This is a genomic window from Ruegeria marisrubri, assembly GCF_001507595.1.
Classification (GTDB): domain Bacteria; phylum Pseudomonadota; class Alphaproteobacteria; order Rhodobacterales; family Rhodobacteraceae; genus Ruegeria; species Ruegeria marisrubri.
Window position 1 is genome coordinate 57,672 of sequence record NZ_LQBQ01000001.1, and the last position, 57,035, is coordinate 114,706.

The window sequence follows — 57,035 nt, forward strand, 5'->3', positions numbered from 1 at the left end:
ACGCCTGCCTTCATGCCCGCACCGCGGATCGCCTGAAGCGTGCGGTGGATGTGCGGCCCAGCCTCGAAATGGGCGGTGAGGATGTCGGCGCCGGCATCCGCATAGGCTTCGATCGAAGGGTCCACGGGCGCGATCATCAGATGCACGTCCATCACCGATTTAACATGCTTGCGGAAGGCCTTGACCGCCGGTGGGCCGAAGGTGAGGTTGGGCACGAAGTGATTGTCCATCACGTCCACATGCACCCAGTCGGCCCCCTGGGCCTCGATGGCTTGGATCTCGCGGCCGAAATCAGCGAAATCCGCAGAGAGTATCGACGGAGCGATCTTGACGGACTGGTCGAAAGTCATCGGTCAGCTTCCTTTCGCGTTGCCGGCGGCTATGGCCATGCGCTTCATGACCGCTCTGGCCTCAGGCCGCGCGAGCGGCGGGAATGACCGGGTCGAGCGCGCCTGAGGCGTATCGCTTGGCCATCTCGTCCATGTCGATCACGGTGATCTTGCTGGCGTTGCCGGCGGTGCCGAAACGCTCGAACCGGTCCTTGCAGAGCTTTTCCATCTCGTCCATCGCGGGGATCAGGAACTTGCGCGGGTCGAACTCGCGGGGCTTTTCCTGCGCCACCTTGCGGAACTGGCCAGTGAGCGCCATGCGGCAATCGGTGTCGATGTTGACCTTGCGCACGCCAGTCCGGATGCCCTTCTCGATCTCCTCGACCGGCACACCGTAAGTCTGGGGCATCTCACCGCCGTATTCGTTGATCAGATCCTGCAGATACTGCGGCACGGAGGACGATCCGTGCATCACGAGGTGCACCGAGGGGATGCGCGCGTGAATCTCTTCGATCCGCTTCATTGCGAGGATTTCGCCATCGGGCTTGCGAGAGAACTTGTAGGCGCCGTGGGAGGTGCCGCAGGCGATGGCCAGCGCATCGACCTTGGTTCGGGCCACGAATTCGGCCGCCTGATCGGGGTCAGTCAGCAGGTCTTCCTTCGAGAGCTTGCCTTCCGCGCCCGAGCCGTCTTCCTTGGCCGCCTCGCCGGTTTCCAGGCTGCCCAGCACGCCCAGCTCTCCCTCGACCGAGGCGCCGACCCAGTGCGCCATGCGCGCGACCCGTTCGGTGATCTCGACGTTGTACGCATAAGAGGCAGGCGTCTTCATGTCCGCCTCGAGTGAGCCGTCCATCATCACGCTGGTGAACCCGTGGCGGATCGCCGAAAGGCAGGTCGCTTCGTTGTTGCCGTGGTCCTGATGCAGGCAGATCGGGATGTGCGGATACATCTCGGCAAGTGCCTGAACCATGTGGCGCAGCATGATGTCACCGGCATAGCTGCGCGCGCCCCGGCTGGCCTGCAGGATCACCGGCGCATTGCAGGCGTCGGCAGCGCGCAGGATCGCAAGCCCCTGTTCCATGTTGTTGATGTTGAAGGCGGGCACACCGTAGCCCTCCTCGGCGGCATGGTCGAGAAGCTGGCGGAGTGTGATGATGGCCATGGGAAATCTCCTTTCAGGCGGCTTTGCTGGCGTGCGTCAGGGCGGCAATGCCGGGGAGCGTCTTGCCCTCCAGCCATTCGAGAAACGCCCCTCCTGCAGACGACACATAAGTGAATCTGTCAGCGACGCCAGCCTTGTTGAGCGCGGCGACAGTATCTCCGCCGCCGGCGACGCTGGTCAGCGCCCCCACATCGGTCAGCTCGGCTGCGATCTGTGCGAGCCGCATCGTGGACCTGTCGAAAGGCTCGATCTCGAAGGCGCCCAGAGGACCATTCCACAGAAGCGTGGACGCCTGGGCAAGCTCGGCCTCAAACATCCGCAGGCTTGCCGGGCCCGCATCCAGAATCATCGCGTCGTCAGGACATTGGTCGGCTGGGGCTACGAAATTGCGCGCGTCCGCTTCGAATTTGCGGGCGCAAACCACATCGACGGGCAGAAGCAGGCGGCAACCGGACTGTTTGGCCGCATCACGGATCTCGTACACCGTCTCCACCTGGTCTGCCTCATGCAGCGACCTTCCCACCGGCGCGCCATCGGCAAACAGAAAGGTGTTGGCCATGCCTCCGCCGATGATGACCGCGTCCAGCTTTTTCACGAGGTTCTTCAGGACATCGATCTTGGTCGACACCTTGGCTCCGCCGACAACCGCGACGGCGGGCGATTTGGGCGCCTCGAGCGCGGCGCTCAGGGCTTCGATCTCTTCGACGAGCAGCGGACCTGCCGCCGCCGGGAGAAGACGCGCAAGCGCGTCAGTTGAGGCATGTGCCCGGTGCGAGACCGAGAAGGCATCGTTGACGTAAATGTCGCCCAACTTGGCCAGTTCGGTTGCGAAGGCCGGGTCATTTTCGGTTTCGCCCGTCTGGTAGCGCAGGTTCTCCACCAGCAGCGCCTCGCCATCACTCAGTTGGCGGGTCAGGATTTCGGCCGACGTGCCGACGCAGACATCGGAAAAGCGCACCGGGATGCCTAAGGCATCGGAAAGGGCGGGGCGCAGCTTGTCGACCGAAAAGCCCGGATCAAGTTCGTTCTTTGTCGGACGGCCAAAATGGGTCAGGATGACCAATCTTGCGCCTCTGTCCAGCAGGGGCTTCATTCCGGCGGCGAATCTTTCGATCCGGGTCGCGTCAATCACCTGGCCATTCTCGACCGGAACATTCAGGTCGGCCCGGACAAGCAGCCTTTTGCCTCGGACATTCCAGTCCGTGATGCGGGGCAATTCCATCATGTCAGCCACCATAGCGTGATGAACGCGGCGACCGCGCAGTTCATCACGTTCCATGCCGTGAGGTGCCGGGGCAGGGCGCGTGTCTTCGTGCTGGCAGCAGCAAGCATCGTCGGGAGTTTGAACGTCGTTGTCCGGAAATCCATTTTCGCCCTCTCGTGTCAAATGATTTCGCGTGCGGCGTTGGCAACGGCTTCGGGCGTGATGCCGAAGTGGCGATAGAGATCGGCCGCCGGTGCCGAGGCGCCAAAACCTGTCATGCCGATGAAGCGGTCCTTTCGGCGCAGGAACAGATCCCAGCCCTGCTTGACCGCTGCCTCAATGCCGATGCGGGGCGCGTCCCCAAGGACGGATTCCCAATAGTCTTCGCCCTGCGCCTCGAACAGTTCGAAACTGGGGGCTGAAACCACAGCAGCCCTGATGCCTTGCTTGGCCAGCATATCGGCCGCTTCCATCGCGATGGCCACTTCCGAACCCGAGGCAATCAACGTCGCGTCGCGCGGGCCGTCGGCCTCGCGCAGAACATAGGCGCCCCGCGCGGTCAGGTTCTCGCCCTCGGTGCCTTCGCGCAAGGTCGGCAAACCCTGGCGCGACAGGGCCAGAACAGTTGGCGTGGCCTCCGAGGTGACCGCGATCTCCCACGCCTCGGCTGTCTCGATTGCATCCGCGGGGCGAATGACGGTCATGTTGGGCATCGCCCGCAAGCTGGCGAGCGTTTCCACTGGCTGGTGGGTCGGGCCATCTTCGCCCAGACCGATCGAGTCATGGGTGAGCACATAAGCAACCGGAACGCCCATCAACGCAGAAAGCCGCATCGCGCCGCGCATGTAGTCGGCAAAAACGAGGAACGTGCCGCCATAGACGAAGAACCCGCCATGCAACGCCATGCCATTCATGCCCGCCGCCATGCCATGCTCGCGCACACCCCAATGGATGTAGTCGCCAGAATAATCGCTGCGGGTGATCGGCCGCATGGCGCTGGTCATCGTGTTGTTCGAGCCGGTCAGGTCGGCCGAGCCGCCCACCGAATTTGGTAGGACCCCATTGACCACCTCCAGCGCCATCTGCGAGGCAACACGGGTCGCGACCTTGGGTTTTTCCGAGCCGAGCTTCGCCTTGTGCTCGGCCATCGCCGAGCGAAGCGCCTGAGTTGCTGGTTTTGCATTGACGGCGTCGAATTCGCCGCCCTTCGGGTTCTCTGCCTTGCGGGCCAGCCACTCGGCACGCGCCTCGGCGCCTCGGGTGGCAATCCTTCTCCAGGCCGCGCGCACTTCGGTGGGCACTTCGAAGGGCGGCAGCGTCCAGCCAAGCGCTTTGCGAGCGGCGGCGACCTCGTCCTCACCCAGCGGTGATCCGTGGACCTTGTGGCTACCGGCCTTGTTGGGCGCGCCCTTTCCGATCACGGTGCGGCAGGCGATCATCGAGGGCTTGTCGGTGACTTGCCGGGCGGCCTCTATTGCGGCGGCGATGGCTTCGTTGTTGTGGCCGTCCACCGCCTGCACATGCCAGCCTGACGCCTCGAAGCGCTTGATCTGATCCGTCGAGGTCGAGATGTCTGTCGCGCCGTCGATGGTGATGTGGTTGTCATCCCACAACACGATCAGTCGTCCCAATCCCATGTTGCCGGCAAAGTCGATGGCTTCGTGGCTGACCCCTTCCATCAGGCAGCCGTCGCCGGCGATGACATAGGTGTAGTGATCGACGAGTTCATCACCGAAACGCGCGTTCATCATCCGCTCGGCCAGCGCCATGCCGACCGCATTGGTGATGCCCTGGCCCAGCGGGCCAGTCGTGGTTTCGATCCCCTTGGCATGGCCGTATTCTGGGTGGCCCGCGGTGCGGGATCCGAGCTGGCGGAAATTCCGCAGCTGGTCGACGGCCATGTCATCATAGCCCAGAAGGTGATTGATCGCGTAGATCAGCATCGACCCGTGGCCCGCACTCATCACGAAGCGATCGCGGTCGGGCCATTTGTCGTCTTCCGGGGCGATCTTGATGAAGCGGTTGAAAAGCACGGTCGCCACATCGGCGAGCCCCATCGGGGCGCCCGGATGGCCCGAGTTCGCCGCTTGGACCGCATCCATGGCCAAAACGCGGATCGTGTCGGCCATGAGCCTTTCGTCTGCCTGTTTCATCGGAGCGTTCATTGCATTCTCCCTCAGCGGCGCAGTTTGCGGGCGTTTGTCACCAGACGCTCGATCAGCGGCGTCAGGATCAGTTGCATCGCCAGATCCTGCTTGTTTCCGGGAATGACGATCGAGTTGGCGCGGGTCATCCACGAACCGGCGATCATCGAGGTCAGGTAGGGGAAGTCGATCCCGCGCGGGTTCTTGAAACGGATCACGACGAGGCTTTCGTCGGGTGTGGGAATCCAGCGGGCGATAAAGGGGTTCGAGGTATCCACCACCGGCACGCGCTGGAAATTGATATCGGTCTGTGTGAACTGCGGGCAGATGCAATGCACATAGGCTTGCATGCGCCGCAGGATCGTATCGGTGACGGCTTCGGTCGAATATCCGCGCGCCGCCCGGTCACGGTGAATTTTCTGGATCCACTCGAGGTTTATGACGGGAACGACGCCGATCTTCAGGTCAGCCAGCGCGGCCAAGTTCACTTCGTCGTTGACGACGGCTCCGTGCAGGCCTTCGTAGAACAGCAGGTCCGCGCCCTCTTCAAACGACGCCCAGGCGGTGAATTCGCCGGGTGGCACTCCGTGGCGTTCGGCCTCTTCCGCATCATGGACATAGTGGCGGGTGCGACCCATTCCTGTCTCGCCAAAGCTGCGAAAGACGTTTTCCAGTTCCTTCAACTCGTTCGCTTCATAGGAAAAATGCGAAAACGTGCGATCTCCGGCTGCGGCTCGACGCTCCAGCTCGGCGCGCATGTCGGCGCGGTTGTAGCGGTGGAACGCGTCGCCCTCGATCGAAACCGCCGTGAATCCTTCGCGCCGAAAGATCTGTTCGAAGGTGGCCTTGACGGTCGACGTTCCGGCCCCCGAGGACCCCACGACGGAAATGATCGGGTATGTCTTGCTCATGCTCTATCCTCGAAACAGGCCGCGTTTGCCGAAAAGTGCCGAAGTCTCTTCTTCGGGCAGGTCGAAATAGGTCGCGACCCGGCCAACCTTGTTGGCGCTGCCAAAGACGAATGGCGTTCGCGCGTGAAGCGCATCGGCTGTCGCATCGAGGATCGGGTCGAGGCCATCAGTGGCCCGGCCGCCGGCCTGCTCGATGAGAAAGGCGATCGGCGCACATTCATAGACCATGCGCAGGCGGCCTCGTTCGTAGCCTTTCCGTGCGTCCGAAGGGTAGAGAAAGATGCCGCCACGGGTCAGGATCCTGTGCGTTTCCGCCACCAGAGAGGCGATCCAGCGCATGTTGAAATCATGGCCCAGCGGGCCTTCGGCACCGGCCACGCGGTCGTCGATATAGGCGCGGATCGGCGCCGGCCAGTGGCGGTAGTTGGAGGCATTGATGGCATATTCAGTGGACTCTTCCGGGATCGGCCCCATCGGGCCAACAAGGCGGAAGACACCGGTGTCGGGGTCCAGAACATATTTCAGGGTTCCGTCACCGACACTGAGAACGAGAACGCATTGAGGCCCGTATATCGCGTAGCCGGCGGTCAAAAGTTCGCGGCCGGGGCGCAGGACGCTTCCGACAGGCTCGTCCTTTGCCTGATAGATGCCAAAGATCGTCCCCACCGAGACATTCGTGTCGATGTTGGATGAGCCGTCAAGGGGATCGATCACGAGAGCGAGCGAGCCTGCCGGGTTCAGTTCGACCACATCTTCCACTTCTTCCGACGCGTAGTAGCGCACTGGCCCACCACGCAGTGCCGAAGCAAAGGACTCGTCCGCGATCACGTCGAGCGCCTTCTGGCTGTCGCCGTCGGTATTAGTCCCCCGCGCGGCACCCAGGTTTTCGTCGATGCCTCCGCGCCTGATCCGTTGAGCGACTTGGGCGCAGACGCTGGCCACTGTGTCGAGTGTCTGGCGGAGTTCCCCGTCCACTTGGCCTGGTATCTGGTCGATGATCATGGACACGGTGACGACTCCTTTGAAGACTTGTGCGGCACTCTTGCCGGGAACCGGTTTTTGTGAAATTTAAAAATTGGTAATAGCCATTAGGATTTTTCTAAAATGACCAGTCTTGCCGCCGTTACCCTGAAGCAATTGCGGGCGCTTGATGCCGTTGTGCGGTTCGGAACGATGACCGCAGCCGCCGAATACTTGGGTCTCACGGTTCCTGCAATACACAGTCAAATCAAGTTGTTGGAGGATCTTGTCGATGCTCCTGTCTTGCTTAGGGCGACAGGTGGCGGGAGCGCGGAGCCGACCGAAGCCGGTCGTGTGCTGTTGCGCGCCGCGCGGTTGACGGCGGGCATTCTGTCGCAGGCAGAAAACCAGTTGGATGCGCTTGGCCGGGGGAAATCCGGGCTGGTAACCCTTTCGGTCGTGTCCACCGCAAAGTATTTCGCTCCACGGCTCGTCCGGATGCTCAGAGACCGAGTCGTCGATATCGACGTGGCATTGCGTGTCGGCAACCGCGAGACCATCATAGCCGACCTGGCCGAAGCCCGCTGTGACCTGGCCATCATGGGACGCCCGCCGCGTGATCCGCTGGTCGAGGCACTCCCGCTGGGTCCGCACCCTCACGGCGTCGTTCTACCGGCGAACCATGCGCTGGCGGGACAGGATGGTTATGACCCCGTTTTCCTGATGAAAGAGACATTTCTGTCGCGCGAAGAGGGGTCGGGCACCCGTGCCTTGATGCATCGTTTCCTGGCGCGTTTTGATGAGGGTGGGCCGCCGCGGATCGTCGAGATGGATTCGAACGAAACCATCAAACAAGCGGTTCTGGCCGGGCTGGGGATCGCTTTCCTGTCGCTGCATACGGTGAAGGACGAACTGGATCAGGGGCGGCTGGTGGCGTTGCGCGGCCCCAATCTGCCGGTGATGCGTCATTGGTATCTGGTCTGGCCGCAGCAGGTGGCGCTGCCACCATCGGGGGAGACGATCCTCTCCGAGATAAACCAACTCAATGGCGCATTCCTGCCGCGCGTAGCTATTTCGTGAGTGCCGCATAGAGTTGCGGCAGGCGCTCCGGCAGCCGTTCGACCCTGTCGAGCACCCGCACGTTCCTTGTGCCAAAAATCCGCTGGGCATAGGTGTCAGCAGCCGGATCAAGCGTCAGGCAGAAGGGGATGATGCCCTGCCGCCGTGCCGCTTCGACAGCGTGCCGGGTGTCGTGCCGTAGATAGAACGGGTCACGCATATCGATATCGGCCGGCTCTCCATCCGTCAGCACCAGCATCAGCTTTCGATTGGAGCGGACCTTGCCAAGGTGGGCCGTTGCATGGCGGATGGCCGCGCCCATTCGGGTTGAGAGCCGCCCTTGTGCACCCATGATGCGGGCCTTGCTCTGTGTTCCCCAGGGTTGGTCGAAATCCTTGAAACGGTTGTAGAAAACATTGTGACGCCCGTCCGAGCAGAAACCGTGGATGGCAAAGCTGTCGCCGACACTGTTGATTGCTTCGGACAGCAGAAGGCAAGCCGCTTGCGTCAGATCCAGAACGGTCTGGCCCCCCGGCGCCGGATCGTTGGTGGATTCAGACAGATCGAGAAGGACCATCACCGCCGTGTCCCGGGTGTGGCGCAGGGCACGCATCATCACCCGTGGGTCGGGCTGGCGCTTCAGCCGAGTGTCGATCGCCGCGGCAACGGCCGCGTTTATGTCTATCTCGTCGCCATCCTCGAGCTTTCGGATGCGTTGCACGCCCTGTGGGCGCATGGCGTCCAGCAGATGCCGCAGCCGTTCGGTGGTTCGGCGATGTGTGTCAAGGATGTGATCCGCCTCGGTCGGATCCCCGAGTTTCGCCCGCGCCTCGCGCACCGTGGCCCATGCTGGCCGGACCATCTGGATGGTGTGATCGAACTCTTCATAAAGGACCGGGGGTGCCAGGGGTTCCTTGCCTTCTCGAGCGTTGAAGGTCGTTCCGTCATCGTCGAAGAATTCACTCGACTGCACCCAGATTTCCTGAGCGTCGTCACCCGCCGTTTCCACCTCGACCTCGTTGACCATCTCGGTCACCGAGACGTGCTTGCGCACCTGCTCGGGCTGGGCGGACGCGGATTTTCCCCAGTCGATCTCTTCGTATTCCCAAAGAACCCTGTTGTCGCAGCGATAGGGGCACGAGGGGATATCACGATGCGCGGAATAGGGTTGGCCGAAAAGCCGGTTTGCCAATGCAAGCCCCAAGGTGCGGGCGTCCTCGGCGCGATCGAGGTCGATTCGGTCAAACTCGGCCCGGACCCAGGACGACAAATCGTCTTCGGCCGGCTCGTCAGGGCGGATCAGGGCGCGGGCGATGCGGTCGAACTGTCCGGCCATGCCCGTGCCGGTTTCCGAGTGAAATCGGCCCCAGAGTGCGCGCAGATTGGGAAAGCGGGCGATTGCCCGGGCTTCGGCGCGGGCATCTTCGATCAGTCCCACGCAAGCCAGCTCCAGGGCGCTCAGCCCTTCGGCCGGAATGGGTGCGCGAAGCGCGTCGAGATGGGCGGCCAGATGCGCGGCCTGCGCGCGATAGAGGTCCAGACCGGCAATGCCGTTCCAGTCGTCCAGCGCGTCTGGCAGATGTAGTTGGAACTCGGCGACGTAGGGGCGCAGGCCCGTGCGCGATTCGAAATCACCCGCCGTCGGCACCAGCATGAAGTCGCGGCCCCAGAGCGCGCGCAAATACATGCCCAGGCGGCGCTGGACATCGACAAGCACCACTCCCTTGCGCTCGCTTTTCAGGACGGCGCGAGAGGCTTCGCTGGTCAGCGAGAAATAGGCCTCGAGCCCGACATAGTCTGTACGGTAAGCCTCGATCCCCCAGTCGGCCCAGCGTCGCAGCCCGCCAAGGGTCAGCACGCCCAGAAGTTCGCTCAGTTGGTCCAGCATTGGCCGCATCGCGCGCGGAGCGCGGGCAAGGACGTGCTCCAGAAATCGCAAGTAGCTGGCGAAGAGAGCGGCGTCTCCCAGGCGTTGGGCCGCCAGCGGAGCGGTTTCGATGATCCGTGTGATTACCGCGCCTGAGGTGCGCGAGGCAAAACCCATGCAGGCCGTGGCCATGTCGGCGATCATGTCCTTTCCAAGTTCGCGTGCAAGGCCGGGAACGGAGCCGATCCACGCGGTCACGGCCTCTTCGCCGCGTCCCATCCTGTGCAGCGCGTCCGCGCCCCTCAACCAGCTGTCCAGACCACGCGGGCTGAGCCTGCGCCTGGCTTCGGGCAGTTCGGAGAAAAGCGCCTGCCGGGCACCCTCTGCCAGCAGATCGGGCAGGTCCGCGTGCTCTTGCGGCAACAGATCGCGGGCAGGGGCCTCGACGGTATCAGAAATAGGTGGCGACAGCGGCATCGAGTGCGTCCCGCATGTCCGGGTCATCGGTGATCGGGCGCACCAGAGCCATCGTGCAGGCCGGCACCGGTTCCACGCCCTGTGCGATCAGCTTGCCCGCATGGATAAGCATCCGCGTCGAGATGCCTTCGTCCAAACCGTGCCCCTTGAGGTTGCGCGCCCGGGTTCCGATCTCGACCAGCTTTTTGGCGGTCTCGGGATCGACACCGGATTCATGGGCGATGATTTCGGTTTCGATCTCCTCCTCGGGCCAGTCGAAATCCAGCGCGCCGAAGCGCTGCTTGGTGGACTGTTTCAAGTCTTTCATCAACGACTGGTAGCCGGGGTTGTAGCTGATCACGAGGAAGAAATCAGGATGCGCCTTCAGCAGCTCTCCCTTTTTCTCCAGCGGCAGGACGCGGCGGTTGTCGGTCAACGGGTGGATCACCACGGTGGTGTCCTGCCGTGCCTCGACAACTTCGTCGAGATAACAGATGGCGCCATGCCGCGCGGCCAGCGTCAGCGGCCCGTCCTGCCAGTGCGTGCCGTCGGCATCCAGCAGGAAGCGGCCGACCAGATCCGACGCTGTCATGTCCTCGTTGCAGGCCACCGTGACCAGTGGCCGGCCCAGTTTCCACGCCATGTGTTCGACGAAACGGGTCTTGCCGCAGCCGGTCGGCCCCTTGAGCATGACGGGCATACGAGCCGCGTAGGCCGCTTCGAAAAGCGAAAGCTCGTTGCCGGTCGGCCGATACCAGGGTTGTTCCGCGATAAGATGGTCGGAAATCATGTCCTTCATCGCCGATGCTCCGTGCAAGTTGTGGCCGGCCCCCGGGAAGGAGGAGCCGGCCAGAAATGTTCAGACTGGATCGCCGCGATAGACGACCATGTTGGCGCCCTGGCTCTGGGTGAAATTGTCATAGCCTATCAGGCGGATGTGGTTGCCCGGGTTGGCCTCGTGGCAGGCCTCGAGTTCGGCAAGGATCGCATCCACGTCGGTTTCTCCGAACATCGGCAGCTTCCACATGTACCAGTAGTAGTCGCTGGCGTGTTCGGGCTCGGTGTGTTCGATGGCCGGGTTCCAGCCGTTCTTCACGATCCATTCCACCTGTTTGCGGATTTCCTCGGGCGTCATCTCGGGGAGGTAGGAAAAGGTGCCCATCTTCCGGCTGGTCGGGTCGGAAAGGCGCGAGGGGTAGTCCTGAACGTTGCTCATTGGTCTGTTCCTTTCTGATTGCCTGGATCAGCGGTGCTGAACGTCCAGCTTGTCGACGGTCTCGAACTCGAACTTGATCTCTTTCCATGTCTCCATGGCGATCTTCAGCTCGGGGCTGTGTTCAGCGGCCTTCATCAGGATGTCCTTGCCTTCCTTCTCCAATTCGCGCCCTTCGTTGCGGGCCTGCACGCAGGCCTCCAGCGCCACGCGGTTCGCGGCAGCGCCGGCTGCGTTGCCCCACGGGTGGCCCAGAGTGCCGCCGCCGAACTGCAGCACCGAGTCATTGCCGAAGATCGAGACCAGCGCCGGCATGTGCCAGACATGGATGCCGCCCGAGGCGACGGGGAAGACGCCGGGCATCGAACCCCAGTCCTGATCGAAGAAGATCCCGCGCGAGCGGTCCTCCTTGACGTACTTGTCGCGCATCAGGTCGATCCAGCCCAGCGTCGCGGCACGGTCGCCTTCCAGCTTGCCGACGACGGTGCCCGAATGCAGGTGGTCGCCGCCCAGCAGGCGCAAGAGCTTGGTGAGAACACGGAAGTTGATGCCGTGGTTCGGGTTGCGGTCGATCACCGCGTGCATGGCGCGGTGGACATGCAGCAGAAGGCCATTGTCACGGCACCACTTGGACAGCGAGTTGTGTGCCGCCCAGCCGATCGTCAGATAGTCGGACATGATGATCGGGGTGCCCAGTTCCTTGGCGAACTCGGCGCGCCGATACATCTCTTCGACGGTGGGCGCGGTCACGTTCATGTAGTGACCCTTTTTCTCGCCAGTTTCGTCAACGGCCTTATCGATTGCCTCCTGACAGAACAGGAAGCGGTCACGCCAGCGCATGAAGGGCTGAGAGTTGACGTTCTCGTCGTCCTTGGTGAAGTCGAGCCCGCCGCGCAGGCATTCATAGACGGCACGGCCGTAGTTCTTGGCCGAAAGCCCCAGCTTGGGCTTGATCGTGCAACCCAGCAGCGGCCGTCCATACTTGTCCATCTTGTCGCGTTCGACCTGGATGCCGTGTGGCGGGCCGAAGCAGGTCTTGACGAACCAAAGCGGGAAGCGCACGTCCTCGAGCCTCAGCGCGCGCACAGCCTTGAAGCCAAAGACATTGCCGACGAGCGAGGTGAACACGTTGACGACCGAGCCTTCCTCGAAAAGGTCGGCCGGGTAGGCGATGAAGGCATAAAAGGCGTCGTCGTCACCGGGGACGTCCTCGATCCGGTAGGCGCGGCCCTTGTAGTGATCGAGATCGGTCAGCAGGTCGGTCCAGACGGTTGTCCAGGTCCCCGTCGAGCTTTCGGCGGCCACAGCGGCGGCGGCTTCCTCGCGCGGAACGCCCGGCTGCGGGATCACCTTGAAGCAGGCAAGCACGTCGCTGTCCTTCACCGAATACTCGGGTTCCCAATAGGTAGAACGATATTCCTTTACGCCTGCGTCGTATCTCTTGGCTTGCATGTTCATGCCGGTCTCCTCCTCGGGCATCCTGATGACCTTGGCCGCAAGGGCCGCCACCCGGAGGAATAGGGCATTGCATGACAATATAAAATTGAATAATTTTTAGCGGCAGAATAGAGAAAGGTTTATAGTGCCGGTTACCCTGCGCCAACTCGACATCTTTCGCACCGTGGCTCGAACCGGTTCTTACACGCGGGCCGCCGAAGAGTTGCACCTGACACAGCCTGCCGTCTTTGCGCAGGTGCGCCAGCTCGAGGAGCATCTGCAAACCCCACTGATCGAGAGGATCGGCAAGATGCTGCATCTGACCGTGGCAGGAGAGACGGTGCTGGCCTCGGCCAGAACAATATTGGACGAGGTGGCATCGCTGGAGATGCGGCTTGCCGATCTCAAGGGGCTGAAACGCGGGCGGCTTGCCCTGTGCATCGTGTCTACCGCGAAATACGATATTCCCGGTCGCCTGGGACCTTTCTCGCGTGCGAATCCCGGCATCGACATTGCGTTGACGGTCGGCAACCGCGAGGAACTGCTCGCCCGCTTCGCTGCCAACGAGGACGATCTGTATATCCTCGGCACGGTGCCGGAAACCCTGCAGGCGGAATGGCGACCTTACGCGGCCAACCCGCTCGTCGTGGTTGCCGCGCCCGAACATCGTCTTGCCGGACGCAAGGGCCTTGGGCCCGAAGATATCGCCAGTGAACCGTTCATCCTGCGTGAGTCCGGCTCCGGCACCCGGGCAGCGATGGAGCGTTACTTCGACGAGAACGGGATTGCGCCGCCGGTGACGATGGAATTGGGCGCAAACGAAGCGGTGAAGGAGGCAGTCAGGACAGGGCTGGGGCTATCCGTCGTCTCGCGCGGTTCGGCAGAACTCGAACTGGAAACGGGGAGACTCGTGGCGCTCGACATCAAGGGCTTTCCCATCCTGCGCCACTGGCATGTCGCTTGGCCCAGGGGGAAACGTCTGAGCCCTGCCGCAGAGGCTTTCCTCGATATGCTCGCGCCGGAACAGGAAATTGTGTAACGGCTGAATCAGGAGGAATCCAACTGGAAGCCTGATGGCCAGCCGGGCGGTGTCAAAGGAACCCGGCTTGAGCAGGGTGGGGCGTTTCCGTAACCTCACGCCATGTCCAAACGATCCCCGTTTCGCTACGTCAAAACCAGCCCTGAGATCATTCGCCTGGCGGTGATGCTCTAAATCCGGTTCCCGCTTTTGTTGCGCAACGCAGAGGATCTGCTCCACAGAAGTGGTGTTGATGTCAGCCACGAAGCCGTGCGGTTCGGGTGGCACCGGTTTGGGCAATTGTCTGCCGTCGAAATCAGAAAACGCTGGATCGAGGAAATGCAGACAAGCCGTTGGCGCTGGCATCTTGACGAGATGTTCGCGAAGATCAACGGCGAGCGCCATTACCTTAGGCGGGCCGTCGATCACGAGGGCGAGGTTCTGGAAAGCTTCGTCACGAAGACGTGTGACAAAAAGGTTGCGCTGAAATTTCTAAAGAAAGCAATAAGAAGGCACGGCCGCCCCGAGGTGATCGTGACCGATGGACTCAGATCCCATGGCGCCGCACTGAAGGAAATCGGCGTAGCGGATCGCCAGGAAACGGGGCGCTGGTTGAACAACCGCGCCGAGAATTCACACCTACCATTCCGACGGCGAGAACGGGCGATGCTGCGCTTTCGGCGCATGTGTAAAACACACGACTTGATCTGACATTTCTGCTCTTTTGGAGACTGGTTCTCATCCGTCTGACAGTTCCGCGCCGGATGATGGTCGGCCCGGTCATTAACAAAAAAACATGGCGTTTTTTTGCCATGTGTGGCTGGGATTGACCGATTGAATCCCAAAAAGGGCCTTGCTGAGGCGCGTGTGCCGGAACATTGTCGGGGTAGACTTGTGTCCACACAAGGCAGGTAAAGCAGTATCATGTCGATGTATCAGTTCGAGCCCGAGGGCGACTCCGCTCAATTGTTTCAGCCTCCATCCTGGTTCGAGGAGTTGAGTTCGTCTCTGGTCTATTCGGATCACCTGGTTCTGTCCGGGAACATTCACGATCTCTACCCTTCCCCCTCCGCCCAAGGCCCCGCGTTTCTCGAGTTCGAGACGACGCTGTGGGAATTGCTGCGTGCAGGTGGTTGTCAGGCGCTTCTGAAATACGATCCGGTCAGTGGGCTTCGTATCCATCAGAGCGCGGGAGGCGGCGAGGAAGATGCGCTGAAAAGGGCGGGCCTGCCTTTCGGGAAATCGACGGTCAGCCTGTCAGAACTGAGCGACGCCCAGGCTGCCGTCGCGGACTTTTCGGAATTCCCGGTCGCATTGCTTTTGGACTATGCCTCGCACTTCCATGGACCGGACAGGGCGAGTTTGGACGACTTCCTTGTCGCCATTGACAGCACCTCCCGTGCGCGTCGTGGGGCGGCTGCAGAGGGGCGAGTCAATCCGACGGTCTGGCTTGTCGATCATCCCGCCGACCTGCCTGACTGGTTTGTCCTCAACAACGCGTGCTTGCGGGAAATCCAGCTGGAACTGCCCAATCTCGAGGACCGGTTTCGCTTCGGCCGCTATCTGGCCAAGAACCTTGGCTGGTTGGACGAGGTTCCCTCCGCCGATCAGGAAAGGTTTCTCCAGCAGTTTGCCCTCGAGTGCGACGGAAGGCCTCTTCTTGCTATGCAATCAATCGCGAAGGTCGCCCAGGCCGAAGGCTATGGCCTGACCCATATTTCCGACGCTGTGCGGGTCTTCCGGACGGGCACCCGGCGCAACCCGTGGACATCGCCGGTTCTTCGGCAGCGGATGAAAAATGCAAGCGCCATACTTGAATCCCGCATCAAGGGGCAGCCGCATGCGCTGGACAAGGCCCTCGATATTCTGGCCCGCTCGATACTGGGCCTATCCGGTGCGCAGTCCGGCGCGATGCACACGCGGCCGCGGGGAGCCTTGTTCCTTGTAGGGCCCACCGGCGTCGGAAAGACCGAGCTCGCCAAGGCGATCACCGAACTCCTGTTCGGGGACGAGACCGCCTGCCACCGCTTCGACATGTCCGAATTCATGGAGGAGAACTCGGTCGCCAGGCTGATCGGTGCGCCACCGGGCCATCTGGGGCATGAAAAGGGCGGCCAGCTGATAAATGCCGCGAACCGGCGCCCCTTCAGCGTCTTTCTGTTCGATGAGGTCGAAAAGGCGCATCCCCGGGTTCTCGACCTCTTTCTGCAGATACTGGACGAAGGGCGGCTGACCGATTCCCGTGGCTCGACGGCCTATTTTTCCGAGGCGCTGATCATCTTCACATCCAATATCGGCATGATCCATGGGTCGAGGGCCACCAACATGGGGATGAACGTCCTTCCCTCGGATTCATATTTCGAACTTTCGCTGAAAATCAGACGAGCCGTTGAAGAGCATTTCCGCAACGACCTCAAGCGCCCCGAACTGCTTAACCGTATCGGCCAGAATGTCGTGGCATTCGATTTCCTCAAGCCGGACGGAATGGGGCAGATCTTCGATGCGATCCTGGAGAAGGTCCTGAAGGCCGTGAAGGCAGAGCACGGCATCAGCGTCACGCTGGGCTCCGAGGTGCGCGACACGCTCAAGCTGCTCTGCACACAGGACGTTTTTGACGGTGGCCGTGGCATCGCCAATCGGATCGAAACCCATTTCATCAATCCGCTGGCTAGGCAGCTGTTCCTCAGGGGTGCTGTGGAAGACCTTGTCGTGTCGGGCATCGAAACGTCGGATGACAAGACCGATCTGGTGGTTCAATACGAAACGACAGCCAGTGAAACCAAGGATTCTGCCGGTGCGCCGTCTCGTGCTTCGGGTACCATCCGGCCTGAACGCCCGCGGAGCCCGCTGCCTCCGAACGATCCGTGGCGGGCGCGTTCCGAAGGGGGTTGAGCCGGTCGATCGAGGAGATTGCCTCCACGTCCTCGATATTGGCGATCAGTTGCTTCGGCGCCGAGCGGTCCAGCGTGGTGCCGGAAAACGCGCAGACGTCGTAGCTGTCGCTCGGCCAGCCCGTCACCCTGAGCGAAGCCGGAAAACTCTAAACGGCGCTGGTCCAAAGATGGGTATCGCTTTACAAACCCCAAGGACTCTCCGCGAGTTGGCGGAAACTTGGGGTTTAGGTCAGCTGCTCTCGCCGGCCTTGCCAGATAAACCGGCTTGAGACGGGGAAGGCGGTTTCGTAGCGCCCAGCCATGACCAAAAGATCCCCGTTGCGCTACTACATGACCAGGCCCGAGATCACCCGTCTGGAGGTCATGCTGTACGTTCGCTTTCCGCTCGCGTTGCGCAAGGTCGAGGATCTTCTGGTGGCACAGGTTCGGCCCGAAGTTCGCCGCTGAGATCCGGAAGCGCCGGATAGAGGGCATGTGCTCTAGCAAGTGGCGCTGGTATCTCGACGAGATGTTCGTGAACTGGCCTGTCGCCGCAACAGTTCAGAGAACGCTCCTCGGGGCAGGGGCCTGGTCTGCCTAACTGAGTTGCCCGGCGTGATTGTCGATACATGTTCAGCCTCCGGCTATTCGGGGTAAAGGTTCCCCGGGGCTGGCACCAGAGCCGAACCTGCTTGTTTCTGGTCACGCCGTCGCCCCCTGTTACGGCGACACTGCCCCCTTCGAGTAACAGTTTGCGCCAACGATTCAGCAGATTGGGTGCCGCGCCATTGCGGCGGGCAACGGCAGAAAGGCTTTCGCCGTCAAACAGGGTTTCTTCCACGATCCGCAGCTTCTCAGCAGCAGACCAACAACGACGGCGGCCGCCATCGGCAATGATCTTAATCTCGGACTTGAGCACTTGTCCAAGGCTGTCCTCAAGCCTCCTAGGTCAGGCCAAGGTGTCCGATCGAAACAGGGGCCAGTTCACCGCGGTTGCGCCCGCTCGAATTACACGTGCGGATCTTTAGCCGACATTCTGGCCTCCGTGGAAAAGGCCGCGAAATGTGCGCTCTGTTCTGGGGCTGTTGAACCGAGCGAATTCGTCGATCACTTGGATGCGTTCTTCCGACTGGCGGGCACGCAGAGTGATGATCAAGGCCCCGACGCATTGAGCAATTTCCAGTTTCGCTGGCCCCTTCAGATTCTTCGCGAAGGCATGCAAACTTTCCTGTTGAACCGAGCAGTCGTTGAAGTCGCCCAAGTTGCCTTGCAATTTTTTCAATGGCTTGACCACCGACTTGATCCGCTTTTTGGGAAAGACCGGCGCAAAGAACTCCAATAGGTAGCGCAGTTTCTTGCATTGAATGCGCAGTTTGTGAATTTCCCTGTCATCGGTATCGGGGGCGGTGGTCGAGCCGAACTTGGCAATCTTGCGGTAGCGGTTCCAGATTTCGGCCGATGCGAATTCAAGCGCCGGCAGATCCGCATTCGGCCCGCGACCGAGTTTACTTGGCCTGGAAAACAGACCCTCCAGCGCCTCGATTTCGTTCAAGTAGCTTCTACTCTTCAGATGTTTGGTCAGACGTTTCCACTCGGCTTCGCGTTCTTTGGTGAGCAGGGCGATCAATTCATTCAGCCCGTGGTGGAACATGGGTGGCAGCACATCGAAAAGTTGTTCTTTCCCAAGAAGGAAGACGTCCAGATCTCGCAACCTGCCAGTCCGATCCATCAGGGCCGAAAACCGTTCCTTGAGCGCCTGAGCGCGTTTTTGATCGTAGACGCCCTTGAAGAGACTGAGAACCGAGCGGATCTTGCGGAGCGCGATGCGATAGTCGTGGAGGTATTCGGTGTCCAGATCCGCGACAATGCCCGCTTCATTGGCTCGGGCAACCCGGATGTATGCCCTTATTAGATGAGTGGCTAAGTCGCGGGCGGACTCGGCTTCGCCAACCGAAACCGTCGGCTTGGCGGTGTACGGGGAGCGCTGCGGGAAGAGTTGCCCATAGATATCAGCTTGCGCCAGGGGCACCCCCCCGCCGGCGATGACGGATTTTCGGAGTTGTGAAAGCGCCTTGCCGCAGCCTTGACCCCCCTGAAGAGACACGACCAGACCACGGCCCTTGGCCGACGCCAGGAGACGCAGATTGGCCGAGGCCCGTGTTTTACCCTTGTTGTCCTGAAGGGCAAGCGAGGCATTCTGCATTTCACAGGCACCGATCTCCAGAAGACGGCGGAAAGGAGATACAACAGAAAGAGCATTTTTCAGAGGGCCGTCCGGCAGTTCGCCGACGAAGCCGACATCGCGAACGCCAGCCAAAGTCAGGGTAGGACCGCGCGCCGAAACCAATTCTAGCCCTTGGTCGGATCCAACAAGCAAAAGCCCGGCTTCACTCAGCGACTGATCAAAACTATCCAGAACCGAGATGTTCAGAAGATTTTCGTCCGGAAATAGCCTGGGCTTCAACTTTCCAAAAGTGGCCGCGGTCAAGCTGTCAGGTGATCCGTCCGGCAGGAAAAAGCAATCAACTCTTTTTCGGCTCATGTCGGGCCCTTCCGGGGCTTGTTCAGGTTGCCTTCGGTCAGTCTCTCAACACTGGCTCCAATGATCGTGCAGTCCTCGGTTTCGATATTTATGAATATTCTCAACATGGTGGCGAGGATACGGGAGATCCCGATCGTGAACTCAATGCGCCGGAGGCTTCTTTTTGTCCTGATCCCAATGGATACCACAATGATTGCATGACGTCAGTTGCCGTGCGACGCGAACAGGGTCGGCGTGCTGGGCGTCAGGCCTGGGCGAGCGTTGGGATTGCGGCCCCATGCCTGACGAACTGCTCCGCATATCGCTGCGATGTGGATGATGGCAATTTGCCCTCTGGCGCGGCCCCGATATCCCTTGGCGCGTCAATTGCCGCGGCTTGCTTTGGATCAAGGCCGCTCTTCGAGCGCCCCGCCGGGATCACGGTCAGATTCTGAAGATTGGTTGCAACAAGCGGGGAACAAAGCTGTGGAACCGCAGCCGCGCGTCAGTTGCGGCCAGACAAATGCAGGGCATGCCTTCTCCGGCCATCGGCGTGTGGTCCAGATCCGCGTCTGCAACTTCCACGTCGCCCACGCCAAAGCTGCCTGTCTCGTCGTGGAAGCTGCCCTGCAGCACCAAGGTCAGTTCCAGGCCGTTGTGCCCATGGTCAGGTACCGCGCTGCCCGGCGGAATGTAGAGCAGGCGCACCGAGCCTTCGCTGTCGCTGTCCAATATCGTTTGGCGAATGCCGCCTCCCAGCGGCCTCCAGCGAGGGGGGCGACCCTTCAGTGCCTGCATGATTGGCGCAGGATAGATGCCCGCGGCGCCATGGGTTTGCGGTTCGGCCAAGGGCGGTGTGTCGAGCGCGGCCAGAGTTCGGGCCAAGAGCTCATAATTGTCCGACGAAGCGGGTGCCAGAGTGTCCAGTACCGCACCGCCAGCGAACTCTTCGGCCTCCAAGCGAGCGCGGCATTCGTCGCACATCGAGACGTGCGCTGCGACAACCAGAGAAAAGCTCTTGGGCAGGCTTCCCGATGCGTAGGCGCGGATCAAGCGCGGAGGGATATGGTGGGTGATGTCGTTCATTGGGATCTCAGATCCTTCATTTCATGTCGCAGCTTTTCAAGAGCCAGTCGTATGCGAGACTTGATCGTCCCCAAGGGTAGGCCGGTATTGTCGCTGATCTCGCTGTGGCTGAGATCGCCCATATAGGCCTGAACGATCACTTCTCGCTGATCTGCTGAGAGGCTGTCCAAAGCCTGGCGCAGCTTTTGGGCCTCTTGGTTGAGTGTAATCTGTGAAGCGGCATCGTGATCCGGGGGCTCTTCGACCTTCAATGCTTCCGGTATGGGGCGCGAAGTGCGCCGGATTACGTCAATGTGGCAGTTGCGGGCGATCCGGTAGACCCAAGCCGAAGCGGTGGCTCGCCCCGGATCGAATTGTTCCGCCTTGTGCCAGACCTTCAGCATCGCATCCTGAATTATGTCATCGGCGGCGGCTCCCGTGCAGTTGCTTCGTGCCAGCATGGATCGCAGTCGCGGCGCGTAAAACTCGAACAGACGCACGAACGAAGCGCGGTCACGCTGGTCGCGAACGGCGATCAGCCAAATCGTCTGATCAGAGAGCCGGCTCTCCGCTTCAGTGTCCATTTCACTCGTTCCAACTGTGGCCCGCTTTGCGGCCTTCACCGGCTTTGGGCGACGGGTACGTATCCGATTTTCTTCTGCAACCAACATAACTCGATATACGCTGGCGAAAAGCTTTTGGATCACCGAAGCAAAAACATTGATCCGCAATGGGGGGCGAAGCGTAAAAATGAGTAGACGTTTTTCAGGAGAAACCATGCCATTCGACAATGCCCATCTGCTTCGCCCCCGTATTGCAGTTATCGGAGGGGGCATCTCCGGCTTGTCCGCGGCCTGGGGACTGTCGCGTTTCAGTGACGTTACATTGTATGAATCAGAACCGCGTTTCGGGGGCCATGCACGCACGGTGACAGCGGGGCTGCGCGGGGATCAACCCGTCGATACTGGATTCATCGTATTCAACTACGCCACATATCCACTTCTGACGCGGCTCTTTGCCGATCTGGATGTGCCCGTCCAGAAGAGCGACATGAGTTTCGGTGTAACCGTCGAAAACGGTCGTCTCGAATATGCGCTGACCTCGCTTCGAGCGTTGTTTGCCCAGAAACGCAACGCGGCCGATCCACGATTTTGGTCCATGCTGCGAGACATCGGGCGTTTCAATGCTCGGGCAGAGGCCGTGGCCACGTCGGACGATATGAACATTTCGGAGCTCATCTCCCGTCTGCGGCTTGGGAGTTGGTTCGGCCGCTATTACTTGCAACCCCTCTGCGGTGCGATCTGGTCCACGCCCGCCGAGCGCATCGGCGTTTTCCCGGCCCGAACCCTGATCCGGTTCCTGCGCAACCACGCCTTGATGGGTGTTTATGGTCAGCATCAGTGGTGGACGGTAGCCGGCGGCTCGGTCAGCTACGTCAACCGGCTGGTCAGAGCACTCGAAGACCGCCGGGTTACGCTGCGCGCCGGCACCCCGGTGGGCGCCGTGCAGCGAGAGGCGGGTCGAGTACGCATAAAAGCGGCAGGCGGCCCCGAGGAAGTATTCGATCATGTGGTTTTCGCGACCCACCCCGATCAGGCTTTGCGCATGATTGCGACGCCTACCGAGAAAGAGCAGCGTTACCTTTCTGCGATCCAATTCCAGGATAACCATGCCTATCTGCATCGCGACCCGCGCCAGATGCCGGTGAGGCGGAGCTGCTGGTCATCGTGGGTTTACCAAAAGGATCATGGGCACGAGAACAGTGGGATCGGCGTGACCTATTGGATGAACCGCCTTCAGAACATTCCCGAAGACGACCCACTTTTCCTGACACTCAATCCCGCGAAATCGATAGCCGAAGAGGCCATCTATGATCAGACAGTGTTCAGGCACCCTGTCTTTGACCGCGACGCATTGCGGGCGCAGCAAGAAATTGCGGCGTTGCAAGGGAACAGGAATACCTGGTTCACCGGCGCCTGGACACGGCACGGGTTTCACGAAGATGGCATCGCTTCGGCCGCGAGCGTGACGGACATGCTTGCCGAAATGCATTCGCGCGGCATCGAGGCGGCGGCATGAGCATGCGGCCAAAGCACCTGAAAGGGCGCACCACCCATGCTCGGCGTGGCGCGCTGACACACAGCTTCGCCTATGCCGTCGATTACGTTCTGGTCGATCCCGATGCCGACACTGGTCCATTTCTGTTCTCGCGAAACAGGTTCAACCTTGCGTCGGTATGTGACCGGGACCATGGGGGGAGGCCCGGCCGGGGCTGCGGGAGCGATTGGGCGCGGCGGGTGCTGGACGCGCATGGTCTTGACCAAACCGGGGACAGCCGGCTTTTGCTTCTGACGCAACCTCGCTTTGCCGGTTTCGTATTCAACCCGGTCAGTTTCTGGCTGCGGTTCGAGCAAGATGTGCTGGTCGCAGTGATTGCCGAAGTGAACAACACCTTTGGCGACAGACATTCCTATCTTTGCCACCTGCCCGGGTTCGCCCCCATCCACGCGACCGATACGATCAAGGCGCGAAAGATTTTCCACGTATCGCCCTTTCAGGACATCGCGGGGAGCTACGAGTTCAACTTCAACATATCGCCGGACAAGATTGCGATCCGCATCGGGCACATAAACGGAACGGAAGGGCTGGTCGCCACGTTGTCCGGTCGTCTGGTGTCGCTGTCCAACACGTCATTGCTCGGCGCGGCGTTGCTCCGGCCATTCGGCCCGTTGCGCACCGTCGCGCTGATCTATTGGAATGCGCTTCGCCTGAAGTTGAAGGGCGCTTTCTACAGATCCAGACCCGCTCCTCCAGCCGAAGAGATCACCCGGGCGCTGTGCGACGACTCTGAAAACGGTCAGGCACATGTCTGAAGCTGGGACAATGCCGCTGACGCCGGATAGGACCGGCTTGCGGGTGGCGACGATGGCCGGATTTCTCGCCTGCGCCGGGGTGCCTCTGTACATCCATTTGCCCCGTTTCCTGGTCGAGGCGGGACTGTCCCTTTCAGCTGCCGGGGCGTTGCTTCTGGGGTTGCGGATGCTGGATTTCGTGCAGGATCCGCTGTTGGGTGTCTGGGCCGATCGGGCGGGCCCGTCTTACCGCCCGCGAATGGCTGCGCTGGCCCTGCTTGGGCTTGGGGCGGGCTTTGCCATCGTTTTTGTCTTGCAGCCTGGCGTTCTGGGCCTGTCGCTTGGGCTTGTTCTTCTACTCTCGGCCTACAGCCTGGGCACCATCCTGTTCTATGCTCAAGGCGTTGCAGTCGCAGGCGGTGCCGGGGACGTCGGTCATTTTCGACTTGCAGGCTGGCGCGAGACCGGTGCGGTCGTCGGCATCATTTTTGCCGCGATGCTCCCTTCGCTGGTGGCGTCTGCTCACGGTTCCTCCGCAGGCTACGCGGCCCTTGGTATCGGTATGGTGTTGGCCGCGCCGCTGGTCTGGCGGATCAGCGCGCCGATCTGGTCGGTGCCAAGTTCGGTCACCTCGGGCTTTTCGTTGCGGGCCTTTCGTAATGCCGGAGCGGCACGGCTTTTGCTGATCGGATTGTTCAATGCGATGCCTGTCGCTGTCACCTCTACCTTGTTCCTGTTCTATGTCGAGGATTGGTTGGGTGCGGCCGATTTCGCCGGAGCTTTGCTGTTGGCATTTTTCCTCGCGGCGGGTTTGGCAATACCGGCTTGGGCTGGCTTGGCTGCGCGCTACGGGGCGCGGCAGGTGTTGCTGCCTGCCATGCTGCTTGCAGTTTTCGCTTTCTCCTGGGCTGCCTTGTTGCCACAGGGGGCCGTTGTGCAATTCCTTGTCGTCACGGTGGTCTCTGGCGCAGCCCTCGGTGCCGATATGGCGATCTTGCCTGCACTTTTTGCCACAAGGTTGAAGCGCTCCGATCTGCCGTCCGCAGTGGGATTTGGCGCTTGGGCCTTCGTCTCGAAATCAGCATTGGCCTTGTCAGGCATTCTTGTTCTGCCGACGCTCGAAATTGCAGGATATGTCCCCGGCGGCGTCAACGATGCACCTGCCCTCCGGACCCTCGCGGCGGCCTATGCGATTGTGCCGCTCTTTCTGAAACTGCCGGCGATCTGGATGGTTGCCCGCCTTGCAGACGACTGACCCCATGACCTTGAAACTTCTGCTGTCACTTGCGCTTTCCGCTCTTTTTGCCCTGATGGCCCACCGTATGTTCTTGACCTTTGGTGCTCAGGTGCCCGCCGACTACGCTGGCACTGCGCCGCCCTTTGATGCACGCCGGCACTTGTCCGGTGATCTCTTGTCGGAAGGTGTGATATTCGGACCGTCGGGACGGGTCACGTCGCGCTTTACCGCACGCATGACCGGTGTGTGGGGCAATTCCGGGGGTGTTTTGACCGAGGACTTCGTTTTTGCCTCGGGTGAGACCTTGCAGCGAGAATGGACCATTACCCCCACGGGATCCGACCGGTTCACGGCAACAGCGCCGGATATAGAGGGGCAGGCGATTGACGAGATTTCCGGCGCGACGCTGCGAATGAAATACAGGCTGCGCCTTGGCGAAGGGGCAGGGGGGCACGTCGTGAACGTAACCGACTGGATTTACCTGACGCAGGATGGAGTAATGATCAACCGGTCGGAAATGCGAAAGTTTGGCGTCAAGGTGGCCGAACTGGTCGCCACGATCCGGCCCGCGCGCTGAGATGTTCGCCCGGCGGACGTGGTGGATAGTTGGTGCGAGCGAAGGGCTCGGTGCGGCCTTGGCGCATTTGCTCGATGCAGAGGGCGCGCGCTTGTTGTTGTCGGCGCGAAATGAATCCAAACTTGCCGCGGTGGCGGATCGCCTGACCGATGCCCGTGCGCTGCCAATGGATGTCACCCGGGCGGACTCCGTCGCTGATGCGGCGCGCAACGTTGGGACTGTTGACGGGTTGATTTATTGCGTTGGCCTCTACGAACCGATGAGTGCCCGAGACTTTGCCCCCGAGGCCGCCGCAAATATGGCCGAGGCCAATTTTGTCGGCGCGCTACGGGTGCTGGGGCACGTATTGCCCGAAATGGTAAATCGTGGTTCGGGCCGGGTCATGCTGATCGGTTCGCTGGCGGGGTTTGTCGGTCTTCCCGGAGCAATCGGATACGGGGCCAGCAAGGCTGCTCTGATGCATCTTGCGGAAAACATGCGTGCGGACCTGAACGGTACCGGCGTCGTCGTCCAGCGCGCCAATCCAGGCTTCATCCGTACCCGCCTGACCGACAAGAACAACTTCCACATGCCGCAGATCATGTCGCCGGAAATAGCAGCTGGAAACGTGATCGCGGCGCTGAGGTCCGGCCGCTTCTCGACCAGTTTTCCAAAACCGTTTTCACTTGTTTTTGCGCTTGGGCGTCACCTGCCTTTGGCTCTGTTCCAGTGGTTGCTGCGGACAAAATAGGTTGCCGCATCCGCAGCTAGGCGATCACAACACGTCCAGCGAGGTCTTGACGCGGTCCATGACAACGGAGGTCTTGAACCGGCTGATATTCGATTCATCAAAGAAATGCGCCTGAGTGAATTCCTCGTATTCCTTTATGTCCCGCACGGTCAGGATCAGCAGGAAATCTGATTCACCGGTCGTGTAGTAGCATTGCTGCACACATGGCGCGTCGCGCATCTTGCGCTTGAACGCGTCGAGATGTGCGCGGCTCTCGCGTTCGAGGAGCACTTCGACAATGATCGTCATCTCGCGGCCCAGCTTGCCCGGAGACAGAACCGCGATTTCACGCTCGATCACGCCTGTTTCCCGCAGCCTCTTCAAGCGTTTCTGCACGGCAGGAGGGGACAGGCCGACATCCTGGCTGATAGCCTCGGCCGTGAGGCGTGCGTTTGCCTGAATCAGTCGGAGGATCGCGATATCTTTTTCGTCCATGGTATGAAAATCATCCCGATCAAACTGGTTTGCAATGAATTTCATCGTCAGCTGATGAGATTATTATGCGCCAAGTAGGAAAAAGGCCCGTAGTGTCGAACGCGAATTATCTTGGGGGAAGAGATGAGCAATCTTCAGGAACGGCTGACCGCGCTGCGCAGGGAGTTCCACCGCTTTCCCGAACTCGGATTCCAGGAAACCAGAACCAAGGCGGAGGTTGCGCGCCACTTGCGCGAACTGGGGCTCGAAGTCCACGAAGGCGTGGGCGTCGTAGGTGTCTTGCGCGCCGGTGAGGGCAATCGCGCCATCGGTCTGCGCGCAGACATGGATGCGCTTCCGATCCGCGAAGCGTCTGAACACGACCATGCCTCGCAACATCCGGGCGTCATGCACGCCTGTGGGCACGACGGGCATATGACGATGTTGCTGGGCGCGGCCGAACGGCTTGCCCAGGAGCAGGGTTTTGACGGCACGGTGGTCTTGCTGTTCCAGCCCAACGAAGAACACGGGCTTGGCGCGCAAGCAATGATCGACGAAGGCGTGTTGGAGCAGTTCCCGGTCGAGGAAGTCTATGCCATTCATAACCTGCCGGGCGCGCCGGTCGGTCAGATCTCCACCCGTTCCGGGGTCATCTGCAGCAGCGAGAGCCTGTTCGAGATCACCATTCAGGGCCGGGGCGGCCATTCCTCGATGCCCCAGGTGGGAGTGGATGCGATAACGGTGGGTGCGGAATTGGTTCTGGCGCTGCAAACCATCGTCTCCCGCAAGCTTGCGCCGGGGTCGGGCGCCGTGGTTTCCGTGACCGAATTCCTGACGGACGGTCAGCGGAACGTCCTGCCCGGCAGCGCCGTCATCAAGGGCGACGTACGCGCGCGGCGGCTTGAGGATCGCGCCCAGATCGAAGCCTTCATGCGCCGTATCGCGGCAGGGGTTGCCGCCTCTCATGGCGTGGAGGCCGATGTCAGCTTCAGGACAGAGTTCGTCGAGGCGATCAACGCCGTGGGGCCGACCGAGGCCGTGTACCGCGCTGCCGAAGCTGCGGGCTGCGAGGTCATCCGGGACCGCCCGCCCATGAGCTTCTCTGAGGATTTCGCTCATTTCTCGGCCGCCGTTCCCGGTTGCTTCCTGCTTCTGGGGAATGGCAAGCAAGGCCCCCACGGCCAGCCGCTGCATTCGGCTGACTATGACTTCAACGATGCACTGCTGACCATCGGCGCCGAATTCTGGGTGCAGCTCGTGCGTGACCGGCTGCCCATTCGAAAGGACTGAAAATGCTGGATGTATTTACCTGCGGCGCGATCGGACACATCGCCGCAAATCCTTCCAAGGGCGAGGCCGCTTACCGGGTTCTGTCTCAGGTGGATTTCGACGACGCATGGGCGGAAATCACGTCGTGGGACGGCTATGTTCCCACTCCGCTCGTGGAATTGAGCGGGCTCGCAGCCAAGATCGGCGTGGATCGGATCGACTACAAGCACGAAGGGCCTCGTTTCGGGCTTGGCAGTTTCAAGGCGCTCGGCGGGTCCTATGCGGCGATGCGCGTTCTGCAACGGGAACTGGGCAAACGTCTGGGTTGCGACGTCCGATTGGAAGATATCCGCAACGGTGCCTATCGGGATGCCTGTGCCGGGATCACGCTGGTATCGGCGACCGATGGCAACCACGGCCGGTCGCTGGCCTGGGGCTGCCAGCGGTTTGGTGCCCCTTGCCGCATCTATATTCACGCCGAAGTCAGCGAAGGCCGCGCCGAAGCCATGCGTGCATTGGGTGCCGAGGTGGTCCGGATCGAGGGCGATTATGACGACTCGGTTCTGCTGGCCAAGCAGGAAGCCGAAAAGAACGGCTGGTTCGTGGTCTCGGACACGTCATGGCCGGGCTATGTCGATCCGCCCCGCGATGTGATGGCGGGATACGGGGTCATGACCCGCGAAGCCTGTGAAGCGTTGGAAAGAGCGCCGACGCATGTCTTCCTGCAAGGCGGCGTCGGCGGGCTTGCGGCCTCGGTGGCTGCTGGCTTGCGACAGCACTACGGCGCGGACGCGCCGCGCGTCGTCATCGTCGAGCCCGAACTTGCAGCCTGCCTGTTCGAGAGTGCCCGCAACGGCAGGGCGACCAATGTTGCCATTGCAGAGGAAACCATCATGGCGGGCTTGTCCTGCGGTGAGCCTTCGGGGCTGGCCTGGGACATCCTCGCCGAAGAGGCATCGGATTTCCTGACCATCCCGGACAGCATCGTCGCCCCTACGGTCCGCCTGCTGGCCAATGCTGATTACGGCGATCCGCCGGTCGAGGCCGGGGAAAGCGCCGTGGCTGGGCTTGCCGCGCTGATCGCAGCCCGTAGGAACCCTGAGCTTTCCGCGCGTCTCGGGCTGGACCACAGCTCGCGCGTATTGCTTATCGGATCCGAAGGCGTGACGGATCCCGAGATTTTTTCTGCCATCATGAAAGGGGCCGACCGTGTCTGAGACGCCCGAGCGCGGTTTTCCCGAGGCCGAGTTCGCTGCCCGGACCCGGCGGGCTCAGTCATTGATGGCAGACCGACAATTGTCGGGGCTGTTGCTGATGACTGAGCCGGAGGTGCGCTATTTTTCCGGTTTCCACACGCTTTTCTGGCAAAGCCCGACACGGCCTTGGTTCCTGTTCGTTCCCGCCGAGGGCAAACCCGTCGCCGTGATCCCCGAGATCGGGGCAGCCTTGATGCGGCGCACATGGATCGACGACATCCGGACCTGGAGCGCGCCGGCCCCAGCGGATGACGGTCTGTCCCTGCTGACCGAGCTTTTGTCGTCACTGGCGGCACGCGGCGACACGATCGGAGTCATGAAGGGGCATGAGACTTCGCTGCGAATGCCACTGGGCGACTACGAGCGGCTGATGGCGGGATTACCCGGGTTGAAGGTGGCGGATGCAACGGGCCTGATCCGCAGTCTGCGCATGGTCAAGTCCGAAGCTGAGATCGAAAAGCTTGCCCATATCTGCGCCATCGGTTCGCGTACATTTGCCCAAGTGCCGGCGATGGCACATGAGGGCCTGCCGCTCGAAGAGCTGTTCCGGGCCTTTCGGCGAGAAGCTTTGGCTCAGGGCGCGGATGACGTGCCCTACCTGGTCGGAGGGGCGGACCAAGGGGGCTATCACGACGTGATCTCCCCTCCCACGCGGCGGCCGTTGCAGGCGGGCGACATCCTCATGCTGGATACCGGGGCCAGCTGGGACGGCTACTTTTGCGACTTTGACCGCAACTATGCCATTGGCCACGCCGACGACCTGTCGCGCCGCGCCTATGACGTTTTGTGGCGGGCAACCGAGGCCGGTGTTGCCGCCGCGCGGCCGGGGGCGACGTGCCGCGAGTTGTTTCAGGCGATGCGTTCAGTGATTGCCGAAATGGATGATCAAGGGGGTGATGTCGGCCGTCTGGGCCACGGGCTGGGCATGCAACTGACCGAGTGGCCCTCGCATGCGGCGTTCGACGAAACGGTTCTCGAGCCGAACATGGTGCTGACCCTGGAGCCCTCGCTCGGCTATGGTGACGGTCGGATCATGGTGCATGAAGAAAACATCGTGGTGACCGAGAGCGGTGCCAGACTGCTTTCGACCCGTGCCGCCCCGGAACTGCCCGTGATCTGAGGAGGGTTCGGTGAAACTGGATTTCGATACGGATGAGGGGTTCGGCAAACGCGCCAGGTTGGGTGTGATCGTGCTCGAAGCCGATGAGACGCTGGAACCGGAGTTCTCGAGAATGATGAACTTGGATGGGGTGGCTCTCCATCACAGCCGCATTCCCATGGTCCCGGAAGTGCGGGCGGATACGCTGGCCCAAATGGAAGCCGATCTGCCTGCTTCCGCTCGCTTGTTGCCGCGCTCACGCGATCTTGACGTGATCGGCTACGGATGCACTTCGGCCGCGACAGTGATCGGGTCCGAGAATGTTGCCCGCGCCATTCGGACGGTAATCCCAAGCGCCCAGGTCACCGATCCTTTGGCAGCCATCATTGCCGCAGGTCGGACCCTGAAGGCCACCCGGCTGGGCTTCATCACGCCTTACTTGCCGGAAGTGTCGCGCAGGATGCGCCAGAGATTGGGAGATGCGGGTTTCGAAATCTCCGGGTTCGGATCCTTCGAGGAAGAAGATGACCGAGTTGTGGCGCGGATCACCGAAACTGCAATTGTCGCGGCTGCGCTTCGCATTGCCGAAGCGGCACCCTGTGATGCAATCGTCATATCCTGCACCAACCTCCGGTGCCTTGGGGTCATCCCGGAGATCGAGGAACGGGCCGGTTTGCCCGTGATCTCCAGCAATCAGGCCTTGGCTTGGCACATGCTGCGCCTGGCCGGGGTCGATGATGTCAGGCCATCCTTCGGAACGCTGTTTCTGCATGGTCTCGAAACCCGAACCTGACATCAGCGGCCGACAACGGGCGGAAGCCTGACGAACCGGAGTTTCCTGGGGCAAGGCCGGAGGGCATCAGGAAAACCGCCGCAGTGCCATTGCCCGCCGGACCCGTTCCTCAGCCATGGCGTTTGCGGCCGCCCGGGGATCCGTTGCGGTCGAACGGGCGCGCTCCAGAACTTCCCTGGTATTGCGTCTGATCCGTTCCTCGATGACCTGGAATGCCATTTCCTGGCCGCCGCCGCGAAGTTCAACGGCGGCGCAGATGACACCGCCGGCATTGGCAATGAAGTCAGGCACAACGAGAATGCCGCGTGCGCGCAGTATGGCCTCTGCCTCGGGAGTTGCAGGGATATTGGCGCCTTCCAGAACCAGGCGGGCTTTGATCGCGTCTGCGTTCCCCGCATGGATCGCATCCGGCCGGGCGGCCGGGATCAGGATGTCGCATTCCGCGGTGAGAGCTGCCTCCGCCGCTTCAATCCGGGCCTTTCTCAAGGCAGTTACGCTTTGGCCATGCCGCTTGAGATTTTCCAGTTCGTCCAGAGGCAGGCCTTCGGGGTCCAGAATCGTTCCACCGGTGTCCGATACGGCTACCTGTCGCGCGCCCCTTGCGGCGAGAAATCGTGCCGCATGACGCCCGACGGCTCCGAAACCCTGAATGGAGACGCGCGCGCCAGAAAGACTGACCCCGCTGATGTCCTGGGCGGTCTCGGCGGCCACTGTCAGACCGAAACCGGTGGCGCCAATCTCATCGAGGGGAATGCCGCCCAATAGTGCAGGCAGCCCGACCGCGCGTCCGGTTTCTTCGCGGACCCAGGCCATACAGGTTTCGTTGGTGCCCATATCTGGTCCCGGGACATAACTCTCCAACTCTTGGATTGCATTCGCAAAGGCACGAATGAGAATTTCCTTGTCAGGCTGGGCCATCGCAGGATCCCCCACGATCACCGCCTTGCCACCGCCATGCGGTAACCCCGCCGCAGCGTTTTTCAGCGTCATCGCCCGTGCTAGCCTGGCGCATTCCTCGAGCGTCACGTCGTTGGCCATGCGGACGCCTCCGATTGACGGGCCTGCGGCGACGTTGTCGATGACTACGATGGCCTGCAGGCCAATAGCTGGGTTGCGGACATGCACGATTTTGCCTGGCCCCAGATCGTCGGCCAGAGAAAGAAGATCCGTCATGAGAGACCATCCGAATTGCCAAGGGATTTCTTTGCCAAACTCGTACGCAGCGCGTCGAGAAACCGCGCGGCCTCTCCGCCGGTGACCACGCGATGATCGAAGGTCAGCGACAGCGGCAGGACGCGACAGGGGGTGATCTGTCCATCGACCACGCAGGGTTTCACGTCGATCCGCCCGGCACCGAGAATGGCGACCTGCGGGGCAGGCACGACCAGCGCGGCGTGTTCGCCCGCCATCATCCCGAAGTTGGACAGCGAGATCGTGGCCCCCTTGAGGTCTTGCGGCGGAATGCTGCGGTTCTCGACAGCGGACTTGAGGTGTTTCAGCTTTCCGGCAATGTCCGGTTCGCTGTCGGCCGCTCTGAGCACCGGTGTGAACAGACCCTCGGGCGTGTCCACTGCAATGCCCAGGTCGACATGTTCATGGCGTTGCAAACGGGTTCCATCGAACCAGGCATTCAGGGCTGGCTGGGCTTGGCACGCCGCAACGATGGCTCCGATGAGGCGCAGCGTCGGGTCCTCCTTCGGCCCCCACGCCCCGATATTGACCTGATCCATGATGGTGGCCGGAACCACGCTGGCGTGAGAGCGCGCCATTGCCGAGGCCATCGCCCGGCGCACGCCCCGGAGTTCTTTGCCGGAGGTCTGCTGCGCGGCGGCGGTCACGTCCGAGGAAAGGATCGTGCCTTCCGGTCCGCTGCCCCGGACAGTGCCGAGGTCCACGTTGAGCTCCCGCGCCAGCCTGCGGACGGCGGGGGCCGCCTGAAGGCGAGGCGTCGTTGCCTTGGCCTTGACACGGGTGTCTGCGCGGGGGCTGTCTGCCGGTTTCCGAGGGGGGGCGATTTCACCGACAATGGCGCCGGCGTCCTCCTTTGCGCCAGTGTCGATTTCGACCAGAGGTCCATCGGTCGGCACGATGTCTCCCGGTTCCGCGATGAGGCGCCGGATGGTTCCCGAGTACGGCGCCGGGATTTCAACCACGGCCTTGTCCGTCTCCACCGACACCAACGGTTGCTCGGCAATGACATGATCGCCCTCGGCCACATGCCAAGCGACGATTTCGGCCTCTTTCAGGCCCTCTCCTAGGTCCGGCAGTCTGAAAACGGTCATTCGAACTCCAGCACGTAGTGGACCGCGTCAAGGATGCGGTCGGTCGAAGGCATGTACCGGTCTTCCAGTCGAAGGTAGGGCATGACCGTGTCATAGCCCGCCACCCGCCGAATCGGGGCGAGAAGGCTGGTCAGGCAGGTCTCGGCCAGGTCCGCCGCGACCTCGGCGCCGAAACCGCCGGTCAGGGGGGCCTCGTGCACGATCACGCAACGCCCGGTTTTTTCCACCGAGGTGCGCACGGCGGCGCGGTCGTAGGGTTTGACCGTTCCAAGGTCGATCACCTCTGCAGAAACCTCGACCTCGGCCAGTTGTCGGGCGGCCTCGAGTGTTTCAACAACCATCGCCCCCCAGGTGACGAGGGTGACGTCCGCGCCCTCGCGCAGCACAAACGCACTGTCCAGGGGCAGGGCTTCGCCGTTGTCTGCAACCTCTTCCGAGGTGGCCCGGTACAGGCGTTTGGGTTCGAGGAAAATCACCGGATCCGGGTCGCGGACGGCCGCCAGCAGCAGGCCGTAGGCCCTGGCCGGAGAACTTGGAATGACCACCCGCAGACCGGGCACGTGCGCCAGCATGGCCTCGGTGCTTTCGGAATGATGCTCGGGGGCCTTGATGCCGCCACCAAAGGGGGCGCGCAGAACCATCGGGCAGCTCAGCCGCCCCCTCGTACGATTGCGCATGCGCGCGGCGTGGCACACGAGCTGATCGACCGCCGGATAGATGAAGCCCATGAACTGGATCTCGGCCACAGGGCGCAGCCCCTGTGCCGAAGCGCCAACCGCCAGCCCGGCGATCACTGTCTCCGACAGGGGCGTGTCTCGGACACGGGATGGGCCAAACCGTTGCACGAGGCCTTCGGTGGCTCGAAATACCCCTCCGTCGATCCCCACATCTTCGCCGAAGATGATGACATCCGGGTCTTCCTCCAGCGCGAAGGCCAGTGCTGCACGGACGGCTTCGATCATCGTCATTTCAGCCATCGCCCAATTCCTCCGCCTGTCGCGCCAGATCGCGGGGCAAGCTTTCGAACAGGTTGGCAAGCATCTCCCCCGCCGGTTCGGGAGGCGTGGCCAGATAGTTTTCGGCGGCCTGGTCCACCTCTTCACGGCATGTGCGCAAAAGCGCCTCTTCGTCCGCCTTGCTCCAGCCATGCACCTGGGTCAGGTGGCGGCGCAGGCGGACCAGTGGCTCCTTCTTCCATTGGGCGCTCACTTCGTCGTCATCGCGATAGCGGCTGGCATCATCGGCAGTCGTATGATCGCCCAGCCGGTAGGTGACGCATTCTATCAAAGTCCCGCCCTGACCGGACCTTGCCCGTTCCAGCGCCCTTTCGGTCGCTTCGCGCACCGCGATCACGTCATTGCCGTCGACCTGCTCGCCCGGCAGGCCGCAGGCAACGGCCTTTTGCGCCAATGTCTGCGCAGCCGTTTGGTCCTGACGCCGCACCGAAATGGACCATTGGTTGTTGTTGAGCACAAAGACCGCCGGCAGGTTCCACGCCCCGACCAGGTTCAAGGCCTCGTAAAAATCGCCTTTCGACGTCGCGCCGTCTCCTCCGACCGCGACAGCGACCCCCGGCACCCCTTTGTGAACCAGGGCCAGTGCTGCCCCCGCCGCATGCGGGAAATGCGTGCCGACTGGTATGCAGACCGGAAAATCACGTTTGGGAAGCGAAAAATCATTCCCGCGTTCGTCACCGCCCCAAAAGAGAAACAGCTCTTCCAGAGTGACGCCCCGGATCAATTGCGCTCCATGCTCGCGGAATGACGGCAGGAAAACATCCGTGGGCGCCATGGCGCTTGCCACCCCGACGCCAACAGCCTCTTGTCCCAGGCTGGAGGCATAGGTGCCCAAACGCCCGGTGCGCTGCAACGCGACCGCCTTGGAGTCGAAGGTCCGGCATCTGACCATCGCCGAATACAGGGCAACAAGAGTGTCGCGGCTTTTCGCAAAATCGGGCAACTCGCGCAGAAGGGTTCCTTCTGCATCAAGGTAGGCACCCGGATCGGTCGTCCTTGTCTGGCGGGTTCTGGCCATGGTCTAGTGCGCCTTCTTTTTCAACTCCCTTGCCATGATTTCGCGCATGACGAATTTTTGCACTTTGCCCGTGGCGGTCAAAGGAAATTCGTCTACGAACCTGATATATCGCGGAATCTTGAAATGGGCGATCTTGCCCCGGCAGAAGTCCCGAATTGCTTCTTCGGTTACGCTGTGACCTTCACGCAGCTTGATCCAGGCGCAAACTTCTTCGCCGTATTTCTCATCCGGCGCTCCGATCACCTCGACCTGTTCGATGGCCGGATGTGTATAGAGAAAGTCTTCGATTTCACGGGGGAAGATGTTCTCGCCGCCCCGGATGAGCATGTCCTTGATGCGCCCGACGATCTGGACATAGCCTTCGTCATCCATCATGGCGATATCGCCGCTGGCGATCCAGCGCGCCTCGTCGATCGCCGTGGCGGTTTTCTCGGGGTCGTTCCAGTATCGCAGCATCACGCAGTAACCGCGGGTGAGCAATTCGCCCGCAACGCCACGCGGCGTGATGCGGCCTTCGGTGTCGACGATCTTGATTTCGGTGTGCGGCAGAACCCGGCCAACGGTTTCGACCCTGCGGTACACCGGATCGTCGACCGAGGTCTGAGTGCTGACCGGCCCGGTTTCCGTCATACCGTACGCAATGGTGATCTCGGTCATGTGCATCTCGTCCATGATGCGCTTCATCAATTCGACCGGGCAGGGCGCTCCGGCGATGATACCGGTGCGCAGGTGCGACAGGTCTCGGTCGGCAAAGCCCGGCGTATCCAGCGCCGCGATGAACATGGTCGGCACGCCGTGAAAGACCGTGCAACGCTCGGCTTCGGTGACCGCCATCGCCGCTTCCGCGTCGAACCCGGCCGAGGCGAACACCATCGTTGCGCCATGCGCGACGCAGCAGAGCGTGCCCAGCACCATCCCGAAGCAATGATACATGGGCACAGGGATGCACATGCGATCCCGGTGCGTCAGCCGCATCTGGACGCCGGTGAAATAGGCATTGTTGACGATGTTGTGGTGAGTCAGCGTCGCGGCCTTGGGCTTGCCGGTGGTCCCGCTGGTAAACTGAATGTTGATAGGATCATCGAATTGCAGAACTTCCGCGAGTTCCCGAACGGTTTGGCGCGTCCGGTCGTCGGCTCGCGCCAATACGTCCTTGTAGGTGATCGCCCCATGCAGAGCTTGGTCGGCCAGCGTGATAACCCATTTCAGGCTCGGAACCCGTTTGGCCTTCAACTGCCCGGGCGGGCTGCCTTCCGACAGTTCCGGCATCAGTTCGGTCAGCATTTCGGCGTAGTTGCTGCTTTTGAAACGCGGCAACAGAACCAGCGCTTTGGCCTCGACCTGGTTCAGGGCATATTCCAGCTCTGACAGACGATAGGCCGGGTTGATGTTGACGAGGATGAGGCCCGCTTTCGCGCTGGCGAACTGCAGCACAACCCATTCGGCCATATTCGGGGCCCAGATCCCAATCCTGTCACCCGGTTCGAGTCCCAGTGAGACCAATCCGGCAGCGGCCTCATCCACGTGATGTCCCAACTCCGCATAGTTCCATCGCACGCCCTGATAGGGCACGACCAGTGCGTCGTTGTCGGAGAATGTTGAAACCGTACGCTCGAACACGGCGCCGATGGTCAATCCCATCAAGGGCGTCGCCGATGCTCCGTGCGCATAGCTTGCTCTCGTTTCCTGGGGTGTGACGCTTGCAGGCATTGTTTCACTCCTCCCTCAGTGAAACAAAATTCGACCGAAGCTTGGTTGTCAGGATCGGACGATATCTTTCAGCTTCGCACCGATCCGCGTGACATCGCATTGATCGGAATCAAAACAGGGTCGGTCTGGCGATGCAGGCAGCGGGGATTGGCTCTCACCGCCGGTAGCGACCTGGATCGAGGTGGCAGCCCTTACGCGGCGGAAATCCGCAGCGGCATGCGGGTATTGCCCCAAGTGCCCGGCTGCGCCTCGAAAACGCCTCCGATAGGTGATCCGCAGGCTTCGCACCTTCCTTCGGGCGTCAGTGCCCAGGATGTAATGTCATACCAGTCGCGCCCGATCACGCAGGTGTGGCATCCAGGGCAGTAGGTGCTCTGTCCGGGGCGGTCATGGACGTTTCCGGTGTAGATGAACCAAAGGCCCGCCTTGGTCGCAATGTCACGGGCCGCCGTCAGGGTCTGGCGCGGCGTGGAGGGGGTTGCTTGCATCTGGTTGTCGGGGTGGAACGCGCTGAAATGCAGCGGCACCTGTGGCCCAAGGCGCTCGGCAACCCAGTCGCTCAGGGCCGAGACTTCGTCATGGCCGTCATTTTTCCCCGGGATCAGCAATGTGGTGAGTTCCAGCCATGTCCCGGTTTCGTGCCGCACATATTCGAGCGTCTCGAGCACATCCTTCAGATGACCCGTGCAGAGCCGGTGATAGAAGTCCTCGGTGAAGGCCTTGAGGTCGATATTGGCCGCATCCATCCAGTGGAAGAATTCCTCGCGCGCCTCCCGGCCAATGTAGCCGGCCGTGACGGCGACGTTTTTCAGCCCGCGTTCCCGCGCGATCCGCGCGACATCCACGGCGTATTCCAGAAAGATCACGGGGTCGTTGTAGGTATAGGCAATCGACCGCGCCCCGGCCGCGATGGCCGCCTCGACGATCTGTTCGGGCGAGGCACGGTCCATCAGCCGGTCCATCTGCCGGGCCGTCGAAATCTCCCAGTTCTGGCAGAACTTGCAGGTCAGGTTGCAGCCCGCCGTGCCAAAGGACAGCACCGGAGTGCCGGGAAGAAAATGGTTGAGCGGTTTTTTCTCGATCGGGTCGATGCAGAAGCCGGATGAGCGGCCATAGGTGGTCAGCAGCATCCTGTCGTCCTGCCGGCCCCGCACGAAACAAAGCCCGCGCTGGCCCTCGCGCAGCTTGCAATAGCGCGGGCACAAGTCGCACTGAATGCGCCCGTCGTCCAGAAAGTGCCAGTAGCGCCCCGGCACGCCCTTCAATCTGGTATTGTCAGTCCTAGATTTCATAATGCGTCACGCCTTCAAGGAGGCTGAGACATGGTTTCGCTTCATCACACATATAGGGTGCGAGAGCCCGCAGTTGCAGGGGTCTTCTATCCCAAAGAGCCGGGCGCGCTTGCGCGACAGGTCACAGATCTTTTGAACAACGCCATGTCCGCGCCGCGACACGGGGTACGAGGAGTGATCGCGCCTCATGCGGGATATGTGTATTCCGGCGCGATTGCGGCCGAGGCCTTCGGGTGCCTGCGCGACAGTTTGCACCGGTTCCGGCGCGCCGTAGTGATCGGTCCCTCCCACTATGTGAGGTTCACCGGGCTCGCCGCTCCGTCGCAAGGAGCGTTTGCCACGCCGATGGGGCTGGTTCCAATCGACCGCGAAGCAATTGAAGCCCTTGTCTCCGAAGGGTTGGCGGCCATCGATGACGCGCCGCACGGGCCCGATCACGCCGTCGAGGTGGAATTGCCGTTCCTGCAAGCGGTGTTCGGGGCAATGGCGATAGTTCCCTTGCTGTTTGGAGAAACCTCTGCCGCGCATGTTGCCAATGCGATCCGTAGGCTTTGGGACGACGACACGCTTTTGGTGGTCAGTTCCGATCTTTCGCATTACGAGCCCTATGATCTCGCGACCGCGCATGACACCCGGACCGCGACGGCCATCGAAGGCTTTGATCAGGCGGCCATCGGACCGTTCGAGGCCTGCGGCCACATGGCAATCCGCGGAATGCTGCTCGAGGCGCAAGACCGGGGATACTCGATTGAACGGCTGGACCTGCGAAACTCGGGCGACACGTCAGGCGACCGGCAGCGCGTCGTGGGGTACGGCGCATGGGCGATTGGCCAACTGGAACCAAGCAACTGAAAGAGTTGTCGTGCGCGCGGTCCGTCCGTGCTGATTTGAGCCGTCGCCAACCTGGAGAGTTCGGTGGTTCAGTGACCCCGTGTCCAAGAGGCCCGCGTCAGGCGACAGCCACGACCGATCGCTGTCTGCACGGTGCGGCTTCTCGGCAGCGTCCAATTCAGGCGATCCGGTTCAGACCCCAAGAAGGTTCGGCTTTTCGGGTCCGGCATAGCACTCATAAAATCAACATCTTGCGTCTGGATTGCGTGGGACTAGCTGTTAGTATCGCCTTGCGACCACGGCGTATTGGATCCGGAAAGGTTTGATGTTTCATGAATTCTCGAGAGCAAATCGCATTGTTGAGGCAGCGTATCGGTGAATCGATCATCGGACAGGGCCAGGTGGTCGACCGGCTGGTGATCGGGCTTCTGGCCAATGGCAATCTTCTCATCGAAGGTCTGCCCGGGCTGGCCAAGACGCGGGCGGTCAAGGCCATGTCGAAGAACCTTGAGGCCGATTTCAGCCGCATCCAATTCACCCCGGACCTGCTGCCGTCGGATGTGACGGGCACCGAAGTGTATCATCAGGCGGGCGGCAGCGGAGAGTTCCGGTTCGAACCGGGGCCGATCTTTGCCAATATCGTGCTGGCCGACGAAATCAACCGTGCGCCTGCCAAGGTTCAGGCGGCCCTGCTTGAGGCGATGGAGGAACGGCAGGTCACGGTTGCCGGCACCACCCACAGGATGCCGCCGCTTTTCATCGTCATGGCCACCCAGAACCCGATCGAGCAGGAGGGCACCTATCCGCTGCCCGAGGCGCAGATGGACCGCTTTCTCATGAAGGTGCAGATCGAGTACCCGCCGGTCGAAGACGAGGTCGAGGTGATCCGTCTTGTTCGGGGCGAAGAGCAGGGTTCAAAGGAATCCAAGGCAGACGAGGGCGCCAAAAAGGAAAACCCCTCGGTGATTCCGCAGCAGGCCGTGTTCGACGCCCGGTCCGAGATCGGGCAGATGCATGTGGCCGACGCGATGGATCGCTACATGGCCGACCTGGTGCAGGCCACGAGGACGCCCGGCGCACTGGATGCCGATCTGGCCCGCTGGATCGAAATCGGGGCCTCGCCCCGTGGATCGCTGGCGCTCGACAAATGCAGCCGTGCCCATGCCTGGATGCAGGGGCGCGACTATGTCGATCCCGAGGATGTCCGGGCCATTGCGCATGATGTGCTGCGTCACCGGATTGCGTTGAGCTACGAGGCGCAGGGCGACGGGATGTCCAGCGATCAGGTGATCGACAGGGTCCTGTCCTTGGTCGCCTTGCCTTGAGGCGATCATGGCAGGCGTTGCGGATACCGGCTCTGACCCACGGATCCATGTGACCTTGGCGCGGTTGCGCGGTTTCGAACGGCATGCCCGCGCAATCAGCTTTCTGCCACGGCAGCCTGCGCGCTCGGCGCTGAATGGGCGGCACGCATCGCGGCTGAGGGGGCGGGGGCTCAACTTCGAGGAGCTGCGCCACTACCAGCACGGCGACGATGTCCGCACCATCGACTGGAAGGTGACCGCCCGCACCGGCGAGCCGCATGTCCGGGTGTTCACCGAAGAGCGCGACCGCCCTGCGCTGCTGCTGGTCGATCAGCGCATGAGCATGTTCTACGGCACGGTGCTCAACATGAAATCCGTGACCGCGGCCGAGGCGGCGGCGCTTGCGGCATGGCGGATGCGTATTCAGGGCGACCGGGTCGGAGGTCTGGTCTTTGGGGATGGCCGGGTGGCCGAACTGCCTCCGCGGGCCAGCGGGACCGCGCTGAACCGGTTCCTGTCTGTTCTGGCCGAAGCAAATCAGAGCCTGCATGTGGGGCAACCCGCCGAAGGGCCTGTGACGTTGAACGGGCAACTCGAAGCGGCCACGCGCATCGCCAAGACCGGCTTCACCATACTGGTGTTCAGCGATTTCGCGGGCATCGACGCGCGCACCGAGAAACTGGTGCATCGCTTGTCGTTGCACAATGACGTGATCCTGTTCCCGGTGTCCGACCCGACCGGCCTAACACTGCCGGATGGTTTCCGCATCGTGGCCTCGGATGGCCAATTGCAGGTTTCTCTGGAATCCTCGGACGTGGAGGTCCGCAGAAAGCTACAGGACTTTCTGGACAAGCGATTGGAGCCGGTACTGGGCTGGAGCCGCAAATACGGCACGCCGGTCCTTCCGCTGACCACGGCCGAGGAAACGCTCCCGCAGATGTTGTCGCTGTTCGGTGCGGGGGGGCGGCGATGACGGAAGAGGACTTTGCCGGCAAGAACCTGACCGAGCTGCTCGACATGCTCATTCCGCCGTCCGAGCCCGAGGCGATCTCGATGTGGCCGCAGACGCAGGGCTGGACCTGGCTGGCGATCATCGCTGCCGCGCTGGCGATCTGGGCCGGGTTGCGCTGGCGCGCCCGTCGGCGGGCCAACGCCTATCGCCGCGCCGCGTTGCGGGAGTTGCGGCTGGCTGGCGAAGACCCCGTCGTCATAGCCGCGATTCTGCGCCGTGCAGCCCTCAGCGCCTATCCGCGTTCGGATATCGCCAGCTTGCTGGGGGACGACTGGCTTGCATTTCTCGACCAGAGTTATGGCGGCAATGGCTTTGCCGAAGGGCCGGGCCGGGTGATTGCGCAGGCCCCCTTTGTCGCTGCCGCGCCGCCCGTCCCCGGGCTTGAAACGCTGGCCGAGCAATGGGTGCGCCGCCACAAGCCGATCAAGGGGAGGTCATGACGCTTTCGCTGGCATTCCCTTGGGCACTCCTGCTGCTGCCGGCGCCCTTCTTGGCGTGGCGTTTCCTTCCGCCATACAGGACGACCAGCCGGGCCATTCGCATCCCGTTCTTCCGGGAGGTGTCCGAGGCGGCCGGGCTGACGCCCCGCGCCGGATCGGTGGTGCTGACGCGCCGCAGGATGCAGGTTGCCGCCGCCGTCCTGTGCTGGGTGCTTGTCGTGACCGGGCTTGCGCGCCCGGAGTTGCTAGGGCAGCGCGTCACCGTCGAAAAGGCCGCGCGTGACCTGGCCTTGGCGGTCGATTTATCCGGCTCGATGGATGCCCGCGACATGAAGGACGCCGCTGGCCAGCCGCAACAACGGCTTCAGGTGGTCAAGGACGTGGTCGCCGATTTCGTGGCCGAACGCGATGGCGACCGGATCAGCCTGATCGTGTTCGGGACCAAGGCCTACGTTCAGACGCCATTCACCGAGGATCTGGAAACCGTCGCCGAGATGCTGGGCGATACACGGGTCGGCATGGCCGGGCCCGATACGGCGATCGGCGATGCCATCGGACTGGCCATTCACACCTTCAGCACCAGCGAGGTCGAACAGCGACTGTTGGTGCTGCTTTCGGACGGGGCTGACAACGCCAGCCGGATGAGTCCGGTCAACGCGGCGGAAATCGCGGCGCAGGAGGGCGTTGCTATTTACACGATCGGTGTCGGAGATCCTTCGGCCGGCGGAGATGAGCGGGTCGATCTGACAGCGCTGAAGGACATCGCCCAGCGTGCAAATGGCGAGTTCTTCTACGGCTTCGACCAAGAGGGGCTTGCGCGCATCTATGACGAGATCGACCGCCTGAACCCGCGCGTCACCGAAACCATCACCTTTCAGCCGCGCCAGCCGCTGGGGTGGATCCCGTTCGGGCTGGCGGCGCTCATAGGGTTGGCGGCGCTGCTGTGGCTGTCTTTCTCGCAGAACCAGAGGGCCGAGCCATGACGGGCTTTCTTGACGCTCTGTCTGCCCTGCATCTCTTGCGCCCGTGGGCCCTGTTGCTGGTGCCGGTGATCCTGTTGCTATGGTGGCGCGTGCGCAACCCGCGCGGGCAGGGGGCAGAGCAGCCATCGGGTATCGCGCCGCACCTGGCCGAAGCCCTGACCGTGGGCAAGGCCAGCGCTGGGCGCATCCAGCCCATAGACAGCGCGGCACTGGCGCTGGTCCTGCTGACCCTGGCTGCGGCCGGGCCGACATGGAGCCGGGTGCCCAATCCCTTCCTGTCGCAGACCGCTCCGCTGGTGGTTGCGATCGAGGTCGGCAGTTCGATGGAGAACCCGGACGTGCCGCCATCGCGGCTGGAGCGGGCGCGGTTCAAGGTCATGGATCTGGTCGAACGCCGCGCCGGGGCCAACACCGCCCTGATCGCCTATGCGGGCACCGCGCACCGTGCCGCTCCGCTGACCGACGACCCGAATATACTGAAAGCCCTGCTGGAGGGGCTGAGCCCCGAGGTCATGCCGCGCGATGGCGACGATGCCACGGCGGCGATGCGGATGGCGGATGCGGAACTGGCGCGGGTGGAAACTCCGGGGGCGATCCTTTTCGTGCTCGATGGGCTGAACAGCGTGGACCTGCCCGCGTTCAACGAACGCGGTGAAACCGATCCGCCGGTCATGGTGTTGTTTGTAGCGCCTGAAACTGCGCCCTTGGGAGCTCTGGAAAATCTGGCGGGTGTCGAGGTCATCCGAATGACCGCAGACGAGTCTGACCTGGACCGAATCGAGCGAGTCGCCCAATCCGCCTACCGGGCCGCGCTTCTGGGCGACGACCGGCTGGAATGGGAGGATCGGGGATGGATGCTGGCCTGGCCGGCGGCGCTGATCCTGCTGCTGTGGTTCCGAAAAGGGTGGACGACCCGGTGGGGGCTTGCGCTGGGAATCGCCCTGGGCCTGCTTGGGCCGCAACGCGCGCGGGCCGATGTCATCGACTGGTTCTTTACCCCGGATCAGCAGGGCATGATGGCCTATCGCGACAAGCAGTTCGCGAAGGCGGGTGAATTGTTCGCCGACCCGATGTGGCGCGCCTACTCCAAGTATCGCGCGGGGCAATACGCGGATGCGGCGGAAATCTTTGCCCGCATAGATACCGCCGAGGCTGCAATGGGCGAAGGCATGTCGCACATGAAGAACCGCGAGTACAGGGCAGGAGTGGCCGCCTTTGAGCGTGCCCTCGAAATCCGGCCGGACTATGCCGAGGCGCAGCACAACCTCGAAGTTTCGCGCTACATCGTGGACTACATCGAAAGCGCCCGTGAGCAGAGCGATACGGGAGAGGAAAGCGGCATCGGCGCTGATGACGTCGTGTTCGACAACCAGGCGCAGCGCGGGGCCGAAACGCAGCAGCAGTATCAGGAGGAAGGGCCGGATTTCCAGACAGCCGACCAGTGGATGCGCTCGGTCGATACCGACATGAGCGATTTCCTGCGGACCCGGTTTCTTGTCGAGGCCGCGGAGGGGCCGCAATGAGGGGGCTTCTTTCTGCACTTCTGGTGTTGTTCTGGCCGCTGGTCGGGGCGGCGCAGGACGTGCCGCCCGCGCCGCAGGTCTCCGCCGAACTCAGCGCCGAAAGCGTGGTCGTCGGGCAGCCGTTGGTTCTGCGGGTGACGGTTCTGGTGCCGACATGGATGCCGAAGCCGCCGGTATTTCCGAGCTTCGAGGCGCCGAACCTGATCGTTCGCCTGCCTTCGCGGGCGTCCGGCCCTGTCAGTCAAAGCGTCAATGGCGAGACATGGTCCGGCGTCAGCCGGGCCTATCGGCTGTATCCCATGGTCGAAGGCAGTTTCACGCTGCCTGCTCAAACCGTCGATCTGGTCTACGCGAACCCGCCATCAACCGAGCCGGTGTCCGTCTCGGTGCCTCTTCCTCCTGTCACCTTCACCGCCACGGTGCCCGAAGCGGCCCGATCGCTGGATCCTCTGATCATCGCCGAGAACCTGACGTTGACCCAACAGATCGAAGGCGAGGCCGAAGTGCTGTCTGCCGGTGATGCCGTGACGCGCGAGGTCATGGCAAAGATCGAAGGCACTTCGCCTCTGTTCATCCCGCCCCTTATTCATGACATCCAGGCCAAGGCGGTTCAGGCCTATCCCAAAGAGCCGAGCCTGTCGGAAACGGAAAATCGCGGGGTTCTGTCCGGCGAAAGGGCCGAAAGCACCACCTATGTCGCCCGCTATGGCGGAGCGGTGGCATTGCCCGAGATCAGCCTTCAGTGGTTCAGCACCGTCTCGGGAAAGGTGGAAACGGCAACGGTGCCCGGTCTGCAGTTCGAGGTTGATGCGCCAGCACCTCCGCGCCAACCGCTTCTGACACCGCGCCAGGTCCTGTTGCTTGCCGGTGGGGTGCTGGTGTTGGCCCTGCTCGGATGGGCGTTCAGGCGCTACGCTTGGCCATCCGTTCGGATGGCGCTAATGCAACGGAGGGCCCGCCGTCTTGCAAGCGAGGCACATGCGGCCCGATTGCTGCGTGCGGCCATACGCGCGCAGGACCTTCGCCTGATCGCCCGGCAGCGCGCGCTGTGGGACTCGCGGTTGCCCCCCGTCGATCACCCTGCGGAAAAGGCGTTCGACGCAGAACTTCTGAAAATCGGCGAGGCGCGCTTTGGACGATACCAGCATGCCGTTGATGCATCATGGCGTAGGGTCGCCACATTGTTCGAAGCGGCCCGCAAGGCGCGTCTTGAAGCCACCCGGGCGAGCCGTCGTGACACCGCGCTGAAACCCCTCAATCCTTTCTGACCCGGAGTTGCGGCGCGGAGACTTGGATCAGTCCAATGAAGGGAAAACGGCTGTTTTCTTCACGGTCCCGTAAACGAAGCTGGTGTCAATCGAGGCGATCCCTCCGATCGGGTGAATGCGGTTGCGGATGAAATCCTCGTAGGCATCCAGCCCCGAGACCATCACGCGCAACTGGTAGTCCGTCGCGCCGGTCAGCACATGGCATTCAAGCACTTCGGGGATCGCCATGATCCGTCGTTCAAAGTGCTGAACGTCGGTCTCATTGTGGCTTTGCAACCGGATGCGGACGAAGACGGTGATCGGCAAACCGTACGCCGCGCCGTCCACATCCGCGCTGTATCCCCGGATCGCGCCGGATGCCTCAAGGTTCCTGACCCGCCGCAGGCAGGGCGAGGGCGACAGGTTCACGGCCTCGGCGAGGTCTTGATTCGTCATGCGCCCGTTCTTCTGCAGGGCGCGGATGATCTGTCGGTCTTTGGCGTCCATTTCGGGCCTCGTTGGGCAGATTATTCCAATTTATAATGCAATGGTGGCATGTTTTGCAATCAAATACCCTTGGGACAGGCGCATCATGGCTGCAACGCAGAATAGGAGACAGCCATGTCCTCGGAAAACGGATTTGCCACCCGCGCCATTCACCACGCCTATGACCCGATGGAGAACGAAGGCGCGCTGACGCCCCCGATGCACCTGACCTCGACCTTCGTGTTCGAGAATGCCGAGGCCGGGGGCGAGATGTTCGCGGGCGAACGTCAGGGCCATATCTACAGCCGCATCTCGAACCCCACATGCGATCTGCTGGAACAGCGCATCGCGACGCTCGAGGGGGCCGAGGCCGGGCTGGCGCTCAGCAGCGGCATGGGCGCGGTGACCGCCGTTCTCTGGACGCTGCTGTCGCCCGGTGACGAGGTGATCGTGGACAAGACGCTCTATGGCTGCACCTTCGCCTACATGCGGCACGGGCTGGCGAAATGGGGCGTGACCGTCACCCATGTGGACATGACCGATATCGACAACCTGCGCGATGCGGTCTCGGACAAGACCCGCGTCGTCTATTTCGAAACTCCGGCCAACCCGAACATGCGGCTGGTGGACATCGCCGGTGCCGCCGAGATCGCCCATTCCGTCGGCGCCAAGGTTGTCGTCGACAACACCTATGCCACGCCCTACCTGACCCGCCCGATCGAACTGGGGGCCGACATCGTGTTGCATTCGGCGACGAAATACCTCGGCGGGCATGGGGACGTGGTGGCCGGGCTGGTCGTCGGCACCGCCGAGCAGATCGCCGAGATCCGACTGATCGGCATGAAGGACATGACCGGCGCGGTCATGGCGCCGTTCAACGCGATGCTGATCCTGCGCGGGCTCAAGACGCTGGCCCTGCGCATGGACCGCCACTGCGCCTCGGCCAGAATCGTCGCCGACTGGCTGGCCGCGCATCCCGCCATCGGCACGGTTTACTACCCCGGTTTGGTGAGTTTCCCTCAGCACGATCTGGGCACGCGCCAGATGGCCCAGCCCGGCGGCATGATCGCCTTCGAGGTCAATGGCGGCATGGAGGCGGGTATCTCGATGATGAACCGCCTGAAGATGATCCAGCGCGCCGTCTCGCTCGGGGATGCGGAAACCCTGATCCAGCACCCGGCCTCGATGACCCACTCGACCTATTCGCCCGAAGAGCGCGCCGAACACGGCATCAGCGACGGCCTTGTCCGCCTGTCGGTCGGGCTGGAAGATGTCAAGGACATCCTCGATGATCTGGAACAGTCCCTGCCGCCCCGGACGCGCCACGCCGCCGAGTAAGGAGCCCGACATGAGCGCCGATCTGACCCATCTCAAGACCATCGAACAGCGCCTGTTGTGGCTGTCGCACTGGATGATCCACAACGCGAACCACATCCGGCCCAAGGTGGACGGGATCAAGATCGGCGGGCACCAGGCCAGCTCGGCCTCGATGGTGTCGATCATGACGGCGCTCTATTTCTCGTCGCTCAGGCCCGAGGACCGGGTGGCGGTCAAGCCGCATGCCTCGCCGGTCTTTCATGCGATGCAATACCTGATGGGCAACCAGACCCGCGAGAAGATGGAGAACTTCCGCGGGTTCGGCGGGGTGCAGAGCTATCCCAGCCGCACCAAGGATATCGACGACGTGGATTTCTCGACCGGCTCGGTCGGGCTGGGCGTCGGCATCACCGCGCTGGCCTCGTTGGTGCAGGACTACATCGCCGCCAAGGACTGGGGAAGCGATACCCCGATGGGCCGCATGGTCGCGCTGGTGGGGGACGCCGAACTGGACGAGGGCAACATCTACGAAGTCCTGCAGGAGGGCTGGAAGAACGATCTGCGCAATTGCTGGTGGATCATCGACTACAACCGGCAGTCGCTGGACGGGATCGTTCGCGAGGGGCTTTTCGAACGGATCGAAAAGATCTTTGACGCTTTCGGCTGGGACGTGGTCCGCGTGAAATACGGCGCCCTGCAGCGTGCGGCCTTCGAAGAACCCGGCGGCGAGCGGTTGCGCGAATGGATCGATGCCTGCCCGAACGCCGAATATTCCGCTCTGACTTTCATGGGCGGCGCGGTCTGGCGACAGCGGCTGATGGATGACCTTGGCGATCAGGGGGATGTCTCCGCGCTGATCGAGCGGCGTTCGGACGCGGAACTGGCCGAGCTGATGGAAAACCTCGGCGGCAACTGCGTTCGGACGATGGCGGAAACCTTTGCCGAGATCGACCATGACCGGCCGACCTGTTTCCTGGCCTACACGATCAAGGGCTGGGGCACGCCGATCGCCGGCCACAAGGACAACCACGGCGGGTTGATGACCAAGGCACAGATGGACGAGTGGCAGCGCCACATGGGCGTGCCGGACGGGCAGGAGTGGGAGCCCTTCGCCACCGTGCAGGACGTGGACGGCCTCAAGGCGTTCCTGGCGCGGGTTCCGTTCTTTTCCAAGGGAACGCGGCGCTATTCCGATGCCCGCATTTCCGTTCCGGCGATCTCGGTGAACACCGACCGCGAGATCTCGACCCAGATGGCGTTCGGCAAGATCCTCGACGACCTGTCCCGAGGCGACAGCGAGCTGGCCGCGCGGATCATGACCACCTCGCCGGACGTGACCGGAACGACGGGGCTGGGCCCCTGGGTGAACCGGCGCAAGCTGTTCGCGCGCACCGCGCAGAAGGACGCCTTTATCGAGCACCGCATCCCCTCGACCGCCAAGTGGAACTTTGCCCCCGAGGGCCAGCACCTGGAACTGGGCATCGCCGAGATGAACCTGTTCCTGCTGCTGGGTGCGGCGGGGTTGTCCCACAGCCTGTTCGGCAAGCGCCTGCTGCCCATCGGCACGGTCTATGACCCGTTCGTGTGCCGGGGGCTCGATGCGCTGAACTATGCCTGCTACCAGGACGCGCGTTTCATGATCGTGGGCACGCCCTCGGGGGTGACGCTGGCGCCCGAGGGCGGCGCGCACCAGTCCGTCGGGACACCCCTGATCGGCATGTCCCAGGATGGTCTGGCGGCGTTCGAGCCGGCCTTTGCCGACGAGCTTGCCGTCATCATGGAATGGGCCTTCGACTACATGCAGCGGGACGGGGAGGGGGACCCGGACGAGCGCACCTGGCTGCGGGACGAGACCGGCGGGTCGGTCTATCTGCGCCTGACGACCAAGCCGCTCGAGCAGCCGGGCAAGCGTGCGGACGATGCCTTCCGCCAAGGGGCGATTGACGGGGCCTACTGGCTGCGCAAGCCCGGCCCGAACTGCTCGGTGGTGATTGCCTATCAGGGCGCGGTGGCGGATGAGGCGATCGCGGCTGCGGGCATGATCGGAGAGGTCCGGCGAGACATTGGCGTTCTGGCCGTGACCTCGGCCGACCGTCTCAACGCCGGCTGGACCGCGGCGCAGCGCGAGCGGGCCCGCGGGAACCCCAGCGCCATGTCCCACGTCGAGCGCCTGCTGGGGGATCTCCCGCAGCACTGTTCCATCGTCACGGTGATAGACGGGCACCCGGCAACGCTCGCCTGGCTGGGCTCTGTCGCGGGGCACAGGACGATCTCGCATGGCGTCGAGCATTTCGGGCAGACCGGAACGATCGGTGACCTTGCCCGGCACTTCCGGATCGACCGTCATGCGATCGCGAGTTCTGTCAGCGCGTTGACGGCCGGGCGTTCCGCAACACTGGAGCCGATGTAGGTCTGATTGCGCGCGCCTGTTCAATCCAGGCGCTGCCATAGGGCGTCGGACATCCGGCCCACGCGCGCCTCTATCGCGGTCGCCGCATCAACCGCCAGATCTTCGCGCCATCGCCGCGCGACGATCTGCACGTTGATCGGCTGCGGCCCCCGGGGCAGAGCGGCCAACCTCGACGGGACGCAGGCCGCAGGTAGCCCCACGAAATTCATCGCATAGGAATAGACCGCGCAGCCCAGAACTTCATGCACCCCTTCGGCGCCCTCGGTGTCGCGGTCGGGCTTGAAGAAAGGTTGCGGCAGGAACGGGGTCAGAACGAGCGGATATTCCTGGGTGAACAGCGCCCATGCGCGCGCATAGTGGCTGCGCTTGGCCATCATTTGCACCAACTCCGCTCCGGTGAAGGGCGGAAACTCCTGGAAATAGACCGCGAAAATGTCGCGGATGGTCTGCGAACCATAGGCGTCGATGTCGTCCTTCATCAGGGTCCAGACCTCGCCCATCAGGGCGCGGTATCCGGTGCGGCCACAATCGAACACGTCGGGTGGTTCGATCTCGTCGACCTGATAGCCCGCGTCGACCAGCGCCTCCCGCGCGGTATCAAGCGCCGCTTCGACCTCGGGGTGCAGGTCATAGCCATAGGTGTTCTTGGTGAAGGCCACCTTGATCGGCCCATCCAGAGGTTCGCCGCGCCAGGGCAGGGGCACATGGAACGGATCGCGCGGGTCCGGTTCGATCAGGCTGGGCATCGACAGGTGCAGATCCTCGGCCGTGCGGGTGATCAGCCCCTGAACCGACATGGACTGCGCCAACATTCCACGCTCGACCTTCTGGCTGGGGTTCCACGCGGGCACACGCCCCAGTCCGGGCTTGACCGTGACCGCCCCGTTCGCCGCCGCCGGAAAGCGCAGGCTGCCACCGATGTCGTTGCCATGGGCCAAGGCTCCGACCCCCGCCATCACCCCGGCGCCGGCGCCGCCCGAGGAGCCACCGGGCGAAATGTGCCGCCCCCACGGGTTATGTGTGCGCCCGTAAAGCGGGTTGTCGGTATCTGCCCGAAACGAGAACTCGGGCGTATTGGTGCGCCCGATCACCACCGCGCCGGCCTTTTGCAGATTGGCCACCACCGGCGCATCCTCCGGCGCGATGAGATCCTTGAATGCCACTACCCCATTCGTAGTGGCATACCCTTTCTGGTCGACATTCACCTTGATGGTCACCGGCACCCCGTGCAACGGCCCGCAAGGCACCCCCGCAGCGCGGGCCTTGTCCAGTTCGCGGGCCCGTTCCAACGCATCCGCGGCGCAGCTGTCCACTACGGCGTTGAGGGTGGGGTTGATCCGTTCCATCCGGTTTATCGCTGCGGAGACTGCCTCTTCCGCAGTCAGGGCACCATCCTTGGTGCGGGCCACGATTTCGGTCGCGCTCAGTTGCCAGATATCTTTGTCGGTCATGCTGGGTTCTCCTGCGGCGAGGGTAGGGTGGCCGGCGGGTGGATGCCAAGAGAAAGATCGCGCGAGGGTTGAATTTTGATGCCTGAAAGCCATGCGTGAAACACACGCTGTCCCCAAACATTGGCCGTTTTGAGGTATACTGAATCCGTCTGCAACCAGGGGAGGGGTAGATGAGCGAGAACGACAAGGTCTTCGAAGGAAGCATCCCCGATTATTACGACGATTATCTGGTGCCGCTGATCTTTGAATCCTACGCTCGGGATCTGGCGCGACGTGTCGCCGCCCGGCCGGTCAGGGATGTCCTGGAAACCGCAGCAGGAAGCGGCGTCGTCACGCGCGCCCTTGCGCCATTGCTTCCGGAAGGCGCCCGATACTGTGTGACCGACCTCAACCCGCCGATGCTGGAGCGGGCGAAATCACGGCAGCCCGCCGAGCCGCCGGTGGAATGGTTGCCGGCCGATGCGCTGAACCTGCCGTTCGAGGATGACAGTTTCGATGCGGTCTGTTGCCAGTTCGGGGTGATGTTCTTTCCGGACCGGATCAAGGGCTATGCCGAGGCAAAGCGGGTGCTGCGCCCGGGCGGTCGCTTTCTGTTCAATGTGTGGGACGCTATCGAACAGAACGAGTTTGCCGATATCGTGACCCGCGTGGCCAAGACGCTTTTGCCCGAGGCGCATCCGAATTTCCTGGCGCGCACCCCGCACGGGCACGGCAACCCCGAGCGTATCCGCGCCGAGCTCGAGCAAGCGGGTTTCGAACATATCGAGATCGAGGCCGTCGAGGATGTCAGCACTGCGCCCGATCCGTCCCATCCGGCGATCGCCTATGTGCGGGGAACGCCCCTTTACGGTGAATTGGCACCGCATGGGGAAAAGATGGTCAACCGGATCATCGGTGCGGCGACCGAGGAGATTCGCGACCGCTATGGCGATGGAGAGGTCTCGGCGAAAATCACGGGGTTCGTGATCACCGCCAGTTAATAGAATAAAGGCCCGCGCCGTGGCACGGGCCTGATTTCATTACTGGGCGTAGCCGATGGATTGCAGCGCCACCTTGATCTCGTCCAGGATGGCCGGATCGTCGATCGTCGCGGGCATCTTGTATTCCTTGCCATCCGCGATCGACACCATGGTGCCGCGCAGGATCTTGCCCGAGCGGGTCTTGGGCAGGCGGTCCACCACGACGGCCTTCTTGAAGGCAGCGACCGGGCCGATCTTGTCGCGCACCATCTTGACGACTTCGTCCACGACTTCGCCGTCGTTGCGGTTCGATCCGGCGTTGAGGCACAGGAAGCCAACCGGCATCTGCCCTTTGAGTTGATCCGTCACGCCGATCACCGCGCATTCGGCCACGTCGGGATGGGCGGCCAGAACCTCCTCCATCGCGCCGGTGGACAGGCGGTGGCCGGCCACGTTGATCACGTCATCGGTGCGCGCCATGATGTAGAGGTACCCGTCCTCGTCGATCATCCCGGCATCGCCGGTTTCGTAGTAACCCGGGAAGTGCTCCAGATAGGATTTCCGGAACCTTTCCTCGGCATTCCACAGGGTCGGCAGAGTGCCCGGCGGCAACGGCAGTTTCACCGCGATCGCGCCCAGCTCGCCCGGCTTCATCGGGTGGCCGCCTTCGTCAAGGATCTGTACGTCATAGCCGGGCATCGGCTTGGCCGGCGAGCCCAGCTTGGTCGGCAATTCCTCGATCCCCAGCGGGTTGCCGGCGATGGTCCAGCCGGTTTCTGTCTGCCACCAGTGGTCGATAACCGGAACCTTCAGCGCGTTCTGGGCCCAGACGATCGTGTCGGGGTCGGCGCGTTCACCGGCCAGGAACAGGGCCTTGAGGCAGGACAGGTCATATTTGGCCAGCAACTCGCCCTTGGGATCCTCGCGCTTGACCGCGCGGATCGCCGTCGGGGCGGTGAAGAAGCTCTTGACCTTGTGTTCCGAGATCACGCGCCAGAAGGTGCCTGCGTCGGGCGTGCCGACAGGCTTGCCCTCGAACACGATGGTGGTGTTGCCGTGGATAAGCGGGCCATAGCAGATATACGAATGCCCCACGACCCAGCCCACGTCCGAGGCCGCCCAGAACACGTCGCCGGGATCGACGTTGTAGATGTTTTTCATCGTCCAGTTCAGCGCAACCAGATGGCCCGCCGTCGGCCTCACGACACCCTTGGGCGCGCCCGTGGTGCCCGAGGTGTAGAGGATATAGGCCGGGTCATTGCCCGCGACCGGAACGCATTCGGCCGGTTCCACGCCATATTGGAAACCGTGCCAGTTGTAGTCGCGCCCCTCGACCAGCTTGGCCACCTCCTGCTCGCGCTGGAAGATGACGCAGAAATCCGGTTTGTGCTCGGCCATGTCGATGGCACCGTCCAGCAGCGGCTTGTAGTGCACCACCCGTCCCGGTTCCATCCCGCAGGAGGCGGCGATGATCGCCTTGGGTTTGGCATCGTCGATCCGCACCGCCAGTTCGTTGCTGGCAAACCCGCCGAACACCACCGAATGCACCGCGCCCAGGCGCGCGCAGGCCAGCATCGCCTCGAGCGCCTCGGGGATCATCGGCATGTAGATGATGACGCGGTCGCCTTTCTCGACGCCCTTGGCCCGCAGCGCCCCGGCCAGCGTGGCCACGCGGTTGCGCAATTCCATATAGGATATCTCGCGCTTGGTGTGAGTGATCGGGCTGTCATAGATGATGGCAGTCTGCTCGCCGCGGCCGTTTTCCACGTGGCGGTCAACGGCGTTCCAGCAGGTGTTCACCTTGGCATCGCAGAACCATTCATAGAGAGGGGCGTTGTCGTCGAACAGAGCCCTTGTCGGCGGCTCGACCCAGTCGATCCCCTTGGCGGCTTCCATCCAGAAGCCTTCCGGATCGTTTTTCCAGCTCTCGTAAACGTCCTGATATGTCATGGCGTCCTCCTCACGTTCGGCTTGCAGGATGTGTTAGGCGTCTGCGCCCCACCGGGCAAGCAGCGTGAATGACGACGCGTCAGTTTATCGCAAAAACTTTGCATCTTGGCGAAATTTTGACTGCAAAGTTTTGCAAATCAAGGATCAAGCGGCATGAAAGCGGAAATTTGTGACCGTTTTGCAAAACTGCAAATTCCTTTGCTGCAAACTTGGGGCCGGCGGGAATCGGCGGCTACCCTGCTGTCTTCGCATAGCGCGGCAACCTGTCGTCGGTATCAAACCACTTCAGACGATCCGAATGGAACACATGGAACCGCGGCGGCAATTCCTCGTGGGCTTCCAGCGTTGCAATGTAGAGATGAATGTTCACCCGGTCTTTGGCATTGCGATAGGCCATCTGCGTCCCGCAAATGCCGCAGAACAGGCGCTCGACGCCTTCAGATGAGTTGTAGACCTGCGGTTCGTCTCCGATCCATTTGACCGAACCATGTGGCAACCCGAAAAATGCCGTAACAGGTGATGCGCAGATCCGGCGGCAGTCGGAGCAATGGCAATAGCAGCTCCAGGCCACCTCACCATCGCTTTCCCATCGCACCGCCCCACAGTGGCAATGCCCCTTCATGCTGACCTCCCTGGACAGGGCGGCCAGAAATACGGCCGCCGGTTTCAACCGTAATGCGCGACCGGCGTTCCGGCAATGGCCGCCATGTTGAGCAGCCCGCGGGCGGTGATCGACGGCGACACGATATGGGCCTTGTTGCCCATGCCCATCAGGATCGGGCCGACCTCGATGCCGTTGGCCTTCATCTTGAGGACGTTGCGCACGCCACTGGCCGCGTCTGCATGGGCAAAGATCAGCACGTTGGCCGCCCCCTCCAGGCGCGAGTTCGGAAAGATCCGCTGCCGCAGTTCGGGGTCCAGCGCGGTGTCGAGGTTCATTTCGCCTTCATAGGTGAAATCGCGCGGCTGGCTGTCGAGTATCTCGATCGCCGCCCTCAGGCGTTTGCCCGACCCTTCGCGCTGATTGCCGAATTGTGACTGCGAGCAGAAGGCGATCTTGGGCTCCAGGCCAAAGCGGCGGACGTGGCGCGCGGCGCCAAGGGTGATCTCGGCCAGTTCCTCGGGGGTCGGCAACTGGCGGACATGGGTGTCGGCGATGAACAGCGGGCCATCTTCGAGGATCATCAGCGACAGGGCGCCATGCGCGCGCAGATCACCGTCGGCAAGCACCTGTTCGACATAGTTCAGATGCCAGTGATACTCGCCGAACGTGCCGCAGATCAGGCTGTCTGCCTCGCCCCGATGCACCATGATCGCGCCGATGGCGGTGGTGTTCGTGCGCATGATCGCCTTGGCCAGGTCCGGCGTCACGCCCCGACGCTGCATGATCTGGTGGTACGAGTTCCAGTAGTCGTAGTAGCGCGGATCGTTTTCCGGGTTCACGATCTGGAAGTCCCGGCCCGGCCGAACCGCAAGGCCGATCCGCTCGCAGCGGGCCTCGATCACCTCGGGGCGGCCAATCAGGATCGGCGTCTCGGTGGTCTCTTCCAGAATGGCCTGCGCCGCGCGCAGCACCCGTTCGTCCTCGCCCTCGGCAAAGACGATGCGGCGCGCCGCTGCCTTGGCGGCTTCGAAAACCGGCCGCATCAGCAGCGCCGACTTGAACACGGTCTGGTTCAGCTGTTCCTTGTAAGCCTCCAGATCCTTGATCGGCCGTCTTGCCACGCCGCTTTCCATCGCGGCTTTGGCGACCGAAGAGGAGACCACGCCCACCAGGCGCGGGTCGAAGGGTTTGGGGATCAGGTATTCAGCGCCAAAGGTCAGCTGTTCGCCCTTGTAGGCTGCCGCGGCCTCGGCGCTGGTCGTGGCGCGGGCCAGTTCCGCGATTCCGTCCACGCAGGCGATCTGCATGGCATCGTTGATCTCGGTCGCGCCCACGTCCAGCGCACCGCGGAAGATGAAGGGGAAGCACAGCACGTTGTTGACCTGGTTGGGAAAATCGCTGCGCCCGGTTGCGATGATCGCGTCGGGGGCGACTTCGCGCGCCACGTCGGGCAGGATCTCGGGCGTCGGGTTGGCAAGCGCAAAGATGATCGGGCGGTCGGCCATCTTGGCCACCATCTCGGGCTTCAGGACATTCGGCCCGGACAGACCCAGGAACAGGTCCGCCCCGTCGATCACCTGATCCAGCGTACGCAGGTCGGTCTTTTGCGCAAAGGCGGCTTTCTGAGGGTTCATGTCCTCGGTCCGGCCCTCGTAGACCAGCCCGTGAATATCGCACAGCCAGATGTTCTGGCGCTTGACACCAAGCTTCACCAACATGTTCAGGCAGGCGATTCCGGCCGCACCGCCGCCCGTCGAGACGATCTTGATGTCTTCGAACCGCTTGCCCGCCACATGCAGGGCATTCTTGGCCGCAGCCCCGACGACAATGGCCGTTCCGTGCTGGTCGTCGTGGAACACGGGAATGTTCATCCGCTCGCGGCAGATCTTTTCGACGATGAAGCAGTCGGGCGCCTTGATGTCCTCGAGGTTGATGGCGCCGAAGGTGGGTTCCAGCGCACACACGATCTCCGCCAGTTTTTCAGGGTCTTGCTCCTCCACCTCGAGGTCGAAGCAGTCGATATTGGCGAACTTCTTGAACAGGACCGCCTTGCCCTCCATCACCGGCTTCGAGGCCAGCGCGCCGATATTGCCAAGGCCCAGAACCGCCGTGCCGTTCGATACGACCGCTACAAGATTGCCCCGTGCAGTGAAACGCTCGGCATTGGCTGTGTCGTTCTTGATTTCCACGCAAGCCTCGGCAACGCCGGGTGAGTAGGCCCGCGACAGGTCGCGCCCGTTCGCCATCGGTTTGGTCGCGCGGACCTCGAGTTTTCCGGGTTTCGGATGCTCGTGATACTCAAGCGCGGCCTGGCGCAGGTTGGAGGTGTCGGACATGACGGATATTCCCTGAAATATTTAGTTTAGTGTTAAACTATCCTTGGCGCAGGGGGAACACCCGATTTCGGGCTACAGGGTCGCAGGCGGAGTTCCGCATCGTTGGCCCGAGGAGAATGCCATGATCCGGCCAACTTGAGGCCGGGCTATGTTCCTGAGGCACAACTGTTCAGGCAATGATCAGTCCAACGCTGGGCTGAGCGAAGTGCCGCCGGAAAATCGAGAAAAGCAGGGGCTTCAACTCCCCCGGCGGTTTCAATTAGGGTATGTGTTTCTGACCAGATGATAAAAAATTGGGGAATCGCCATGTCTCTCAAGGACGCTGCGCTGAAAGTCCGTGAAAACGCCCATGCGCCCTATTCAAAGTTCAAGGTGGGCG

The 57,035-nt window shown here is 62.2% G+C and carries 48 protein-coding genes and 3 pseudogenes (2 of these 51 cut by a window edge); 25 read left to right on the plus strand and 26 right to left on the minus strand.

Annotation, left to right across the window (positions count from 1 at the left end):
• The 6 genes from rpe to AVO45_RS00285 all read right to left on the minus strand — a co-directional run.
• On the minus strand, positions 1 to 350 hold the 5' portion of the coding sequence (gene rpe / locus AVO45_RS00260) for a ribulose-phosphate 3-epimerase (RefSeq protein ID WP_068343182.1). 340 nt of this gene lie to the left of the window's left edge; the window shows 350 of its 690 coding nt (coding positions 1–350); it begins with the start codon at positions 348 to 350; the stop codon falls past the left edge of the window.
• A 61-nt stretch (positions 351 to 411) separates the two neighbouring features.
• Complete coding sequence (fba, locus tag AVO45_RS00265) at positions 412 to 1,491, minus strand: class II fructose-bisphosphate aldolase (RefSeq protein ID WP_068343183.1); 1,080 nt, start codon at positions 1,489 to 1,491, stop codon at positions 412 to 414.
• Positions 1,492 to 1,504: 13 nt separating this feature from the next.
• Complete coding sequence (locus AVO45_RS00270; protein ID WP_068344646.1) at positions 1,505 to 2,713, minus strand: phosphoglycerate kinase; 1,209 nt, start codon at positions 2,711 to 2,713, stop codon at positions 1,505 to 1,507.
• 161 nt (positions 2,714 to 2,874) lie between these two features.
• Positions 2,875 to 4,860, minus strand: coding sequence for a transketolase (gene tkt / locus AVO45_RS00275; RefSeq protein WP_068343184.1), 1,986 nt, complete (start codon positions 4,858 to 4,860; stop codon positions 2,875 to 2,877).
• 11 nt (positions 4,861 to 4,871) lie between these two features.
• Positions 4,872 to 5,750 (minus strand): phosphoribulokinase, encoded by an 879-nt coding sequence (locus AVO45_RS00280; protein ID WP_068343185.1) that lies wholly within the window; start codon positions 5,748 to 5,750, stop codon positions 4,872 to 4,874.
• A 3-nt stretch (positions 5,751 to 5,753) separates the two neighbouring features.
• Complete coding sequence (locus AVO45_RS00285) at positions 5,754 to 6,752, minus strand: class 1 fructose-bisphosphatase (RefSeq protein ID WP_068343188.1); 999 nt, start codon at positions 6,750 to 6,752, stop codon at positions 5,754 to 5,756.
• A gap of 102 nt (positions 6,753 to 6,854) precedes the next feature.
• Here AVO45_RS00285 and AVO45_RS00290 point away from each other — a divergent pair, with 102 nt between their 5' ends.
• Positions 6,855 to 7,790, plus strand: coding sequence for a LysR substrate-binding domain-containing protein (locus tag AVO45_RS00290; protein WP_068343191.1), 936 nt, complete (start codon positions 6,855 to 6,857; stop codon positions 7,788 to 7,790).
• Here the strand turns inward: AVO45_RS00290 and AVO45_RS00295 are convergent.
• The 4 genes from AVO45_RS00295 to AVO45_RS00310 are packed head-to-tail and all read right to left on the minus strand — an operon-like array spanning position 7,780 to position 12,757.
• Positions 7,780 to 10,113 carry a nitric oxide reductase activation protein NorD gene (locus tag AVO45_RS00295; protein ID WP_082688608.1) on the minus strand — a complete coding sequence of 778 codons (2,334 nt, stop codon included), beginning with the start codon at positions 10,111 to 10,113 and terminating at the stop codon, positions 7,780 to 7,782. The two genes, AVO45_RS00290 and AVO45_RS00295, sit on opposite strands and share 11 nt — an antisense overlap.
• Positions 10,088 to 10,891: a CbbQ/NirQ/NorQ/GpvN family protein gene (locus AVO45_RS00300; RefSeq protein ID WP_068343197.1), complete on the minus strand. Its 804-nt coding sequence runs from the start codon at positions 10,889 to 10,891 to the stop codon at positions 10,088 to 10,090. Before AVO45_RS00300 ends, AVO45_RS00295 begins: the two co-directional genes overlap by 26 nt.
• Before the next feature lie 60 nt (positions 10,892 to 10,951).
• Positions 10,952 to 11,308: a ribulose bisphosphate carboxylase small subunit gene (locus tag AVO45_RS00305; protein WP_068343198.1), complete on the minus strand. Its 357-nt coding sequence runs from the start codon at positions 11,306 to 11,308 to the stop codon at positions 10,952 to 10,954.
• A 27-nt stretch (positions 11,309 to 11,335) separates the two neighbouring features.
• On the minus strand, positions 11,336 to 12,757 hold the full coding sequence (locus AVO45_RS00310; protein ID WP_068344648.1) for a form I ribulose bisphosphate carboxylase large subunit: 1,422 nt from the start codon (positions 12,755 to 12,757) through the stop codon (positions 11,336 to 11,338).
• A gap of 130 nt (positions 12,758 to 12,887) precedes the next feature.
• Here AVO45_RS00310 and AVO45_RS00315 point away from each other — a divergent pair, with 130 nt between their 5' ends.
• From AVO45_RS00315 to AVO45_RS00330, 4 genes and pseudogenes are all read left to right on the plus strand, one after another.
• Positions 12,888 to 13,781, plus strand: a complete 894-nt coding sequence (locus tag AVO45_RS00315) for a LysR family transcriptional regulator (protein ID WP_068343200.1) — start codon at positions 12,888 to 12,890, stop codon at positions 13,779 to 13,781.
• A 102-nt stretch (positions 13,782 to 13,883) separates the two neighbouring features.
• Positions 13,884 to 14,468, plus strand: a pseudogene (locus AVO45_RS00320) (IS6 family transposase); the annotation flags it as partial.
• Between the two features lie 216 nt (positions 14,469 to 14,684).
• Positions 14,685 to 16,652, plus strand: a complete 1,968-nt coding sequence (locus AVO45_RS00325; RefSeq protein WP_068343202.1) for an AAA family ATPase — start codon at positions 14,685 to 14,687, stop codon at positions 16,650 to 16,652.
• A 302-nt stretch (positions 16,653 to 16,954) separates the two neighbouring features.
• Positions 16,955 to 17,171, plus strand: a pseudogene (locus tag AVO45_RS00330) (IS6 family transposase); the annotation flags it as partial.
• Positions 17,172 to 17,315: 144 nt separating this feature from the next.
• Here AVO45_RS00330 and AVO45_RS19270 read toward each other — a convergent pair.
• The 4 genes and pseudogenes from AVO45_RS19270 to AVO45_RS00345 form a co-directional block, all read right to left on the minus strand.
• Positions 17,316 to 17,552 (minus strand): annotated as a pseudogene (locus AVO45_RS19270) (transposase); the annotation flags it as partial.
• A gap of 105 nt (positions 17,553 to 17,657) precedes the next feature.
• Entirely contained in the window at positions 17,658 to 19,175 is a 1,518-nt protein-coding gene (locus AVO45_RS00335; RefSeq protein WP_082688609.1) for a CHAD domain-containing protein, read from the minus strand.
• A 423-nt stretch (positions 19,176 to 19,598) separates the two neighbouring features.
• Positions 19,599 to 20,240 (minus strand): ChrR family anti-sigma-E factor, encoded by a 642-nt coding sequence (locus tag AVO45_RS00340; RefSeq protein ID WP_068343206.1) that lies wholly within the window; start codon positions 20,238 to 20,240, stop codon positions 19,599 to 19,601.
• Positions 20,237 to 20,998 (minus strand): sigma-70 family RNA polymerase sigma factor, encoded by a 762-nt coding sequence (locus AVO45_RS00345; protein ID WP_240482028.1) that lies wholly within the window; start codon positions 20,996 to 20,998, stop codon positions 20,237 to 20,239. The genes AVO45_RS00340 and AVO45_RS00345 overlap by 4 nt, the downstream gene beginning before the upstream one ends.
• Here AVO45_RS00345 and AVO45_RS00350 point away from each other — a divergent pair.
• The 5 genes from AVO45_RS00350 to AVO45_RS00370 are packed head-to-tail and all read left to right on the plus strand — an operon-like array spanning position 20,997 to position 25,615.
• Entirely contained in the window at positions 20,997 to 22,298 is a 1,302-nt protein-coding gene (locus tag AVO45_RS00350; RefSeq protein ID WP_068343208.1) for an NAD(P)/FAD-dependent oxidoreductase, read from the plus strand. The two genes, AVO45_RS00345 and AVO45_RS00350, sit on opposite strands and share 2 nt — an antisense overlap.
• Positions 22,295 to 23,092: a DUF1365 domain-containing protein gene (locus AVO45_RS00355; protein WP_082688610.1), complete on the plus strand. Its 798-nt coding sequence runs from the start codon at positions 22,295 to 22,297 to the stop codon at positions 23,090 to 23,092. Before AVO45_RS00350 ends, AVO45_RS00355 begins: the two co-directional genes overlap by 4 nt.
• A gap of 52 nt (positions 23,093 to 23,144) precedes the next feature.
• Positions 23,145 to 24,326 (plus strand): MFS transporter, encoded by a 1,182-nt coding sequence (locus tag AVO45_RS00360; protein ID WP_276202383.1) that lies wholly within the window; start codon positions 23,145 to 23,147, stop codon positions 24,324 to 24,326.
• Between the two features lie 4 nt (positions 24,327 to 24,330).
• Entirely contained in the window at positions 24,331 to 24,885 is a 555-nt protein-coding gene (locus AVO45_RS00365) for a DUF3833 family protein (protein WP_338055927.1), read from the plus strand.
• A 1-nt stretch (position 24,886) separates the two neighbouring features.
• On the plus strand, positions 24,887 to 25,615 hold the full coding sequence (locus AVO45_RS00370) for an SDR family NAD(P)-dependent oxidoreductase (RefSeq protein WP_068343216.1): 729 nt from the start codon (positions 24,887 to 24,889) through the stop codon (positions 25,613 to 25,615).
• 24 nt (positions 25,616 to 25,639) lie between these two features.
• On the opposite strand, the gene AVO45_RS00375 is transcribed toward AVO45_RS00370, so the two are convergent.
• Positions 25,640 to 26,089, minus strand: coding sequence for an Lrp/AsnC family transcriptional regulator (locus AVO45_RS00375; protein WP_068344650.1), 450 nt, complete (start codon positions 26,087 to 26,089; stop codon positions 25,640 to 25,642).
• Positions 26,090 to 26,212: 123 nt separating this feature from the next.
• Between AVO45_RS00375 and AVO45_RS00380 the strand changes: the two genes are divergently transcribed.
• The 4 genes from AVO45_RS00380 to AVO45_RS00395 are packed head-to-tail and all read left to right on the plus strand — an operon-like array spanning position 26,213 to position 30,485.
• Positions 26,213 to 27,358, plus strand: coding sequence for an amidohydrolase (locus AVO45_RS00380; RefSeq protein WP_068343225.1), 1,146 nt, complete (start codon positions 26,213 to 26,215; stop codon positions 27,356 to 27,358).
• A 2-nt stretch (positions 27,359 to 27,360) separates the two neighbouring features.
• Positions 27,361 to 28,554, plus strand: coding sequence for a diaminopropionate ammonia-lyase (locus AVO45_RS00385; RefSeq protein ID WP_068343227.1), 1,194 nt, complete (start codon positions 27,361 to 27,363; stop codon positions 28,552 to 28,554).
• Positions 28,547 to 29,713, plus strand: a complete 1,167-nt coding sequence (locus AVO45_RS00390) for a M24 family metallopeptidase (RefSeq protein WP_068343229.1) — start codon at positions 28,547 to 28,549, stop codon at positions 29,711 to 29,713. Before AVO45_RS00385 ends, AVO45_RS00390 begins: the two co-directional genes overlap by 8 nt.
• A gap of 10 nt (positions 29,714 to 29,723) precedes the next feature.
• Positions 29,724 to 30,485 (plus strand): maleate cis-trans isomerase family protein, encoded by a 762-nt coding sequence (locus AVO45_RS00395; RefSeq protein ID WP_068343231.1) that lies wholly within the window; start codon positions 29,724 to 29,726, stop codon positions 30,483 to 30,485.
• 66 nt (positions 30,486 to 30,551) lie between these two features.
• Here the strand turns inward: AVO45_RS00395 and AVO45_RS00400 are convergent, their stop codons facing one another.
• The 6 genes from AVO45_RS00400 to amrS form a co-directional block, all read right to left on the minus strand.
• On the minus strand, positions 30,552 to 31,658 hold the full coding sequence (locus tag AVO45_RS00400; protein ID WP_068343233.1) for a Glu/Leu/Phe/Val family dehydrogenase: 1,107 nt from the start codon (positions 31,656 to 31,658) through the stop codon (positions 30,552 to 30,554).
• Entirely contained in the window at positions 31,655 to 32,767 is a 1,113-nt protein-coding gene (locus AVO45_RS00405; protein WP_068343235.1) for a dihydrolipoamide acetyltransferase family protein, read from the minus strand. The genes AVO45_RS00400 and AVO45_RS00405 overlap by 4 nt, the downstream gene beginning before the upstream one ends.
• Positions 32,764 to 33,744: an alpha-ketoacid dehydrogenase subunit beta gene (locus tag AVO45_RS00410; RefSeq protein WP_068343237.1), complete on the minus strand. Its 981-nt coding sequence runs from the start codon at positions 33,742 to 33,744 to the stop codon at positions 32,764 to 32,766. Before AVO45_RS00410 ends, AVO45_RS00405 begins: the two co-directional genes overlap by 4 nt.
• The gene (pdhA, locus tag AVO45_RS00415) at positions 33,737 to 34,801 is read right to left on the minus strand and encodes a pyruvate dehydrogenase (acetyl-transferring) E1 component subunit alpha (protein WP_068343239.1); all 1,065 of its coding nucleotides are present in this window, start codon (positions 34,799 to 34,801) and stop codon (positions 33,737 to 33,739) included. The genes AVO45_RS00410 and pdhA overlap by 8 nt, the downstream gene beginning before the upstream one ends.
• 3 nt (positions 34,802 to 34,804) lie before the next feature.
• Positions 34,805 to 36,511: an AMP-binding protein gene (locus tag AVO45_RS00420; protein ID WP_068343242.1), complete on the minus strand. Its 1,707-nt coding sequence runs from the start codon at positions 36,509 to 36,511 to the stop codon at positions 34,805 to 34,807.
• Between the two features lie 191 nt (positions 36,512 to 36,702).
• Entirely contained in the window at positions 36,703 to 37,803 is a 1,101-nt protein-coding gene (amrS, locus tag AVO45_RS00425) for an AmmeMemoRadiSam system radical SAM enzyme (RefSeq protein ID WP_068343245.1), read from the minus strand.
• 30 nt (positions 37,804 to 37,833) lie between these two features.
• Between amrS and amrB the strand changes: the two genes are divergently transcribed.
• The 7 genes from amrB (at position 37,834) to AVO45_RS00460 (ending at position 45,164) form a co-directional block, all read left to right on the plus strand.
• Entirely contained in the window at positions 37,834 to 38,655 is an 822-nt protein-coding gene (gene amrB / locus AVO45_RS00430) for an AmmeMemoRadiSam system protein B (protein WP_082688611.1), read from the plus strand.
• Between the two features lie 311 nt (positions 38,656 to 38,966).
• Positions 38,967 to 39,959: an AAA family ATPase gene (locus tag AVO45_RS00435; protein ID WP_068343250.1), complete on the plus strand. Its 993-nt coding sequence runs from the start codon at positions 38,967 to 38,969 to the stop codon at positions 39,957 to 39,959.
• 7 nt (positions 39,960 to 39,966) lie between these two features.
• The gene (locus AVO45_RS00440) at positions 39,967 to 40,911 is read left to right on the plus strand and encodes a DUF58 domain-containing protein (RefSeq protein ID WP_068343257.1); all 945 of its coding nucleotides are present in this window, start codon (positions 39,967 to 39,969) and stop codon (positions 40,909 to 40,911) included.
• Positions 40,908 to 41,390 carry a DUF4381 domain-containing protein gene (locus tag AVO45_RS00445; RefSeq protein WP_068343259.1) on the plus strand — a complete coding sequence of 161 codons (483 nt, stop codon included), beginning with the start codon at positions 40,908 to 40,910 and terminating at the stop codon, positions 41,388 to 41,390. Before AVO45_RS00440 ends, AVO45_RS00445 begins: the two co-directional genes overlap by 4 nt.
• Positions 41,387 to 42,373: a VWA domain-containing protein gene (locus AVO45_RS00450; RefSeq protein WP_068343260.1), complete on the plus strand. Its 987-nt coding sequence runs from the start codon at positions 41,387 to 41,389 to the stop codon at positions 42,371 to 42,373. The genes AVO45_RS00445 and AVO45_RS00450 overlap by 4 nt, the downstream gene beginning before the upstream one ends.
• Complete coding sequence (locus AVO45_RS00455; protein WP_068343261.1) at positions 42,370 to 43,896, plus strand: vWA domain-containing protein; 1,527 nt, start codon at positions 42,370 to 42,372, stop codon at positions 43,894 to 43,896. Before AVO45_RS00450 ends, AVO45_RS00455 begins: the two co-directional genes overlap by 4 nt.
• Positions 43,893 to 45,164: a BatD family protein gene (locus AVO45_RS00460; RefSeq protein WP_068343262.1), complete on the plus strand. Its 1,272-nt coding sequence runs from the start codon at positions 43,893 to 43,895 to the stop codon at positions 45,162 to 45,164. The genes AVO45_RS00455 and AVO45_RS00460 overlap by 4 nt, the downstream gene beginning before the upstream one ends.
• Before the next feature lie 27 nt (positions 45,165 to 45,191).
• Here AVO45_RS00460 and AVO45_RS00465 read toward each other — a convergent pair whose 3' ends face one another.
• On the minus strand, positions 45,192 to 45,650 hold the full coding sequence (locus AVO45_RS00465; RefSeq protein ID WP_068343267.1) for an Lrp/AsnC family transcriptional regulator: 459 nt from the start codon (positions 45,648 to 45,650) through the stop codon (positions 45,192 to 45,194).
• A gap of 114 nt (positions 45,651 to 45,764) precedes the next feature.
• Between AVO45_RS00465 and AVO45_RS00470 the strand changes: the two genes are divergently transcribed.
• Together AVO45_RS00470 and AVO45_RS00475 are read left to right on the plus strand one after the other, a co-directional pair.
• A complete protein-coding gene (locus AVO45_RS00470; protein WP_068343269.1) occupies positions 45,765 to 46,967 on the plus strand; it encodes a methionine gamma-lyase in 1,203 nt (400 codons plus the stop codon).
• Between the two features lie 10 nt (positions 46,968 to 46,977).
• A complete protein-coding gene (locus tag AVO45_RS00475) occupies positions 46,978 to 49,356 on the plus strand; it encodes a transketolase (protein ID WP_068343271.1) in 2,379 nt (792 codons plus the stop codon).
• A 20-nt stretch (positions 49,357 to 49,376) separates the two neighbouring features.
• Here AVO45_RS00475 and AVO45_RS00480 read toward each other — a convergent pair whose 3' ends face one another.
• Complete coding sequence (locus tag AVO45_RS00480) at positions 49,377 to 50,807, minus strand: amidase family protein (protein WP_068343273.1); 1,431 nt, start codon at positions 50,805 to 50,807, stop codon at positions 49,377 to 49,379.
• 170 nt (positions 50,808 to 50,977) lie between these two features.
• Between AVO45_RS00480 and AVO45_RS00485 the strand changes: the two genes are divergently transcribed.
• The gene (locus AVO45_RS00485; RefSeq protein ID WP_068343276.1) at positions 50,978 to 51,787 is read left to right on the plus strand and encodes a class I SAM-dependent methyltransferase; all 810 of its coding nucleotides are present in this window, start codon (positions 50,978 to 50,980) and stop codon (positions 51,785 to 51,787) included.
• A gap of 39 nt (positions 51,788 to 51,826) precedes the next feature.
• On the opposite strand, the gene prpE is transcribed toward AVO45_RS00485, so the two are convergent.
• From prpE to AVO45_RS00500, 3 genes are all read right to left on the minus strand, one after another.
• Positions 51,827 to 53,716: a propionate-CoA ligase PrpE gene (prpE, locus tag AVO45_RS00490; RefSeq protein ID WP_068343279.1), complete on the minus strand. Its 1,890-nt coding sequence runs from the start codon at positions 53,714 to 53,716 to the stop codon at positions 51,827 to 51,829.
• Between the two features lie 232 nt (positions 53,717 to 53,948).
• Entirely contained in the window at positions 53,949 to 54,386 is a 438-nt protein-coding gene (locus tag AVO45_RS00495; protein ID WP_240482031.1) for a GFA family protein, read from the minus strand.
• Positions 54,383 to 56,656, minus strand: a complete 2,274-nt coding sequence (locus AVO45_RS00500; RefSeq protein ID WP_068343280.1) for an NADP-dependent malic enzyme — start codon at positions 56,654 to 56,656, stop codon at positions 54,383 to 54,385. The genes AVO45_RS00495 and AVO45_RS00500 overlap by 4 nt, the downstream gene beginning before the upstream one ends.
• 306 nt (positions 56,657 to 56,962) lie before the next feature.
• On the opposite strand from AVO45_RS00500, the gene AVO45_RS00505 reads away from it, so the two are divergent.
• Positions 56,963 to 57,035, plus strand: the 5' end (the start) of a protein-coding gene (locus tag AVO45_RS00505; protein ID WP_068343282.1) for a cytidine deaminase. The gene runs 320 nt beyond the window's last position; the window shows 73 of its 393 coding nt (coding positions 1–73); it begins with the start codon at positions 56,963 to 56,965; its stop codon lies beyond the right edge, outside the window.

Excerpts from the sequence above, each read along its gene's own strand:
- fba (WP_068343183.1), bottom strand. The coding sequence starts at position 1,491 with ATGGCCATCATCACACTCCGCCAGCTTCTCGACCATGCCGCCGAGGAG.
- AVO45_RS00270 (WP_068344646.1), bottom strand. The coding sequence starts at position 2,713 with ATGGAATTGCCCCGCATCACGGACTGGAATGTCCGAGGCAAAAGGCTG.
- tkt (WP_068343184.1), bottom strand. The coding sequence starts at position 4,860 with ATGAACGCTCCGATGAAACAGGCAGACGAAAGGCTCATGGCCGACACG.
- AVO45_RS00280 (WP_068343185.1), bottom strand. The coding sequence starts at position 5,750 with ATGAGCAAGACATACCCGATCATTTCCGTCGTGGGGTCCTCGGGGGCC.
- AVO45_RS00285 (WP_068343188.1), bottom strand. The coding sequence starts at position 6,752 with ATGATCATCGACCAGATACCAGGCCAAGTGGACGGGGAACTCCGCCAG.
- AVO45_RS00290 (WP_068343191.1), top strand. The coding sequence starts at position 6,855 with ATGACCAGTCTTGCCGCCGTTACCCTGAAGCAATTGCGGGCGCTTGAT.
- AVO45_RS00295 (WP_082688608.1), bottom strand. The coding sequence starts at position 10,113 with ATGCCGCTGTCGCCACCTATTTCTGATACCGTCGAGGCCCCTGCCCGC.
- AVO45_RS00300 (WP_068343197.1), bottom strand. The coding sequence starts at position 10,891 with ATGAAGGACATGATTTCCGACCATCTTATCGCGGAACAACCCTGGTAT.
- AVO45_RS00305 (WP_068343198.1), bottom strand. The coding sequence starts at position 11,308 with ATGAGCAACGTTCAGGACTACCCCTCGCGCCTTTCCGACCCGACCAGC.
- AVO45_RS00310 (WP_068344648.1), bottom strand. The coding sequence starts at position 12,757 with ATGCAAGCCAAGAGATACGACGCAGGCGTAAAGGAATATCGTTCTACC.
- AVO45_RS00325 (WP_068343202.1), top strand. The coding sequence starts at position 14,685 with ATGTCGATGTATCAGTTCGAGCCCGAGGGCGACTCCGCTCAATTGTTT.
- AVO45_RS00335 (WP_082688609.1), bottom strand. The coding sequence starts at position 19,175 with ATGAGCCGAAAAAGAGTTGATTGCTTTTTCCTGCCGGACGGATCACCT.
- AVO45_RS00340 (WP_068343206.1), bottom strand. The coding sequence starts at position 20,240 with ATGAACGACATCACCCACCATATCCCTCCGCGCTTGATCCGCGCCTAC.
- AVO45_RS00350 (WP_068343208.1), top strand. The coding sequence starts at position 20,997 with ATGCCATTCGACAATGCCCATCTGCTTCGCCCCCGTATTGCAGTTATC.
- AVO45_RS00345 (WP_240482028.1), bottom strand. The coding sequence starts at position 20,998 with ATGGTTTCTCCTGAAAAACGTCTACTCATTTTTACGCTTCGCCCCCCA.
- AVO45_RS00355 (WP_082688610.1), top strand. The coding sequence starts at position 22,295 with ATGAGCATGCGGCCAAAGCACCTGAAAGGGCGCACCACCCATGCTCGG.
- AVO45_RS00360 (WP_276202383.1), top strand. The coding sequence starts at position 23,145 with ATGGCCGGATTTCTCGCCTGCGCCGGGGTGCCTCTGTACATCCATTTG.
- AVO45_RS00365 (WP_338055927.1), top strand. The coding sequence starts at position 24,331 with ATGACCTTGAAACTTCTGCTGTCACTTGCGCTTTCCGCTCTTTTTGCC.
- AVO45_RS00370 (WP_068343216.1), top strand. The coding sequence starts at position 24,887 with ATGTTCGCCCGGCGGACGTGGTGGATAGTTGGTGCGAGCGAAGGGCTC.
- AVO45_RS00375 (WP_068344650.1), bottom strand. The coding sequence starts at position 26,089 with ATGGACGAAAAAGATATCGCGATCCTCCGACTGATTCAGGCAAACGCA.
- AVO45_RS00380 (WP_068343225.1), top strand. The coding sequence starts at position 26,213 with ATGAGCAATCTTCAGGAACGGCTGACCGCGCTGCGCAGGGAGTTCCAC.
- AVO45_RS00385 (WP_068343227.1), top strand. The coding sequence starts at position 27,361 with ATGCTGGATGTATTTACCTGCGGCGCGATCGGACACATCGCCGCAAAT.
- AVO45_RS00400 (WP_068343233.1), bottom strand. The coding sequence starts at position 31,658 with ATGACGGATCTTCTTTCTCTGGCCGACGATCTGGGGCCAGGCAAAATC.
- AVO45_RS00405 (WP_068343235.1), bottom strand. The coding sequence starts at position 32,767 with ATGACCGTTTTCAGACTGCCGGACCTAGGAGAGGGCCTGAAAGAGGCC.
- AVO45_RS00410 (WP_068343237.1), bottom strand. The coding sequence starts at position 33,744 with ATGGCTGAAATGACGATGATCGAAGCCGTCCGTGCAGCACTGGCCTTC.
- pdhA (WP_068343239.1), bottom strand. The coding sequence starts at position 34,801 with ATGGCCAGAACCCGCCAGACAAGGACGACCGATCCGGGTGCCTACCTT.
- AVO45_RS00420 (WP_068343242.1), bottom strand. The coding sequence starts at position 36,511 with ATGCCTGCAAGCGTCACACCCCAGGAAACGAGAGCAAGCTATGCGCAC.
- amrS (WP_068343245.1), bottom strand. The coding sequence starts at position 37,803 with ATGAAATCTAGGACTGACAATACCAGATTGAAGGGCGTGCCGGGGCGC.
- amrB (WP_082688611.1), top strand. The coding sequence starts at position 37,834 with ATGGTTTCGCTTCATCACACATATAGGGTGCGAGAGCCCGCAGTTGCA.
- AVO45_RS00435 (WP_068343250.1), top strand. The coding sequence starts at position 38,967 with ATGAATTCTCGAGAGCAAATCGCATTGTTGAGGCAGCGTATCGGTGAA.
- AVO45_RS00440 (WP_068343257.1), top strand. The coding sequence starts at position 39,967 with ATGGCAGGCGTTGCGGATACCGGCTCTGACCCACGGATCCATGTGACC.
- AVO45_RS00445 (WP_068343259.1), top strand. The coding sequence starts at position 40,908 with ATGACGGAAGAGGACTTTGCCGGCAAGAACCTGACCGAGCTGCTCGAC.
- AVO45_RS00450 (WP_068343260.1), top strand. The coding sequence starts at position 41,387 with ATGACGCTTTCGCTGGCATTCCCTTGGGCACTCCTGCTGCTGCCGGCG.
- AVO45_RS00455 (WP_068343261.1), top strand. The coding sequence starts at position 42,370 with ATGACGGGCTTTCTTGACGCTCTGTCTGCCCTGCATCTCTTGCGCCCG.
- AVO45_RS00460 (WP_068343262.1), top strand. The coding sequence starts at position 43,893 with ATGAGGGGGCTTCTTTCTGCACTTCTGGTGTTGTTCTGGCCGCTGGTC.
- AVO45_RS00465 (WP_068343267.1), bottom strand. The coding sequence starts at position 45,650 with ATGGACGCCAAAGACCGACAGATCATCCGCGCCCTGCAGAAGAACGGG.
- AVO45_RS00470 (WP_068343269.1), top strand. The coding sequence starts at position 45,765 with ATGTCCTCGGAAAACGGATTTGCCACCCGCGCCATTCACCACGCCTAT.
- AVO45_RS00475 (WP_068343271.1), top strand. The coding sequence starts at position 46,978 with ATGAGCGCCGATCTGACCCATCTCAAGACCATCGAACAGCGCCTGTTG.
- AVO45_RS00480 (WP_068343273.1), bottom strand. The coding sequence starts at position 50,807 with ATGACCGACAAAGATATCTGGCAACTGAGCGCGACCGAAATCGTGGCC.
- AVO45_RS00485 (WP_068343276.1), top strand. The coding sequence starts at position 50,978 with ATGAGCGAGAACGACAAGGTCTTCGAAGGAAGCATCCCCGATTATTAC.
- prpE (WP_068343279.1), bottom strand. The coding sequence starts at position 53,716 with ATGACATATCAGGACGTTTACGAGAGCTGGAAAAACGATCCGGAAGGC.
- AVO45_RS00500 (WP_068343280.1), bottom strand. The coding sequence starts at position 56,656 with ATGTCCGACACCTCCAACCTGCGCCAGGCCGCGCTTGAGTATCACGAG.